The sequence below is a fragment of the Leptospira gomenensis genome, from assembly GCF_004770155.1.
Lineage (GTDB): Bacteria > Spirochaetota > Leptospiria > Leptospirales > Leptospiraceae > Leptospira > Leptospira gomenensis.
The window spans coordinates 75001-132671 of record NZ_RQFA01000026.1 but is presented as its reverse complement, the minus strand read 5'-3'; the positions used below and the strand labels follow the sequence as shown (position 1 = coordinate 132671).

The following is a 57671-nucleotide window of genomic DNA, read 5'->3' as shown; positions in this document are numbered from 1 at the left end:
CACGCCGATCCTTCCCACCACCCCGTTTTTACTTTTGTCCGCCGCGTGTTATGCGAGGACGTCTCATCGATTTTACAATTGGCTGATGAACAATCGATATTTCGGTTCCTACATACGTGATTGGAGGATCCATAAGATGATCCCGTTGCGCGCGAAGGTGATCGCGATTTCGATGATCTTCCTCACGATCGGAACGACCGTTTTCTTTTTTATCCCGATCTTTGCCGTTAAAATCCTGGTTTCGCTGATCGGTGTTTTGGTGGTGATCTATTTGATCCGAATTCCTACGAAACCGCAAGGATGAGGCCCCGATCGACAACTTTGTAGGAACTCCTACGAGGATGAAACCGGAAGAATTCGCTTGTAAAAGGAAGGATTTCGTGATAGGGGGATTCTGCGGGAGGTTTTCCCGCCACCTCTCCTCCACCACCCAATCAGGGTGGGGCGCCCGCGTTTCACGGCAAAATCGTAGGAGTTACGACGTGATTCCTGTCTTAAAACGGAATTTCCTCCCCACTTCAAGCTACGGCCGAACCGACAGAAACGGACGATCGATCAATACGGCGATCGGGAAGGAAACATATGAAAGATCTTAGAGTCGTTTTCCTTTAACAATTCCGCGATATCCAGAGCCTCTTGAATCTTTCTCCTTTTGTCGGGCTCTTCCTGAATCCAAGCCGTTACGAAAGATTCGAGTCTCCTATAATCCTTAATGAACGAAAGAGAACGAATGTACTGGATTTTATCCTCCTCTTCCGCGATCTTAAACTGAACGACCTGTTGATACGTGGAAGCCGCAGCGCGATAGTTGCCGGTATTGTAATACGCGTGCGCCAAAAACCGTTTCTCCTGAAACGGAAGTTCTCCGTATTGATTGTAGATTTTGATCGCTTTCCGAAAATTCTGGTGAATGTCCATTACAAGTCTTGCATGTATCAGCATGTATTCGCGTGAAACAAAACCTTCCTTAACGAATTCCACACATTGAGCGTATGCATCCGCTTTGTTTCCTAAGAGAAAATTGGACTTCAAAAGAAGCAACTTCGCGTTTCTAAAATTCGGTTTTAGTTCGACGGCCCGTTCCGACTCCGCTTTGGAACGCAGATAATTCCCGGTTTCAAAGTGCGCCAAAGCCAGATTCATCCTGTAAAACGGGTTGTAATTCGAAAGTTCCACCGCTTTTTGAAAGTATTCCAAAGAACGGGGCCACTTGTTTCTCTGAACGAAGATCATCCCCAAAAGATAATAAGAAGGATCGTGTCCCGGTTGAATTTGAATCGCCCGTAAAAGGGAATTTTTAGCCTGAGGATATCTTCCCTGAGCGTATAACAAAGCTCCTCTCAGATAATTGAATTCGACCGAATTTTCGTCGAGTCTCTTGATCTTATCGACGTTCAGAGAAGCGCGGGAGAGATTGTTGGAGCGGATCAGATTTACGGTTTCCGTATTGAGAGCGGCGATTTGGACCCTTCTACGTGCGGCCTCGGTGGGATCCAGAGGGGTTTGTTCCGAATGAGAAGAAGAGCCTCCTGTGGAAGGAACATCCTCCTCGTCGCCGGCAAACAAAATTCCCGTGCTCAAAAAAAAGGTCAAAAGCAGGGAAACACGATTCATAGGTATTCTTCCGAAAAGTATCAATGCTTCTCGAAGTATTCCACGTTATTTTCTTTTTTATTGAGAAGTTGAAGTTCCTTATCGTTCACTTTTACGATTCTGTATTCCAGATCGAAAGCGAGATCGGCAAGATTGAAATGAATGTCGTCGTCCTTCATTTTATACGTCAGATGAAACGTATCGTATTTCGCCAAACCGTCGCGAAGAATCTCCAGATGACTTCCTTTCCCCTTATCCGGATTGGGACATTCCCCGGTTTCGGGGCAATTTTTCACCTTTATCCAATTTCCTAAAATCAACTCTTCCTTTTTTTTACAAGCGCCCAGAAAGAAGAATAGAACGAGGCAAATCAAAATCGCTTTTTTCATAGATTCAAAATTAGAAATCCGTTCTTCGGTGTCCAATGAAAATCTTCTACGTTCTCTTCCCGGAACGACTCGGACTGACGCAGTCGTTTCCCTAAGCCGAAGAAATCGGGTCCGACGAAACGAATCACTGGGGATCGAGATATTCCTTGAGGTTCAACACTTCGAACGTGTTGAGAAGATCTGGATGAATGGAACTGATTTTACAGGAAATTCCTTCCGAGCGGGCGTTTTTAAGAAACCAAACCAGAGAACTGATCGAAATCGAATTCATAACGGGAATGTCCCCGAGATTGATGACGATCCGTTTCGGTTTCCGGGAAATCGCTTCCATCAACATGGTTCGGAACGCGTAATAATCGTTGAATAGAACGGAGAGATCCGGGGTGATTTCGATTGTTTCTGGAGTTTCGGACATCGTAATTTCGCTTTCGTTTTTCTCGAATACTCCATTTATTTCGGAAGAAAAAACCGATTTCCTCAAAAAAATCTCTTCCGAAAAATCCAAATTCAACCGATTTTTTAGAGGGGAGAAAAATAATGTTTGAGAAAACCCATTTTATGAAAACCCAAGACCTGTTGGAACGGGGATTGAATCATTCCGTTTTTAAACGAAAGGTGATCTCGGACAATATCGCAAACGCGGACGTTCCCCACTTCAAACGATCCGAAGTGATCTTCGAATCCATGATCAAACGCGCCGTAGAATCCGAAAAGATCGAAGCCGCAAAAACGGTTCCGACACAGATTTCGGACGAACGACACATTTCATTTTTCAAACCTTTGGACTATCGGGAAGTTCAACCCAAAGCGAATATCGATTACCTAACGACTATGCGAGCCGATGGAAACAACGTGGACGTGGAAAAGGAAGTCGTAGAAGCCTCCAATTCGCAAATGCAATACATGATGATGTCCGAACGGATCAACCAAAATTACCGGGATTTAAAACAAGTCATGAGAATGGCCTAATTCTTTTTAATAATTTTCTTGAATTCAAAGTAATGAGACATAATTTTAATCTTTAGGAAGTAGCCATGGGACTTTTTTCATCGATCAATATTTCCGCGACAGGCTTATCCGCGCAGCGATTGAGAATGGATGTGATTTCCAACAATATCGCCAACTCGACTACGACGCGAAACACCAACGGAGACGGTCCGTTCCGCCGGGATCGGGTCGTAATGACTCCGATCAACTTACGAACCCGTTGGAGAAGTCCCGTATATCCGTTCGGTGTATCCCCCGGAGAAGGAAAAGGCGTCAAGGTGATGAAGATAGAAAAGGACATGACCCCGCTTCGATTGGTCTATGATCCGACCCATCCCGATTCGATACAGATCGGTCCCAAAAAAGGGTACGTGGAAATGCCGAACGTAAACATCGTCACCGAGATGACGGATATGATTTCGGCCTCCCGTTCCTACGAAGCAAACGTTCAAATGATCAACGGATCCAAAGCGATGTTCAACAAGGCTTTGGAAATAGGTAGGGCTTAATCATGCAAATCAATTCGAACTCGTCACTCTGGAATACGTATAACTCCGGTTATAACGGAAACAAACCGCACGCGCTCAACCCGAAAGGGGACAAAGTGGACGTTTTCACGACGGAAGAAAGACATTACAAAGACGTAAAACAACCGGTATCTCCGGACTACGTCGCGGAAAGTTTTTCGGAGGCGATGAAAAACGCGCTTACTTCCGTAAACGACCTGCAAGTGGACGCGGACGAACTAACACAAAAGATGGTGTTCGATCCGAACTCGGTGGACGCCCACGAAGTGATGATCGCTTCCGAAAAAGCGCGAGTCGCCCTGACATTCACCAAAACCATCGCCGACGGAGTCGTTCGCGCATACAGGGAACTGACTTCTTTAAGATAATCGGATAAATCATATTTTTCGAATATTCTGATTTTAAGATTCGTTTACTGCGGGGCGGCTTTCGCTCGAGTTTCCGGTCTTCAAAATATTATGCAGAAACGGCGAAACCGGGCTTGCTCCGGGTTCGTCGCAAAGCGACTCATCCCTCACTCGATTTTATACAACTTTCGCGTTCGTCCGCGAAAGTTCGTTCGGGACGCGACGCGCCCTCCGCATCCCTTCCGCGGGCTTTCTTCGACAAATTTTTCCAATCTTTCTGGGGATTCGAAATCAGACCGTTTGATGGGTTTTCATCAAATAGAAAGTTCTCTTTCCATCGTTCTTCGAACGAGTTTTCGATTTTCCTCGAACAACTCGGAAACGATCGAAATCCATTCTTTATAATCTTCTTTTTGGATGGAAGATGCGCTTTCGATTTCTTTGCAAATTTTTTCCACAAAGGATTTTAAAGAATCGTTCTCCATCAGATATTCCTCCAAGCCGTCGCTTAACATTTCGCCGAGTTGATCGGGACCGAATTGTCCGCGGAAACTTCTTGCAGCAGCTAAAGAAAGAATTTCCTCGCACCAACCCCATCTTTCTATCAGCTCTTGAATATCGTCGCTTTGATAAACCTCATGATCCAGGTCGTTCGTACGTAAAAAGTCTACGTAATTTTCGATATACTTTTTGTCTAAGAGAGCTAAGGCGACAACCGCGTGAGCACCCGCGTGTTCTTCTTCAGAGGACCAAAGCACCGCAACTTTTCGGTTCTGATCGATAATCTTATAAACGTAATTTAAGATCGGCTCGTGAAGCTCTGCGTGTCGGATCGCCTGCGAATAAAAACTTCTCTCGGCTGCAAAGGGTCTTTCGGAACTTGTAGATTCTTCCCAAGCCGGAAAGAATGTTTCCGATTTCGTTATAAAAGCGTCGATGATTTGATTTAGAATTTTTTGAATTTCTAATAAACTAAGTTCCGCCATTTAGTTTATCCTTTCGATTTTAAGGATTGAATTTGAAGTTAACAACCTAAAAACTTCACGTTCAAAATTTATACGTTCCGAATATAAAAAAACCGGGTATGAATCCCGGTTTTTTAAGTTTTACACTCGAGCTCGAAATCTCGCGATTCGAACTCGATGAATTATTTCCTGAACTCGGCGCCTCGCTTTCTATGGATCGCTCGGCGTTACGGTTTGATCTTCTTAATCAATTTCAAATCCGCTTTATTAAAAACGGTGATCTGAATGCTACCCGAGCCTTCCTCTTTGCCGGTCACGTAGATTTTTTCGCCGTAAAAGGTCACGTTCGAATTCGGACTGATTTCTTCCGAAGACTTCGCTTGTTTTTTCAAATCCTTACCGAAACGGGAAAGATAATATTTTTCCTGCACTTCTTCGAAGGCGTAAATCTCGTCGCCTTTTACGATCATAGGAGAACGCCAGAAAATATTGTCCTCTGCGGAAATGGTCGGCTTTAACGTTTCCTGATCGATGAGAATGAGTTTGTGATTGGACGAGTGCCCGTCTTCGAACCCGATCACGAGCGCCTTTCCGTCCACGATTTCGAACGTCCTTCCGCAGATTTTATTGAAATCGCCGCGGATGATCGTGTCGTCGTTGGTCGGATCGAGCACTTGCAGTTCGTTATTGTAATGACCTTTATCAAGATATTTCAGGGTTTTTAAAAAAAGGATTTTGCCGCCGACAACGTTCTTGTCGAATTCCTCTTTTTTCTTTTCTTCTTCCTTTTTGGCTTCCAATTCCTTTTTGGTTTCGGCCAATTCCTTTTTCAGCTCGGACTCGCTTTTTTTATCGTCGGAAGAGGATTTGGAATCGCCGCCCGATTTGCTTCCGGAATCGCTTTTGGAATCGTTCGACTTGGAAGAATTCGAAGAGCTGCTGGAGGAGGAACTGTTGTTGTTTTTTCTATCCTCTTCCTTCTTGACTACTTCCTTCTCCTTTTCCTTCAGTTTCTCTCCTTCTTTTTTGGCGGATTCCTTTTCCTTTTGAATCTGCTCTTTTTCCTTTTTCTTTTCCGTTATCTGCTGTTTGTTCTTTACGGGATCCTTATTGAGCTCCTGAAGCTCTTTGTCGGTTTTGGTTTCTTTGTCGGAAAGTTCCTTCTGTTTGTTTTTGTTTTCTTCCTTTCTACGGTTTACCTCGTCCAATTCCTTTTTGTTTTTTTCCCGCTGTAGATCGTCGAACTTTTCCTTTTCGTATTTTCCTTCCTTCTTTTTATCGAGATCCTTATTGACTTCGTCTTCCAACTCGTCCGTATGAACGTCCTTACCGTCTCCGGTTAGGACGTTTTCCACCAAAGGAATCAGAATCTGGGTTTTACCCGGCCATTCCGAATAACGTTTTGCGATCCCGATCGAACCGACGTTCAAGACCTTCATTACGGAATTGGAATATTTTTTTCCCACGTACGTTTTGTCTTTTCTGTGGATGGCATTGTAGTAAAGGATATATGTCGCGAGAATATCCGAATTTTTGTCGTCGTATCCGAAATTCGATTTCACGAAACCGGCTACGATCCTTTGGATCGAATTGATGTGACCGTAGTCGCTGTCTTCCGAAATCGAAAAAACGTCCGCTCCGAATTTTTTCTCTTCCGGTGCGATCCGAACCACGCTTATGCCGCCTTGACTGTGCGATTTGTTCGGATCCTTTTTGAGGGCTTCGGCCAAACCGATCCCGGCTTTTTCGTTCGTGCCGCGGATCTCTTCCCCTGCGCGCGCGGCGGAGCGATTGATGAATTGGACTCTTCCCGAGGATCGGACCTCTTTTTCACCGAGTTTGGAATTGTCTTGGGACGCCAAGGAAAACGATAATCCTAAGAATAAGACGACAACCGAAATTCTGAACATTCTAAATTACTCCTTTTGAATCCGACCACGGACGATCTTCCGACCAGTGGATATCCTATTCACAAACATTCCGTCGAGACAAGGATTTTTCCCTACTTCCAAACTTCTTTCCTGGAAGAAAGTTGATCCCCAAACTCCCCTCTGCGACCGTAGCGATTATGTATCGATTCCAGGAAAGAATTTACAATTTCGGAGCCGGACCCGCGATGCTCCCCAACGAAGTGATGGAAATCGCGGCGGCGGAATTCTTGAATTATAAGGGTTCCGGAATGTCTCTCATGGAAGTGAGTCACCGCGAACCCTTGTTCGAAGACGTGCTTCAGGAAGCGGAATCCCTTCTACGCAAACTTTTGAATATAGGAGAAGGATATTCGGTCGCGTTTTTTTCGGGAGGAGCCACGTTGCATTTTTCGGCGCTGCCGCTCAATCTTCTCAAAGAGGGAGAAAGTTTCGACGTGGCTCATACAGGAATCTGGACGAAAAAAGCCTGGGAAGAAGGATTGAAGTTCAACGGTGTGAACGTGATCTACGACGCGACTCCGAACAATTTCACCGAAACACCCGTCCTAACCGAAGCGGATCTTTCCGGAAAAGGCAAATATCTGCATATCACTTCCAACAACACGATCTACGGAAGTCAATATCCGAAATTGCCTAAGATTCAATCGATACCTCTCGTGGCGGATATGACGAGCGAACTTTTATCGCGCAAAATCGAAGTCGCCGACTTCGGAGTGATTTTTGCGGGAGCGCAGAAAAACATAGGACCTTCCGGTTTGAGCGTGTTGATCATCCGAAACGATCTGATCGGAATTTCCGGAAGAAAAATTCCCGTGCTTTTGGATTATTCGGTGATGATCAAAAACAAATCGTTATACAACACTCCGGCGACGTATTCCATTTATATCGCCAAACTCGTCTTCGAATGGCTCGATAAACTCGGAGGTGTCTCCAAGATGGAAGCCGTAAACGAAGAGAAAGCGAAATTGTTATACGACTTCGTAGATTCTTCTTCGTTGTATGTTTGTCCCGTACAAAAAAAATCCCGTTCCAAAATGAACGTAGTCTTTCTTTTAAAGGACAAAAAATTAGAGACGAAATTTTTGGACGAGGCGGAAAAAAACGGTCTTCACGGATTGGGAGGACACAGGCTCGTGGGAGGTTTTCGCGCTTCCATCTACAACTCCATGCCTTTGTCGGGAGTCCAAAAACTCGTTTCGTTTATGAAGGAGTTCGAATCCAAGGCATGATGAAACGGATCGGTTTTCGAAAAATCGCCGCCTTGGCAATCGGAGCCTTTTCGGTTTCGGGTAACGTATCCGCTTCTTCGTTGAATTTTTTGACGAAACTTCCGATCCAGGAATGTTTTGCGACCGATAGCTCCGGAGAACAACCTTCGGACTTGTTTAAATCGACGCTTCCTCTCGAGGAAAAAAAAAGACTGGCCGAATCGATCGCTCTTCAGGAAGGAAAAAGTAGATACAAATCCGTCCTTTGTATTCAAGACAAAAAACTCTCCGAGGAGGAATATTCCGTTCTACTCGAGGATTGGAATCGACATCTGACGACGTATGCGGAATTGAATTCCTATTACGAAAACTACGTTCTTTCCGACGAAAAAACGCGTTCCTTAAATTCGATCGAATGGGAACTACTCAACCTACATCTCAAACAAAAACGGGAACTTACGGTCCGTATGAGCGACGCGGTTACTCTGGCCCTCAAAGGGGAAAAAATCTCCGAAGACAATTTTACGATGATATATCTTTCCCTGTTTTTGGTTCAGTTGGAGTTCTGGGACGCGATGCCCAAAGCCTATCGCGACAACGTATTATAAAACGACTTTGTCGTTTCGATCGACCGGAAGCGAATTATCCTCAAAGGCAATTATTTGCTTGAAACCTAGCGAAACTCGGAACATAAACAATTTAGAACATGAAAAAAATCGGAATCGCCTCGGATCACGGAGGCTTTGAACTTAAGGAATTTCTCCGCACCTCGCTCAAGGAAGAAGCGGAGATAGTGGACTACGGAACCAAAGACGAATCCTCCGTGGATTATCCCATCGTCATTGCAGACGCTTGTAAAAAAGTTCTTTCCAAAGACGTGGAAGGACTGATCGCGTTGTGCGGAACGGGAATCGGAGCGTCCATCGCCGCCAACCGACTTTCGGGAATTCGCGCCGCACTTTGTCACGATCAATTCACGGCGGAAATGTCGAAACGTCACAACAATGCCAACGTACTCGTGTTAGGTGGACGTATCATAGGCAAGGAATTGGCTCTCAATATCGTTCGAACTTGGCTTCGTACGGAATTCGAAGGCGGACGTCACGAAAGAAGAGTCAATCAACTGGAAACACTCAACTGACCGAACTTCGGATGCGATCGATCAAACAATTCAAACGGAAAAACCTTCCCGTTTCGACGCGGGCGCTGATTTTATTTCTTTTCTGTATCGCTTCGATACGTTCGGAAACCAAAAACTTCTCCTTTGCAGAATTGAAACGGGACGGACTGGAACTTTCCGGAAAAACTCTCGAAACCCAAATTCTTCGATTGCAGACCAAGGAAAGGAGTTCCGGAGCGGACTTATATCTGAACTTCGATTCAGGAAACCCCTCCGATCTAAAGGATCTATTAGGAAATTATAAAGTTCTTTCGTCTTCGTATCTATCCGATTCCGAAAACGTATTCCACGCGAAAAAAAGCGCTCGGTTTTCCGGAAAACGCACCGGAATCAGAATCGCACATTCCAGAACCGGTCTTCTGACTTCTTCGGATCTCACCGAGGAATTTTATATCGGCTTCAGCATTTTACCGGGAACAGTGGAAAAGGACGCGACGCTCATCTCCAAATTGTACGAAACCTCGGGAAACACGTACGGATGGGATCTTAAAATAGCGGACGACAAACTCAAGATCGGATTTTATTCGTTTTTCGAAACGGAGGAAAAAAGATATTTATCATTACGCCTTACGGCAAACTCTACCCTGTTAAAAAACCAGTGGAATCGAATCATACTACATTTTATTCCCGCTGAAAACGAAATCGTACTTTATCAAAACGGAAAAGAAGCGGCAAGAGGATCCGTTCCGTCTAACAAGAATTTGGCGAGAATCGGATTCCATCCCGAGGATACGACGTCGTTTCGTATCGCGAGCTCCTATTACGGCTGGATGGAGAATTTCGGAGTTTTCCGCGGTAAACCGAACCCGGCTTCGGAAGACGTCTCGTTTTCTCCGCAAGAATTCGATCCGGAAACGCATACCGCCAAAACGAAATTCGGTTCCGCGATTTCTCCCGTTTATAAAAGTAAATATTCCGGTTCGTTTTTGGAGGAATTTCAACTGAAGGCGAACATACCCGTATCCTCCGCGATCGAGTTGTATCTCAGAGTATCTCCGACTCCGTTCACTCCCGCAGCGGAAGGTCCTGCCTGGATCGGAGTGGACTTAAGAAAATTAGAATCTTATAAATTAGATTCCTCGGAGCCGGACGTTTACAGAATTCCACTAAAGGATTCTTTGAAAAAATTCCTGGGCTTAAACGAGAATAAGGAAGATCTGTTACCGTTTCGATATTATCAATGGAGAATCAAATTCAAATCCGATTCCTTAGGAAATACTACGCCGGAATTAAAACGTCTGGTTATGGTTTTTCGGGAAACCACCCCTCCCGTAAAACCGATCGGCCTTAAGGTCGCAGAAAATTCCGTTGATGATTCCGGTCCTTCCGTGTGTTTAATCTGGAAATCCAATCCGGAACGGGAAGTAATCCAAGGAGGAGGATATTTCATTCACTACGGAATCCATCCGGATCGAATGGTGGGAATCGTTCGCGGTACGTTTCCGGAAAACGCCGGAGTTCCCGATAAAAAAAGCAGACCTCGTCATCCGGCGTCCGACTTTCTGGATCCGATCACTGGGTTACCCGCGGGGAAAACACACTTAAATATTCAAGAATATTATAATAAACTCACGACGTGCGTGGATAATCGCATCATATCGCTGAATTCGGAAATCCTTCTGGAAAAAAACCAACTTTTCCTCAAAAAAGGAACGGCGTATTATTTCAGAATCGGGGCGTACAACAGATTTTATCACTTCCAAACGGGAAAAGATCAGATCTCGCCGCTAAGCGATCCCGTCGAAGTTTATTTCTTGAGCGAATAAAACCCGGATCATCCTTTGATCGGGAATCGTTCTGTCAACGGTGATAAAGCCGTCCAAATCCCTTTCGACTGCGACGGCTATCTCATTCCAAACCCAATCCGATCCTCCGAACTCTCCGGAAAATTTCAGCGAAAGGGAAAGATTTTGCGTACGGAATTCGAAAACCTCCAGACAAAGCCGTTTGATTTGATTCCAAATGATTTCCTTTTGAAGTTGATCCTTTTGTTTTTCCAATAACGGCAAAATCGAAACCGTACCCGTGTAAAAAAGGTGCTGATCCTTAATCAGCTTCGCGAGAGATTCCGCGACGGAGGATTTTAGAGGTTCGGAACCTTCTACGATCGTCTCCAATACGGATTTAGAAAGATAGTATTTCATAATTTTATTAAGTTCTTCAGAACGGAAAGCGCGTCCAATCGCTCGTAGGAATCGGATCGATAGATTTCGTTGCGCAATGACAAACGCAACATTTCTCCCGCGGAAAGATTTCGTTTTTCCGCCTCTTTTTTTAAGAGCTCCAATTCCTCTTCGGTCATCAGAAGTTGAAACCGTTTATCCACCTTAGCCATCAGTTTTCCTCGCGCATTTCCTTATCGTTTTTGAGGTACGCTCTAAAATAAATCTCTGCGTCCTGGATTTGTCCTAGTGACTGATAAATCGAAGCGATATTATAGTTGGCTTCGTTAAGACGAAAATCGTATTTAAAGGATTTCTTAAATATCTGGATCGCACGATCCTCCCTGCCTCCGTACCACTCCGACATCGCCCAGAGAAAATGCCACTTGCCGAGATCGGGATCTCTCGGAGTTGCCGAAGACAGGTATTCCAGAACTTCCCCGAACAACTTGGAAGCGAGCAGATAATTCTCCCTGATCTTTTTGAGCTTTTCCATTCTCGAAAACACGTCCTCAGAATGTTCCGGAAGTGACAAATCCTCCCGATAAAAAAGGGCGCGCGCGTACCACAACTTCATCGTGACGTCGCTCGGATTTTTATCGACATACGTTTTCAAAAACGGAATCGAAGCCGTCTCCTCTCTCGTCTCGTTCATTTTGAGGATTTTTTCTTTGACGGCCAGGTTCCATTCCCGCCTGTTTTCCTCGCCCGCCTCGGAGGAAAAAAAAGCGCATAGGAAAATAAAAATATATAAGTATTTCATAATATTTTTATTCGATTTTTATAAATACGTGAATAGGTTTTTTCCGTCCTTGGGAAAAAAATCGGCCTTAAACTCGTAAGCGGCACCGAGTTTATCCAACACGGATCGTAGAGACGATTCCAGATCCTTTCTCGTATATATCCCGAAAACACCGACTCCGATTCCGAAACACATATCCTCCGGACCGATAAATTCTGCGATCTCTGAAATGGCGGTTTTGCGAAGCGATTCCAGCTTGGAATAATCTTTACCGTGGAACTCGACGTAGTACGATTTAGTAATACCCCTTTCCCCGTCCGTCGAAATTCTCATCATATGAATTCTGGACGAAACGATATCCCGTTTATCCCTGAATAACTCCCCTAGGATTTTACGATCGTACTTTTCGAAAGAGGGAACGACGGGTTCCAACGAATGAAAGATAAGATTTTCGATTTCCTGCGAGGCCGACTCGGAAGGGGGATCCTTAAAAAGGAGGAAAAATCGAAACGGTATTCCGAAATTGGAAAGTGTGATCGTAAGCATGGTGATGCAGGATTCCAAATCGGCTGGATCGAATTTTTTCCGGAAGAATCGGTCGTTTTTTCTTTCTTCCGTAATACCGATGAGGGAATACTCGCCGGATTCCTTTCCGATGTACTGATCGTCGTAGAGAAAGATCATGTTTTCGACAGTCTTTTCCTTTAGTCCGTAAGTGACGAAAGGATTATAACTTCCGTTTCTGCGGTCGTAGTAGTGGATCGCAAAACCGGAAAGTTTAAGATGAGAGAATACCGAAATATAGTATTTTAGAATAAACGAATATTCGGATTCTAACCCGTAGCTCAATTCGTCCAGAACCTCGAGAATTTTTCTACGATCCCTGACCGTCAGCGAATCGAGCCATTTCCTGTAACCGGGCCCCAATTCCAAACGTTCGGTCGATGCCGCAAAGGCCGGTTCCGGAATCGGCCGCGAGAACGGATCCACTTCTGCGGTTTTGTTCGGCTCTGCGGAAGGTTCGGATGGTTCCGGAGCGCGAACCTTGGCGATCAACGTTTCCAATTCCGGATTAAAGATTTCGGACCGTTTCCGTTCGAGTTCGGGAGACGTCGTTGCGGATGTTTTGAACTTTTCTGGATCCCGTAAGAATGCCGGCGTAATAAATCCTTCCGCCTTGAGTTCGAACGGAAGAACGAAAATAGAAGATCCTTCTTTTTTCACTTCTTTGAGAATGATCGGAGCGGATTTTAAATCGAAGTCCACTTCTTCGGACGAAAGCGTTTTGATCTCCTCGCTTTTGTCCTTTTCCAAAAGTTCGAGAGCTTTCTGTTTTGCGGTCTGCAATCCGCTCACGCCTTTGGAGATATGGGAGACGATATCCTGAATTTCCTTACCTTCCTTGTCCGAAAAAAGATCCCGTCTCATTCGTAAAAGACGAACCGTCAAATCGATTAGGAATAAGAACGCGAACAATCCCGATAAAAATAAAAATCCCAGTCCTTCGTTGCCCGGTTTCAGAATCAGAACTCCTTTGACGAACGAGAACGAATTTTCCGGTGCAGCGTAGTAGTATCCTATAAACGGAAACTTACCGATCGTTAAACGAGTGACTTCATTTTGAGAACGGCCCAGATCCGATATAAGAATGGAAGCGATCTGATCCCCGTTGATTCCTTGGTATTGTTTTCCAGGCTCGATATATCCGCCGAACTTCAGATCGGGAACTAGGATAGAATCCGTTCCTCCGAAAGAGATTCGAAGACGATCCTCTCGGATCTCCGCGAGAATCATCCGCTTCTCGGTAGGATCGGGAATACAAAGAACCAAAGAGGACTTTAAAAAAAACAGACGACTCGCGCCTTCCTTTAAGGTTTCGGAAAGTAATTTCCCTTCCGAGTCCCTGCGCCCCGTCAATTCGGATTCGGAAACGGATTTTATCCCCGAAACCGAAGGGAATTCGAGTTGGATCTTATCCTGGTCCGAAAAAGATTTCGTGTTTCGAATTCCCGTTTCCAACCGACCGAGCTCTTCGTTGAAGTTTACAAAAACTGAATGTATTCTGGATTTAAAATAAACCCCTTCCGGGAAATACGGAACGAACAGATAATAAAAAAAGGAAAGTACGGAAACGGTCAGTAAAGCGATCCTAAGTTTCAGGCCGATCATAGTTTCTCAGTTCTCCCGTTTCAAAAGAAGTAATATCTTCAGGAACACGTCCCTCAACCTGAGAATTTTTTCCCTACGATCGAATTCCTGTTCCACCAAAATTGAATGTACTAAACTGGAGGAAAGTATTCCCAATCCGCACATGGCCGTTAGAAAAAAGAAGAATAAAAAAATCTGAATACTCTGTTTCGTTCTGGATCCTTTATCGTACGAAAGATAAATCGTATTGGTTCCGATTTTGTTCTTCTCCCAAAGGGCTCGATCCTTCCATTCCTTTGCGGGTTTGTTGAACTCCGCGAGGATCTCCTCGAGATTTTCCGGATACGCCAACGAACGAAGATCGTTGGAAGCGATCAGAGTATCGTTCCCCGTTCTACCGGATTCGAAAATCCAGTACACCTGTTTATCGCGGATATTAAACGGAAGAGAAATCTGTTTTCCGAGAGCGAACCCTTTCATCCAAAGAAACCATTCGCCGTTGCGAGTCCGATACAAAGGGATTCCGGACCGATCGAAGTTGAAATCGGACGGAGCAACTTTTAGATCGCCCAATCTCAAATCTCCGTTAAACACCTCTTTGGTTTCTTCGTTCGCGTACACAAGTCGATACGAGGAGTCGTAAATTTTCAGGGATTTCAATTCCAGATTCTTCAAAAGAGTTTCTCCCAGTTCTTTCGCGTTTCGATCGGGAGGGAAATTGCGAATCGAGGATTCTATCTTTGAAGCGGCTTCGAACAACGGAGCCTTTCTGGATTGATTCCAGACGTTTAAGAAATTCTCCCGTTTCAAATAACCTTCGTTTCCGGCCGGATTCAAAGGAAATACCGCGGCGGACTCTTTCCATTCGTCGTGAAAAAAAGAGATGGAAACCGGAATCAGCCCGATTAGAATGAGCGTCAGAGCCGAGACGATTTTTATGTAAAAGTTGGACGTCACTGTTTTTAGTATCGGCCCTTTTGGTCCAACCGGAAAGAAGAAAACCTGCTATAAATTTATGATCTTTTACATGTTCATCGACGGAATCGGCTTCGGGCCCGACGATCCGACCACAAATCCGTTTTCCAAATACGCGAAATCGTTTTTTCTGCCTCTGGCCGGCAAACCGATTCCCGCAAACTCTCCGGAAATTCTGAAGAATACGGTTTTTCTGAAGACCGACGCTTCCTTGGGAATCAAAGGTCTTCCGCAAAGCGCGACGGGACAAACCTCCCTTTGGACGGGGATTAACGCGTGTAAGGTGTTGCAACGTCATTTGAGCGGATTTCCGACCTTCACGCTCAAAAAAATCATCAGCAAATATTCGATTCTGCGGATTTTAAACGAACGCGGATTTAAGGCGGATTTATTAAACTGTTACTCGCCTGCGTTTGCGGAACACGTCAAAAAGAATCCCCGTCATATTTCGGCCTCGACCCTGATTCAAATGGCGAGCGACAAACCCTTGAAAGGAATGGAAGAACTTCGTCAGGGCAAGGGTTTGTATATGGACATCACCCACGAATTTCTGAAAGAATTTTCCAGCGAACATTTGGACGAATCGGACGAACTTTTAAAAATCCGAGATCCGTATGAAACGGGCAAATCCATCATCCGAAACTGTAAGGCTGACGATTATACACTTTGTATCTATGAGTTTTTTCTAACGGACAAAGTCGGTCATAAGATGAATTGGGAAGCTGCTCAGAAATACATTGGAGAATTGGAATCTTTTATCACGGGCGTTTTGGAAGAATTGGATCCAAACGAAGACCAGTTGATCGTCACTTCGGATCATGGAAATTTAGAGGACCTAAGCGTCGATGTTCATACGATTAATCCCGTTCCCACGATTCTTTACGGAAAGTTCACTCCGATTTTTGAGAAGAAGGTTCGGGCGATCGTGGATATTCCGCATGTGATCTACGATATTCTCGGAATCGACATAGAACTCAAGGACGAAGAATTCATCAAAACGGAAACCGTCTAAACTTATCCCGAAATCGTAAAATCCATCCATCGAATCGATCGACCCGACTTCCTCGGAATTCCAATCTTTACTCTCGAAACACATATCACCTTTGATTTCAAAATCAAACTAAGGGTGCAAAAATTCAAGACGTGCTAGCATTCATTTGACATTTCTTTTTTCGAATCGATGCTGATTTTATGAAAACCCAAAGCGGATTTCCCTTTTTTATCTGCTACTTGTTGTTTACCGTCGCCTTACTACAAAACTGCGCGACGTTATGGGGAATCACTCATTCAACGCGTGCCGCCTATCATTGTCCGGCCTCCTATGATACTACGATCGCTCCAAGCGAACGGTTTAGTCCTATGTTCGTAGGTGTTAAACTGCATTTTAATCCGAGGGGAAATGTAGGAATTCTTACTTTTATAGATCTTCCGTTAAGTCTTGCTCTCGATACGTTGTTATTGCCGATTACGCTGCCGGTTACGGTTTTGTATTATTGGATGGATATCGACGGAAAACGGGAGGAATTACGTAAGAGGGGAAGCTGCCGATAATACCAGCAACTCTCTCTAATTCCGCAACGTATTTCAAAAAAAGATAGAATCCCTTGGAAGTGAGTTTCGGGAGTTTATCAAGGCGGAATCATAATTTAAAATACAACAGTTTATAACAAAATTTGAAAAAACTTCTACGTCCTTTATAATTTTGCGAATTATGAAAGTAAACGTGACAGCCATTATCTGGATTTTTTTAAGTTTCTTCTTTTTTCAAAGCTGTGCGACAACGTGGGGCTTATTCAACTCTTCACGAACAACATACTATTGCCCAAAGTCTTATGATACAAGCATAGCGCCGAGTGAACGTTTTAGTCCAATGTATGTCGGTGTAAAGATTATTTTTGATTCGATTTGGAATAGGAAGTACAGCGAAATTCTATTAGTAGATCTTCCGTTAAGTTTTGCCTTAGATACGTTGTTATTGCCGATTACGGTTTTGTATTACTGGATGGATATCGACGGATCTATTGATAAACGTAGAGAACGACTTTGGAATGAATATAGACTTTCAACTACAAGTCAAGGTTGCCAGAAGCCGTTTTAGCTCCTATCCTACTGATATCAAACCAAAATATTTAGTAGAACTTACAACGTACAAATAAGACAACAGTAAATTTTTGGTTTGAGGCTAGTATTCTACTTCATTCGCATCGAAGAAAAAGATTAGAATTTAAGAATATTTTCAGTCGAACCTTTCCTGCTCCAAATCCTCTTTGCTCTTCGTCTTATCCGATTCCTTGTAGTGAAGATTGTCCTCGACTTGATCGAGAGATTCCTTTTTCCAAGCGCTCGCTTTCCGCCCGACGGGAGAATCCGGATATTTGTCGGTGGCTTCCTGAAAAAGTGCGGCGGCCTTTTCGTATTTCCCGTTTCTGAAATAAATCGTTCCTTTACGGAAAAGAGCCGTCTGATCCAGGGAACCGTCCTGGTTTTCGAGAACTTTATTCAAATATTGTAATGCAGCATCCGACTTACCGACCGCCTCGTAACTTTCCGCGGTATAATACAAGGCCTGCTCTTCCGCCTTGGGACTGACTCCCATTTCGAGCGCCTTTTTAAACGTGTCTATCGCTCCGTAATATTGTTTACGAACGTAGAGTTGTCTCGCCTTTTCCAGGATTCCGCTTCTGAATTCGGAACTCACCTTTTCCTTTTCCGGATCGAAGTAGAATCCGGCCTGCGCGTAATCGTCGTAGACGTCGTATGCGGACCAGTCCTTTCCCATTCTTCGTAAGGATTTACTCCAACGCACGCGCGCCTTTACGTTTTCCGGATCCTCTTGTAAGGCGAGAACGTAATTCTTGCGGGAAAGATCGTAATTCCCTTTTTTCATATAATAGTCCGCGATGGCAGATAACGCGTTGGAACGTAATTTGGAATCGGCGGAAATACGAAGAACTTCCTCGAGATGTCCCTTACCTTCCTCGTCTCGATTGAGTTGTAAAAGCAGATTCCCCATTGAATACGCAACCTTGGAACGTTCGTCGCGCGCAAGCCCTTCCTTTTGGTTGAGTTCGCGATAAATTCCGAGGGCGAGAAGGCTGTCCTGATTTCTTTCCAAAGCCCGTCCCATATCGTATTTTACGCGAAACGAATGTTCTTCCGGAATTTCCCGAGCGGAAAGTTCGGAGAAAATATCCACCGCTTTTTCGGAGGCTTTTGCGTTGGTTTGTTTGAGGTATTCTTCTCCTTCCTTGATTCGTTCGAGTATATTCCTTCTTTTGGAATCCTCGTCCTGAACCGTGGTCTGATAAACGCCGGTCAACAAACCTGCGCAAATGAATAAGAATCCAGTGATTAATATGATGGAGCGATTCATGGATTTCCTCCGGAGATCCGAGACAGACAACGCTTCGACCAGAATTCTGAGCGTTCCGCGTTGTAAAATTTACTATCTTTGCTGATCAAATGTTTTAGAGCTTCCTTATAATTCCTTCTTCTGTAGTGCGATAGTCCAGTGAAAAATTTCGCCTTTCCCCGCACCGCGGCCGAATTTCCGTTTCCCGTAAAAGGTTTCAAATCGTGGATCGCTCCTTCGTAGTCTCTTTTCCAATAAGTCTTTTTTAATATACGATCAAGTTCGTCGTCGTTGCCGGAAAATTCCTCTTCGTCCTTCCGATTTTGTTCGTCTTTAGTCTCGTCCTTATTCGTGTCCTTATTTTCCTGGACATCCGGTTTTTCCTTTTCGACTTCAACTCCGTTGGAATCGGGGTCTCCGTTGTTTTCGGGTGTTCCTTCGTTTCCTTCTCCGTTCGGACTCGGGTTGATCGTTAGAAAAGATTCGTTCTCTACGAGATTGAATTCCTCCCGTTCTCCACGTTTTACCGTAACTCCGAAAAACATCCGCGTTCCGGCCTTCTTAAGACGGATTTGTGCGGAAGTATCGGGATGTTTAACTTCGCCTAACTTGCGTATGTTGCCGCTCAGAAAAGTCGCGGTTCCCCCGCTCAAAGGTTTCAAGGACTGATAGATCGTATAAGCGGTGTTTTCGTCCGCTTTATCGGGGGCTTTCCAGGAAAGTTTCAACGTTGTATCTTCCGTTTCGGCTACGATATCCTTTACGTGCATTTCATCGTAGGAATATTCCGATTTTTGCATATCTTCGGAAGAAGAACCGTTGTTTTTGTTCGGAGTTCCGATATAAAAAAATCTGACGAAAGATTGTCCGTTGACGAGGGGAAGAATCTCTTTCGCTCCCGAACGAACGCTTACGCCGTAATAGAACGTTTGCGACTTACTCAGGTCTTGGTCCAAAAACGTCGATTCGGGATGACTGAGTTCGGTCAACTTCTCTGCTTTACGCATCAAAGACAAAGAGGACATAGGTTCCGATGAACGATAAACAGTATAAACGGTAGCGTTGGAGATGGCCTTATCGTAGGGACTCCAATTCAACCTAAGGAACTTACCTTCTTTTTTTACGGTGAGGTCCGTGACACGAGCGTCTTCCGGAAGTTCGGGCGTTTTGTTTTCTGTCGCGGTAGTTCCCGGCGTCAGGGCTTGTTCGATCACGACGGGAATCGTGGTGAAGTTTCTTCCGGGAACGAGTTTGATCGTATTTTTTTTCACGTGATGCGCCAACACGACCGCGTAATAATAAGTTCCGGGTTTAAGATTGTAATCGAAAATTTGTGTCACACCGCCGGCGATCCCGCTCGGATATTTTCCGAGAGAATCCGCCACCATACATTTTTCCGGAGTATCTATCATGCTCGAAGAACGTGCCACGATGATCTCGCCGGTTTCTCTGGGCGCGTCCCAGGAAATTCGAATGGAGTTCTCGTCCTTTTTAAGGATCTCCGCTTGAATCGTATTCGCGATGCTATAGTATTCGGGTTGAGAATTGTTAAGCGAAGTGTCTTGCGCTCCTGGAAACGAGACCAACACCAAAAACAGAAATGACGGCGATATCCGGGCGAAAATTCTCATAGAAGGAACGTCTTGCTAATTATATCGACCTCCGTTTCCTTCGAATTTAACCCAGATTTACGTTCGAACAACATTTTAAAAGAAACTTCACATCGGAGATTTGAGTTTGACTTTTGTAGGGCGACCGATTAGACATAATCCGGGAACAGCAGCTTCATGAGTGATTTGGATTATTATGAAAATCCGGAATATCAGAATTTTCTGATATCCAGCAAACGCAGGGAACTTACACCGCCGGAAGTCGTGTTCAAACACTTCCAATTTAAGGAAACCAATCACTTGGTGGATTTCGGAATGGGCTTGGGATTTTTCACCTTAGAACTGAAAAAGCAGCTACCGAAGGACGCTTGGATCTGGGGCGGGGAATGTCAGCAGGATCTTCTCGACGAGGTTCTTCATTGGAAAAATCGAGAGGAAGTCTCCCACTTTACGCCCTTCTTTATCGAAAAATCCGATCACCCTTTGTTGCCCGAATGGATTCCGAGCCCGGACGCGGTTTTTGCGTCTTTGGTTTTGTCCACGTTTCCGGATCCTGGTTTGGCCATGGACGGTTTGATCCGCTCGATGAAACGAGGTGGAAAACTCGTGATCCTCGATTGGGTGAAAAACGAATATTCGATCGGACCTAAAATCAACGACAAAATCTCTTTGGATAAGATGAAATTTTTAGCGGAACTGTATCACTTGGAAATCGTAAAAAACGTAAGAATCTCCGAACACGTCTACGGCTTGGAAGTGATCGCGGGCAAGGACTTCGAGTACGGTTTTTACGATCTCAAAGAAGAGGAAGATACGACGGACGAATTCATACGTTCGTAAAAACATGAAGTCGCTTAACAAAACGGAAGAAGTCGGGTCGCCCCGACCTTTATTTCGGAATTATTTTAATTGAAGAAGTGTGTTAGAACCACCCCCCAAATACGTATCCGGATATTTCCCGTCCCATTTTTTAATCCGTTCCATTTCCACCATCATCGGGGTGATCTGTTGGGATTTTAAACGTAATGTCTCCGCTTCGGCTCTCGCGTTCACGATCTGCTGTTCCGCTTCTATCTTAACCCTTTCCAATTCGTTTTTTGCACGGAGAGCGTCCTGTTCCGCTTTTTGTTTTAGCTCTATCGATTCCGAAAACGTTTTAGAAAATTCGAAATCCTTCATGGAAACTTCGTCCACAAGAATATAAAACTTACCGAGTTTGGTATGTAACGATTCGTGAATTTTCATCGAAACGTTTTCCCTTTTTGTGACAAGGTCGGAAGCCGTAAACTGAGCGGTTACGTGTTTCATCGTTTCAAGAATCGCTGGAACGATGATCGTCTCCTCGTAATCCATTCCAATTTCTTGATATAGCTTGTTGACCTGATTCGGAGAAAGATGATACGTCAAAGTAATCATCGTATGAATCTCCTGCAAATCGCTGGAAGGGGCGGTGGAATTAGCCTCCACTTTTTGGATTCTTACGTCGATTCTTTTGACGGATTGGACCAGCGGAGTGATGAAGTTGATTCCTTCCCCAAGAATTCGATCGGAAACGGAACCGAGATTCGTAACGACGCCTCTGTGACCCGTACCTATACAAACGAAAGGATTGAGTATAAAGACCAAAACCAATCCGATTCCCTTAATCCAATGTTTCCTAAAAAACTGCATAACTTGTTCCATAAACGCCTCTTTTATTTTCGAAGAATACGAATATAAAAGTCTTTCGAGAACGGAGACAAGTTTTTTTAAGACGATGCTAAAAATTCTTTCGGGAATTAAACTAAGAGCGAAAAGATCGATTCAACTTCCAAGTCAAACCCTCGATGATAAATTCCTCCGCCGATTCGGCGATCTCCCGAAATTTTTTGAAAGTCTTATAATTAGAAATTCCTAATGTATTAAACGTCTTCCTATGGTCTAGGATAACCGTCACACAGGCTGCAAACGAAATCGTTCTCCATAAAATTCTAAAAAGAAATTTAGATAAAAAAGTCCGCATTCTAATTCTGAAAAAATCTCCGTGGAATTTAAGATGTTTTTCCTCATCCTTAACGATTTCCAAAAGGGCTCGTTTCACGAAACCTTCCGGAATCTTATCCGCGAGCCTGCGATAAAAACAAATACCGACGACCTCCGCGGCCAACAAAACCATGAGTTTAAGGCGAATGCCTAACAACCTTCTTCCGAAATGAAAGAGACGTTCCGTCCAATTCGAGCTGAGAAGATCTCCTTTCAGGGCGCGAACGCATTCCCCCAAAATCCTCGCGTGCCTTCCTTCTTCCTTAACGAAAAGTTTTAACGCTTCTTTGTAAAAACCGTCGATACCGAAAAGAACCGCCTTATCGATTTCTTTCGCGATCCTTCCTTCGCCGGATTCGCCTAACTGAAACACTGCGAGAGAATAGGCGATCGATCTCATCTCGTTGGGATTTAATTTCAGATTTTCGGAAGTTATCGGCGGTAACGGACGATTTTCGTTTTTACGAAAATGTAATCTCCAAGAGTTCCATCGTATTCCGGTCTTACGTTTTAAAAGCGATGTTTTTAATTTTTTTCGAATCGTTTCCTTACCTACAAGGTTCATCGCGAAAGTCATCAACACTATCTTAAGATCGATCCATAAACTTCTTCGTTTCACGTACGATCTGTCGAAACATAGGGAAACCCTCGCTCCCATACCCGCGTAAATTTGCGATAAACCGGTGATTCCCGGCAGCACGTCCCATCTAAACTCGTAGAAGGTTCCGTTCCAACCGAGACGGTCCAAATCGAATTGTGTCAAAGGACGAGGTCCCACCGCGCTCATATCTCCGGTAAGAATATTAAAAATCTGAGGGAGTTCGTCGATTCCGGTTAAACGAAGCAGACGTCCGAGTTTAGTAACGACTCCGTCCTTCATCGTTCTAAATTTTAGAATTTTAAACTTTCGTTTTGCGATTCCGATTCTTTCCTGCAAAAAGAAAACGGGACGTCCGTCCACGATCAGTATCGTCAGACATATTCCGACCAATAAAGGAGCGAATAACGCGAGCGCGGCGAGCGCCGAAAAGAATTCCATAGTTCGTTTCATATTAGGAATTCTAATCGATCCTAAAAAAGGATTCGCCCCTTCGAGTGCGTATAAGAAAGCACTCAAGTGCTTGACACACCCGCCGGAAAAACCGTATCATCTGACCGTCGAATATGAATCCTAATCCTTTACGGCTTCTCATCGTGGAAGACAACGAAAAACTCAGAAAAGCGTTCGTCTCCGGTTTAACACAATCGGGTCGGGTTATGGTATTATACGATTGTGCAAGCGGAGAAGAGGCCCTCTCTTTTTCTCTTGAAAACGAATTCGACGTAATTCTAACTGATGTCCGATTAGCAGGAACGTTAAACGGAATAGAAACCTTGATCGCTTTGCGGAAGGAATTTCCGCGAAAACCCGCCGTCATTTATTCCATCCAGGACACGGACGAATACTTCCGATCTTTCCGCAAATCCGGAATATTAAGTCATTATTCCTATGTGAGAAAATCGAACTACCTTCTACCGCATATGGTTATTCCTTTGATAGAACTCGCATACGACGGTAAAAGTTTTATCGATCCCGAAATAGAATCGAGAATCGTCGAAGTCAAGGACCGCGACGAAAATTCTCCCATGGCCATCCTTGAGCCGAACGAACAAGTGGTGGCCAAAATGTTAGCGTCCGGAATGAACAACGAACAAATCGCCGCACGTTTGGGATTTAAGGACAAACGAACCATAAGCAGGATCAACGGACAAATTTATGCAGCCTGGGAATTGAACGAATCGACTTCCGACGAAAAAGTTGCTAGAACGAGAGCGGCGTTGATCGTAAAAGAGAACCGCTTTTTACAATGGGAAGAGGACGGTAGAGCGTACTATCGGAACGGTTCGGGGGAATGGATTCTTTGGGATACGACTTTTGAATCTTACGCCTGAAATTCTAATCTGTTCCCTATTCCTGTTTCTTTCTTCCGTATTATTATGGTTAGGCGCTACGACCGCAGTCAATCTGGAAAGAAGGGACGGATCCGCGACGTTTGCGATTTCGATATTAGGAGTTTCCTCCTTATTGTTCGGATTTCTTGCTTGGATCGGCCGGATCGGACTATTCGCAATCTCGGCATTACCCGCCTTATATTTTTTTCCAGGAATTTTTTGTCTGATTCTTATACCGTTCGGATGGTTTTTTATCATCGTTTGGTTTTTGGGGAAGTTGAGGAAATGGAATGTTTACCGTTTTTTTTTCGCGCTTCTGCTTTTTTCCCAGTTTTTCGCGTTTGTTTTTTTACCCGTATGGTCTTCCAAATTTAATATTAATATTTCATTATTTACTTTTTGGTATTCGATTCCTTTTTCTTTCCGCATATCCTATTTGATATACATAGGATTTTGTATATTTATTCCGGTGGTCTCGCTTTACTACTATGAAACTCCGAGCAAAATTCTCTTGGACACGGCGAGAATCCGCGCGGTTCCTTATCTTAAGACGGTCTCCCTTTCACTTTCGGGAGTACTCGTTCTAGTCTCGCTGTTGTTCTTGGGTGGAGAAACCAAACTCATCCCCGATCCCGTTCAACAATCGGCAAGGAACCCCGTGTTATTTTACGGTATTCTGATCGGAATCCAATCGCTGATCCTGTTCGCGGTCCTAGTTTTAGGTCACGCTCTCATCTCCTACGAAATTTTTACCGGCAGGATTCTGCCCAAAATCAGCCTGAGAAAGGAATGGAGAAACGCCGTTTTAGGTTTTTTCACGTTATGCGTCATTTATGTTCTCTCGGCCTCATTTCGGATTCCGATTGCGACAGTCGAAATTTTTATAGCCATTTCGTATTCTACGATCCTGACAAAGACGTTCGTCCTCTATAAAAACAAACGTCTCCGAATGGAAAGGAATGCGGTGCTGAGTTCCATTTTAATTTCGGAGGATAATTCGGAAAACTACGTCGATATAGAGGATCGCTTTCGGAGATCTTTCGACCTTCTCTGTTCCGATATATTAGAAACTTCTAAAGCTCTGTTCGTCAACGAAAGTAAAATTCCGTTCGTTACGGATTTATATCTTAGATTCCCGGCGGGAAACGGATCCTTCGAAACCGTAAGGAAATACTTCGGCAGAGAGGCGGACCGAAACGAAATCTTATATCTGGACGAAAGCGATTCCTCCGAGTATGTGCTCTGTCTTCGAATCGAACACGAACATTCGGGAATCGGTCTTTTTTTTCTCGGTAAAAAAATCGACGGCGGTCTTTATGCGGAGGAAGAAATCGAAATAGCGAGATCGGCCGCTTCTTGGATTTTGCATTCTTTGTTCTTGGAGAGTAATTCTCTGACGTTGAGTTCCTTACAAAGAAAACATATGGAAGAACAGAGAATTCTCGACTATAAAACCAGACAAATGTTACACGATGAAATTCTTCCTGAAATTCATTCTTCCATACTGACCCTTTCGCAAAACGAAAACGAACCGGCATTTAAGGATCAAATTCGAATATTGACCGATCTCCACAAGAAGGTATCATCGTTTGTGCGAGAACTTCCGGATACGGGTCTTGAGATAGGAAGGCTCGGATTGATCGAGACTCTAAAACGAAGAGTTGACGCCGAGTTCGATCCGAAACGTTTTGATTGGAATTTCGATCCGAAGTTGAATCTTAAATTTCCGATTTCAAGTCCGGAAACGCTCGAAATTCTATTTTATGCGTGTAGGGAAACGATACGAAACGCTGCGAAACATTCCGGAAAAAACGAAACCAACAAGATTATGATCTCCTTTTTCGAAAACGATAAAAGGGGAATTTTGATTCGCGTCAAAAACACGATCGAAACCGATAAAAGCCAATCTCCTTCCGTCGCGTCCACGGAACAGGGATTAAAAATACATAGCGCTTTGTTGAAGATTTTCGGCGGCTATCTTACATTAGAGTTTCTGAATGCGAATGAAGCGCTTACGGAAATTTTTCTTCCCGAGCAAAACTAAAAGGATAAAAATCATGAATCCGCTTTCGGTTTTCTTTAAACCGCTTAGAAGGACTTCGACAAAAATAGGAGCGTCCAAAAATAGAACCGATCGCAAACCAACTTTTAAACGCAGGACCAATCCTACAACCCGATTGACGAGCGTCCGAATTTCGGATAATTTTTCGAGGGATCGAGAATCAATCATTCGATCAACGAAAGGTCATCCGGGTGACCCGGTTTTATCGGCCTGGAAACGAATTTTTTTCGTACACATCTACCGCCGCTCGAGTTGATCGTTATGAAATTTCGAACCGCTACCGAAAAGTGATTTCGACCGCTACAAGTATTTTAATGAAAAAAACAGACTCAAAGGTTAAGGTACGAGACGAAAGTAATCGAAAAAATTTATATACCTTCTCGAACATGCTTCCGGATTTTTTGGAAATTCTTTTCGTATTAAAAACGTTCTTTCTTATCTATAAACTCGGCCTTCGAAAGTTCCTTCCTTGTCGCCGCCTTCCCGATATTCCAAAAGCTGGACGTTCAAAAATTGTCCGACCTGGAGAGATTTCAATTCGGCTTCGCCCAATTTGACTTTGAGATAATTGTCGGTTACGGCCAGCCCGCCTTGTTCCAAGATCGCTTCCCGAACTTTACCGGTTTCCGCGATCGCATATCCTCGGTGCAATTCTCTGGATAACGCATTGAGTGCGTAAACCCTTTCTTTTTTCGTTTCCTTACTTACCGAATCCTGGAACGTTTCGGCTAACGTGTTCCTTCTTACCGAAAACGGAAACGCGTGAATTTTAGCAAATCCGAGATCGCGAACCGTCTTTACGCTTTCTTGAAACATTTCTTCGGTTTCTCCGGGAAAACCCACGATCACATCCGTTCCCAAAAACAGACCCGGAACCTTTTCCTTTGCGATTTCCACTCGTTTACGGAAGGTTTCCGGTGTATATGTGCGTTTCATTTTTTTTAGTATTTCGGCGCTTCCGCTCTGAAGAGGAATGTGCAGGAACGGGGTAAAACGGGGATGATTCATCAAATCCGCGAGCTCGTTTCCAACATCAGGAGGCTCGATGGAAGATATTCGAATTCTTGAATATTCTAAAATACTCAATATGTCGCCCAATATTTTAGTAAAGGCTTTTTTATTTTCTCCGTCGCGAAACCAACCTAGATTGACGCCGGTCAGGACGATTTCTCCGACGCCGTTATCCTGCAAAAAGCGGACCTGATCCAAAACGTCTTGATACTTACGACTGACTCCCAAACCGCGCGCCTGAGGAATCTTACAATACGAACATTTACGGTTACATCCGTCCTGAATTTTCAAATAAGCGCGCGTATGTCCGTTGGGTAAAACATCCGAATAAGAAAAACGATCGTAGATTTTTTCCGTAAGTTCGCGTTCTTCGATCAGTCCTTTCTTTTCCAGAATCATCGCCGGAAGTTTGGATTTTTCCGTATTTCCGACCACACCCGCGATTCCCGGAATCGCTTCGATGGATTCACGATCGGTTTCCGCGTAACATCCAGTGACCCAGATTTGGGAACCGGGAAATTTCTTGATCGCGTTGCGGATCGTGTTTCGATTTTTCGAATCTGCTTTGTTCGTTACGGTGCAGGTATTGATGATAACTACTTCCGGATGTTCCTCGGCTTCCGCGGAGCGATATCCATATTTTGTGAGAGAAGCAAACAACCCGTCGGACTCGAAAAAATTAAGCCGACATCCGAGCGTGTTGAATAATACCGTTTGTTCAACTATTGGAGAGAGCATTGAGTTTGGCTTCGATTCTTTTTAAGTTATCTTTGAAGTGGGAATTTTCAGGTTCTAGTTTAAGCGCGGATTCGATCTGTTCCTTTGCGGAATTGAGATAGTTTTTAGCGTTCGCGATTCTTCCCTTTTTATTTTCCTGGTTGGAGGCTTTTTCGTAAACGAGTGCGAGGTTGTTTAGGACGTTTGCGTTGTTCGGAACGAGAGAATTGGCCCATTTCAAACTTACTTCCGCTTTTTCGATGCTTCCGAGATAGTAATAAATCTGTCCTTCCAACACGAGAGGACGGTAGTCGTTCGAATCTTCCGCCTTCAACTTTTCAGTGATGCTAAGCGCGTCCCTTGCCTTTCCGTTGTAGAGAAGCGCGGTTCCGAACAATAGGCGAACGTCTTTGTTCCGCGGATTGAGTTCGTACGAACGCGCAATGATTTCCAAACCGTCGTCCTCTCTTCCGTTGTTCAAAAGATAACGTGCAAAATCAAGACTTACGGCCGGATCCCCGGGTTTTAACGACAAGGCCTCCGACCAATGCGTTCCGGCGGATTTGGTTCTTCCTAAAGCGTAATGACAATGGCCCGCCAAGTAATGCGATTCGTAGGAGCGACCACCCTTTTCGTGCAGGGTCCGTATGATTTCCAAAGACTTTTCGTAGTTCCGACCTTCGAATTCCTTCAAGGCGAGGGAATATTCCTGATTGGATTGTGCGGCCAAAGGGGCCAAGAGGGACAAATATAAACCTGCGATAAGTAGAAACACAAACTTTGAAAATCGATTTTGCATAATACGCTCTTTAAAATTCATTAGGCTGTCATGCTCATGGACTTTGCGTTGATGCAGTCGATGAGAGAATGAAACGGTTCCACCGGATCGATATAAACGATGATACTCGGATACCTTTGCATCAGAAAGTGTTCGATCTGTTCTTCGGAAATGATCGCTTGTTCTTCCATTTCGAGAACCGGCAATCCGTCGGAATTCCGGTAAATGGAATATTCTTCCTGACCTAAAAAATCGGTCAGAAGCATGTATCCGGAGCCGTAGTAAACCCCGCCTTGAAAGTAATACTTGTAAAATACCCGTACCTCGGGAAGAAATAAATCGGGATGAAAAACGCAGAGAGAAATTTTCTCGATCCCTGCAATGGTTCTGATTTTTCTCAGGTGAAACCAGATCTTCCGAATGAGAAGATAGGAAATCAGAATCAATACAGGGATGAGGATGGGCATCCTTAGACTAGGGCGATTTCTTCCGACCTTTCAGGATTACCGGAAGAATTGTCGTCTCCTCCAGCTTTCGGGTCGGCCGGTTTATAGTCCGTCCAAGGATTTTCCACGAACTCCATTTTACCTTCTTTGAAATCGATTTCGATCTTGGTCGGCTCCTTGTAGGCCCCTTTGAGGGTTTGCACCGCCATATGGTCTTCGAGTTCCCTTTGGAAAACCCTACGTAACGGTCTTGCACCGAACTTCTCGTCGTAACCGATATCCATGATATGGTCTTTCGCCGCCTGAGTGATGGAAACGTGGATGGCCTTTTCACGGAAGCGTTTGTTCGTGTCGATCACCATGATATCGATGATCGACATGATGTTTTCTTTCGTGAGAGATCCGAAGTAGATCACTTCGTCCACACGGTTCAGGAATTCAGGGTTGAAGTATTTTTTCAACTGATCGCGAGTCTGATCGGACTTGTATTTCAAAGCCTCGTCCTTACGATCCTCGAATCCCAGTCTTCCACCGGATTGAATTTCTTTCGCTCCGATATTGGAAGTCATGATGATGATCGTATCGCGGAAGTTTACTTTCCGGCCTTTCGTATCGGTCAAGTTTCCTTCTTCCATAATCTGAAGGAGAATATTGAAAATGTCGTGGTGCGCCTTTTCAATCTCATCCAAAAGAATGATAGAATACGGTCTTTTTCTGACGAACTCGGTCAATTGACCTCCGTCATCGTAACCTACGTAACCAGGAGGAGCTCCGATCAAACGGCTGACCGCGTGCGGTTCCATGTATTCGGACATATCCACACGAAGCATCGCGTCGTCGTTTCCGAAGAGGAAGTTTGCAAGAGCTTTTGCGAGCTCGGTCTTACCGACTCCCGTCGGTCCCAAGAAGATGAAAGATCCGGTAGGACGTCTTTCGCTCTTGAATCCGGTTCTCGCACGACGAACCGCTTTCGCGATTTTTTCGATCGCTTCTCCCTGACCGACGACGCGTTTTTTCAGTTCGTCTTCCAGCCTGAGAAGTTTGTCGGATTCGGATTCTTCCATTTTTTCCAAAGGAATTCCGGTCCATAATGAGATTACGGAAAGAATATCGTCTTCCTCGATGTTGACCGCGAAGTCTTCCATCTTCTCTTGCCAAGAACGGATCTTTTCTTCCATAGCCTGTTTTTTCCGGTTCACTTCGTCGCGAACTCCGGCGGCCTTTTCGTATTCTTGGGCGCGGACCAATTCTTCTTTTTTGGTCGCAAGAGATTTGATTTCCTCTTCGAGATCCTTGATCGTTTGAGGACGCGCGCAGTTCGCCAAACGCGCCTTCGCACCGGCCTCGTCGATGATATCGATCGCCTTATCCGGTAGATAACGATCGTTGATATATCTGTGAGAAAGTTTTACGGATTGTTCCAAAGCCTTGTCGGAGTATCTCACTTTGTGGTGAGCTTCGTACGCTTTTTTCAAACCTTGGAGAATCTGAATCGCGTCGTCTACGGAAGGTTCCGCCACTTTCACGACTTGGAATCTTCTTTCCAACGCGGAATCTTTTTCGATATACTTGCGGTATTCGGCGCTTGTGGTCGCTCCGATACACTGGAGTTCGCCCCTTGCAAGAGCGGGCTTAAGAATGTTCGCCGCATCGACGGCTCCTTCCGCGGCTCCGGCTCCGATCAACGTATGAAGCTCGTCGATAAAGATGATGATGTTCGTGGAGGAAGTGATTTCCTTCATGATCTTTTTCAGACGCTCTTCGAATTCTCCTCGATATTTAGTTCCCGCGATCAAGGACGCGAGATCCAAGGAAAGAACTCTCTTTTCGAACAACAGATCGGGAACGCTCTTCTCTACGATCGCAAGAGCGAGTCCTTCCACGATCGCGGTTTTACCGACTCCGGATTCTCCTACGAGAACGGGATTGTTCTTCGTCTTTCTGGAAAGAATTTGAATGACTCTTTGGATTTCGATCGCCCTTCCCACAACCGGATCCAATTTTTTATCTCTGGCGAGCTGCGTAAGATCGCGCGCGAATTCGTCCAGGATCGGAGTTTTGGTTTTTTCCTGCCGAGGTTGATTTCCCTGAGGACCGGATTGACTCGATGAACTTACCCCGACGGAACTGGTAGGAGGTGCGCCGAGCAAACGTAAAATTTCACTCTTTATAACATTATAATTTACGCTAAAAGAATAGAGCGCTCCGCCGGCGATGTTGTTGTTATCTCGAAGTAACGCGAGCAGAATGTGTTCCGTTCCGACGTAATTGTGTTTGAGGCGTTTCGCTTCCTCTTTCGAAAGCTCTATGATTTTTTGATATCGATCCTGACCGCCGGCCACGTCCATCAGAAGGGCGCCGGACGCTTCACGCGTTCTTCTTTCCACTTCTTTGCGAAGTTCGTTTAGGTTAATGTTGAGGTTGTTCAGGATTTTGATAGCGACCGAATCTTCTTCTTTCAGAAGACCGAGCAGGATGTGTTCCGGCCCGATATAATCGCTACCAAGACGCTTCGCCTCATCCTGAGCAATCTCGTTGATGACTCTTTTGGCTCTTTTAGTAAATTCCAGCATATCAGCGCCTTTGTGTTTTATTTGTAATGATTAGACTGAATTCGCTTCCAAATTCCCACCCGTAGGAGCCGGATCGGTACTTTAATTTAAGTATCGGAACGTTTTCAAAAAAGAAGCGGAAGTTAGCGGTAATTCCGGGCTAAAACCCCGACTTCACCTGTAAGGCTAAATAATAAACTAAATTTAAAAAGGAATTTTTTTGAGAAACGGCAAAATTTTTCAGATAAAAAACGACGAATTCGGATGAATTTTCAAGGTAGAATTCCAAAAAACCGGGAATTTTAAAGGAAGCGTTTTTTCGATTTTTCCAGATCCGCATCGATAACTTAAGACTGATTTTCGTCCCCAAACCGGCATTTGTAGGGCAGGAAGTGACATAATGCAGATTTGGATCAAAATCGAAAAATTCCGGATTTTCGAACTTTTTGATCGGAGGCGCCTCGATTTTGGAGAACAATTCCTCCAAAGAATCGGTAATGATTTCCCAGCGGAGATGATCCTCATCCCCGGTGAACAAATTTCCTTCCCCCCACGGAATTCGAGTCGGCCAGTTTGGTCCTTCGAGAAGCGCTGTGGGAACTCCTATTCCGTCGATCAGAAATGACTTGAGGACCGTGGTCGGAACTCCGGACGCAGTGGGATAGATTCTGCCGGCCAAATTTCTACCGATCCGAAATCGATAACTAAACGGAGGTTTGAGTTTTTCCAATTCCTTCCATTTTTCGGATTCGGAGAGGAACTCGAATCGGGACAAACGTTCCGCATCCTGCTTGTGCACGTATTGCGAGGAGAAAGCGAAACTTTGTTCTCTTACGTTCGCGGAATACTCTTTTCGGAATAGTTTCAGACAATGGATACAACCGATTTTACCCCGTTCGTTCCAGGTCTTTCGATCGGTTCCGCAGTATAAACAGGTTTCCGAAGTCATCGTCAGTGCATTGCCGTTCTAAAAGGTCGGAACTACGTATCAACCGATACAATTTTAAACGATGTTAGAGTTCCCACACAAGCGGGATTTCACGCGAACGTTTTGTCGGACCAAATATTAAAACGAAATTCCTTACTTTAGGAAATCGGCTGTAGTTTTCCGCCGGCCATTTGGTTTCGTTTATGCGCGAGCGAGGCCAACTCCATGTCATGCGTGACGATCACCATAGAAAAACGGAGCTCCTTTTGCAGTTCCAAAATGAGAGCCATTAGATTTCTGGAATTTTCACGATCCAAATTTCCGGTAGGTTCATCGGCAAGGACCAATTTTTTTCCCGCGACGAGAGCCCTCGCTACGCCCACACGCGCACTTTCCCCTCCGGATAACTGAGAAGGGAAGTTGTCGTGACGATCCTTGAGACCGACACGATCCAACATTTCGACGGACATCTGCTTCGCCTTACCGGGATGAACTCCGTTGATGAGTAAAGGAATACTGACGTTTTCCAAAGCCGTGAAATCCGGAAGCAAAAGGTGATGTTGAAATATGAACGAAACCTTTTCCGCTCTGAACTTCTCCTTTCCGGTTTCGGAGATATTTTCCAAAGGAACCCCGCACACGTTCACGGTTCCCGTATCGAAGGAATCCATTGAGCCGAGAATATTCAATAAAGTTGATTTACCGATTCCCGATTTACCTTCCACGGAAACGATCTCCCCTTCCTCCACGGTCAAATCGAGGTGATCCAGAATCTTAAATTCCTTATCCAGAATATGATAATTTTTTACGAGATTGTTTACTTGTATGAGACTCACGTTAGTCGTTCCTTATCGTATCGACGGGATTTAGGCCCGCAGCCCATCGCGCGGGAAAATATCCGGCGATTCCGGAAAGAATGGTGGCCGCCGTGGTAACCATAAAGATGAACGAAATATCTATATCCACCGGAATGTGATCGAAATAATATACGTCCTTGGGAACCAGTTCCACGTTGGTCCACTCCGAACGGTAAAAATAAAATCCCACCATATTGATCATTTCGGATAACGCGTTGACGATCGTCTCTAAGTTGCTCGCGATAAAAATCCCGGAAACTCCGCCGACCAAGGACGCCAGAATTCCGACCACCATGGCGTTTAGTGTAAAGATGAGTAGGATTCCCGAAGAAGGAAGTCCCAACGCCTTCAATACGCCGATCGATTTCCGTTTAGCGCGGACGAGACTGTAAACGCTCGCGACCATTCCCAAAGCGGCGAGAATGATAAATAAGAAAACTATAATAGAGATGATCGTCTTTTCCAGTTTTAACGCGGTGAAAAAATTCTCCTGTTCTTCCGCGATCGTTCTAACTCCGAAGGAGGCTGGATAACCGATCATAGTTTCGAATTCCGGATCCCGGAATTCCTTGAGGATCTCGCGTTTACAATTTTGAAGATCGTCCAGGGATTTAACTTTGATGGCGATCTGATTGACGGAATCCTTTAAGCTAAAGAACCGCTGTGCGACGGGCAATGAAAGAAAAACGTAATGTGTATCGTAGTTATAATAACCGGTCTTAAAAAAACCCACGGTTCGAAACGTTTTGATCGAAACGTCCACTCCCTTTCCCAAGGAAAATCTACCACCCGGAACGGCCATCGTCAAATTGGCCCCCAGATCGAAACCGTAAAGCCCGGCCATCTCCTTTCCGATCAGAACCTGATTTTCGGAATTGTATCGAACGATCTCTTCCCGATTGTGATGAACGATTCGTGGAAAGTTGGGAAGTTTGTTTCCGATCAAGTCTTGGATGTCTTCCACTGGAAGAGCTCTAACCATAATAGGTATGAAAGAGTTGCTGTTCTGAATCAAACCGTGACTCGTGATACTTCCGCCGACCGAAACGATCCTCTCGTTCAAGTATTGATTTCTACGAAGCCATTCGATTACCTTATTATAGTTTCGTATTTCACCTGAATCGAAATTATTTTCGATCGTGATATGAGGCCCGCCTTGCCACAACGATTCCTTCACCTGTCTTTGAAAACCGTTGAAGATGGACAAGACTACGATCAGCAACGAAACTCCGACCGCCATAACGATAAACGAAAGTCTGGACTTTAAAGAAAGGAGACCTGCAACCCGGGACCCCCGAATGTATCGGGAAGTTACCAGAAATATCAAAGAACCCCGGAACAAATTTGACTTCATCAAAAAACTCTTAAAATTGGAAGGGAAAATCTTCCTTAGTTTGACAATTCTCCGAATCCAAAGCAGAATGTCAAAAATAAAGAAGAAAGTTTCGCATACGGAGCCTTCTTAAGTTAAAAATAACATGAGCTCCAATCAAGTCTGTTCGTTTCAGTTCGTATCCAGCGATTCCGTCTCTTCCATTTACATTCTCTTTACGGGAGTCATCGATCTTCAGCAGACCAAGATCGATCGATTGGAATTGATCGCCGTCGGACAACCGGAGAACATTTCCCCCATTCGATTGTCGATATCGACTTACAAGGATGTGGTGAACCTTTGTCAGAAGCTGAAATACGAAGGTAAACAATTAAAAAACCTCACGAATAAATTGACCGAGCTGTTTCAAAGTAACGGAAAGTCCGACGACTTTATGGAACAGATCATGCACTACATGAAAAACAAGGATAAGGAAAAAATTTCTTATCTACTCAATCAAGTCATCAACCAAGCCGCGGGAAATTCCAAACCAGACATTCAAATTCATTACGCGATTCTGGACCGCGACCGTTTGGAAGAGGAAAGTCAAAGTTTCGCCGCACCCACTTCGAACTCGACCGCCTCTGAAGAATCGAATTCCCGTTTCGACGACGAGGATCTTCCTTCCTTGGAATCTTCTTCCGAGTCGTATCGTTCCGCCGAACCGGTGGACAACTTTATTCCCGCCGGTGCAAAAGTTATCCCGATGAAATACGTCCTTTCGCCCGTTTCCGGTGTTCAAATCAACGCACTCAAGCCGGGTGACAAGATTATGATTCAATTGTTGAAAGCGGATGCTTCTTCCCAAAGTATCATCGAGTCGATGAAACTGGAAACTCCCGAAGGACAGGTCCGTTCCGTTCCGGGAACGGTCGTCACTTCTAAAAACAACGGAGTGGAAAACGAAACCCTGATTCAAATCGGTGCGGACGTATTCGGAAAAATTTACGAAGAGGAAAACTCCATCAAGGTCAAACCGTACACCGGAGAAAAACCGATCCAAACTTCCACCGCGGGAAAAGCTCCCGTAAAAAATCAGTCTTCGGAAGATTCAGGGCTTTTGATCACGATATTGATCGCCTTCGGAATTTTGGGAATCGCGATGACCGCCATTTTCGTATTTCTACTGTGATTTAAAATTATGAAGATCTTAATTTCAAAAATTCTCCCGTTTCTCATCCTCGTTTTCTGCGTTTTAAACATCTCCGTCGAACCGATCTTTTACGACCCGAGGGACGCGGACGCGTTAGACGCCTTGTTGGAAGGTTCGGGAAGAGAACTAGAGCCGCAATGGGGTATCGAAAGAGGATTGATTTCCAAAATCCGCTTAACCACCAAAGTTTTGGAAGAGTTGAACGAAAAATCCATTCCTGCGGACGCCCAACTGGAAGCCACGGTGGATCGGACGAACAGAATCCTTCTCGGGCAAAAGAGCATGTTATTTATTTACGGATTTCTAATATTCTTATCCGTAACAGCGTTTTTCAGCATTTACTACAGGGCTTGGTTTTACGTGTTTTTAAACCGAAGTCTTTATGCGATTTCGATTCTTCCGGTTTTGATGTCACTGCAACATCCTTTGCGGAGCGTTCCTCAAACTCCGGTAATCGGGTCGATCGTATCGATTTTCCTGTTCGGTTTAACGGGCATTCTAATCTATATGTTTTTTGCGATTCCGGGCGTTTACGGAAGAACGGCGGAAAGATTTTCCGTATTAAAAAATGCGCAAGACGGGGAAGAAGGCGAATTTCAATCCTCCGCTTCCTCCTCGAAAATATCCTGGCTTCCGATTTTATTTCACTTCGCGGCGATCATGATAGCGGGAATTCTGCTCGGAAACCTGGTCTACATCCCCGTCTTTCTCCTTCAAAAACACTATTCCTTCGAATTCGGAATCCTTCTTTTGGTGATGATCGTGTTTCTCATGTTCTTTTACATCAGGAATTATTTCAGAATGGGCAAAAGCGAAGAGTTGACTCCCGCAGGCAACATTACGCTTTCCTTAAGTTATCTTCAGTTTAGAATCATACGCAACGTTATCTTCATAGGTTTTTCCGTTTTCGGCGTGATTCTTTTCGTAGTCTTGTTGTTTACGATCCTTTCCATGAATACTTGGGTGTTGGATTTCACCGCCGCAAAAGGAATCTGATCGGACACATTTCCGATACGATATGTTGAAAAAGTTTCCGGACCGATTTCTATAAAACGAGGATAACCGATGAGGAACAAAACGTTCATTCTGATTCTTGCGTTTTTTTTTCTCTTCCGATGTTCGATTCAGAAAAGAAAAGACGAAACTTTGTCGAAATCTTACCGAACCGTTCCGATGACGGAAATATTCCGAAAAACCGCCGATTATGAAAAATTAAGCGGATCGGGAATCGGGATCTATTTCGAATTCTACAAACTGAACTTGGACGTACCGGAAACTTTTTCGGAGATATCCGACTTGGATAAAACGTTTTTGAATTCCGGTTTTGCGAAAATAAAATCGCTGCCCGGTTTTTACACGGAACAATTCACACACGAAATCGAATTCAGAAAAGACCCCGAAAAACTCAAAATTTTCGTATCTAAAGACCTACTTCCCCTTTTAAAAAACAGAGCGGGGAAAAAGGACGTTCCGGTGAATACTATATTCGCGTTTTATAATACGTCCGACAAAACGAACTATCTCCTCTTGGACGGAATCGAGGACCAATTCAGCGAAGAATCCTTCAAATATCATTCGTACGACTTTTATATGAGAAAGGGAATCGAAAATAATAAAATCGGAAACTACGTCGAGGCGATCAAAAGTTTCGACAAGGTAGTGGAAGCGGTACCCGATGCGGAATTCGCGTATTACAATCGGGGAAATTCGTACAACTTCCTGCAAAATTTCGATAAAGCGATCGAAAGTTATACGAAGGCGATCGAGATCGATCGAAAATTCCATCTTGCTTACATGAATCGCGCCTTAGTGCGCAAAAATTTGGGACAATACGAACAGGCTTTGACCGATATCGAAAAGACCGTGGAACTTTCCCCCGCCTTTCACGACGGATATTACAACAAAGGCCTGATCCTTCATTTCCTCAAACGATACGAGGAAAGCAACGCAAACTTTAAAAAGGCTTATTCGCTTAACAAATCGAATCACGACTCTTTGATCATGATAGCCGTCTCAGCACAAAACAAAAACGATAATAAGGAAGCGATCGAATATTCGAACAGATACATATCGATTTATCCTAAGAGCGGGGCCGCTTTTTATATCCGCGGATTTTCTCACATTGCCGAAGGTGATAAGTCCAGAGGTTGCGCCGATCTGGCAAAAGCGAAGAACTTAGGATACAACGAGGCCGAGGTTTGTCGTTAAAGGGATTTTACGTTTTTGGAATACGAAAAAAACGGAGCAAATCCAAAACCTTCAAGAAATAGGAATCGAAACGGATTCTTTCCCAAGTTCCAGTTGCCGTCCTTATCGTATAAACCGTTAAACCGCCGGCTGTCCGAAATATACGTTCAAAACGACGATCAAGATTATGTGAAGGCCGGCGCAGACGGAATATAGGTTCGGATTTAAAAATTCACGATAGGCGCGAAACAAACCGAGGTGCACGATACAAAACGCGGAAAATAAAATCCAAAGATTGGAAACGGTCAAGGAAAAATAAATTCCCACGTAAACCGTAATCGCGAAAAAAATCCATACCGAGAACTTCACAAAATCACCGTTTGACGATGATCTTCTTGGATTGGCAGACGGTCTCGGCCCCTTTTTTAATTTCGCAGTTGTGGGTTCCGTCCGGCAAATAAGTCGTTCGTGAAATTAAACCCCCGTTGTCGTCGTAAACCTCGATGGCTTCCGTTTTATGAGTCGGATAATAATAAAACCAAGATCGGATCTTACGGCCCATCTTATAATAACCGGTGTATTCCAGTTCACCGTCCGGAAAATATTTCTGCCATAGGTCGTTTCGATATCCTTCCGAATATTTCCCCTTCAACTCGACCTGACCGTTCTGATAAAAACGTTCGTACGGTCCGTCTTCGTTGCCTTCGTCTCCGCTCATCATCACTTCCGGTTTACGCGGACCGTTTCCGTAATTTTGACGGATATAAACCTTACCGTCGTCGAATCTCCAGACCCAGGTTCCTCTACGAACCGAATTGTCCAATTTTCCTTCCGCCAAAACCCGTCCGTCATACTTGGAAAAAATTCTGCAAAGACCGTGATCCAGGCCGAGCTCGTTGATCGTACAATCCTGATAGATATTTCCGTTGTCGTAATAAATTCTCCGGCGACCCGTCTCGGTCAGGACGTAGGAATTGAAATTTTTATCGAATTTCGCCCCTTCCGGAATATTGGCAGGTCTCGGCTCCTTTACACAACCGATCGAAAAAAGAAGAACCAAAAAAAAACAAAACGCGCGGCATACACACGCGACTTCCTTTCGGAGAATTGAACTTGGAGCGCTTTTGAAATACATTACTATTTTGGAATATAAGAATTATCGGATATTAATCGATCGTGAACTTTTTAGTCACGAGAAGTTCGCCGTCTTCGTCCCGGATTTCCACCTCGTAAGCGCCCTGCTGATCGAAAAAAGTGTCGTCGTAATAGGTCTGGAATTTTTCGAAAGTCTTGCGGAAGTCCTTTTCCTGTACGGAAAATTCCTCTTTTCCGCCGTCAGTCCGATAAATGGTGAGTCGTACCTTCTTGGGAGTGGACCAACCCTTTTTATAATAGATAAAGAAATCCTGTCCGTGAGAAAAATGATATTCCTTTTGGGAACTCATACCCGAAACCTTTTCCGGAGTCATCTTATCTATGTCCATATAGATTTCGTGTTTGGCGGGCCAGAAAAACCAAATCGCGAGCGCGATCAAAACGGCTCCGGCGATCTTCAAAAGTCGAGAGGACCCTTCTCTCTCCGGGGTTTCCGGTCTGGTATAATCTTCCAATCTCATGACACTGCTTATCCTGCGGAGGTGGTTCTTTTTGGGCAAATGTTTTTCCTCTTCCCTTTCGAAAGAGGAAAAATTCCCGGTGGAAGTCGATGTCGCTGGATTCGAGTCGATGGAATCCGAGTTTTTTCTAAACCCGAACTCCTCGTTTTTCAAAGGAGAATCCGGGATCGAATCGTTCTTTCCGGATGACTCCGGAGAAGTTTTTCCCATCGAAATCCGATCCTGTTCTTGGGAAACGATCGAGGATTCGTTTTCGGAATCCGTTTCTTTCAAGGTTGTGAAAACCTCGTCCGTCGATTCGGAAGAAGTCGAAGAAGTCGGGGATTCGTTTGCAGATTCACCGCCCAGGGTTTTTCTGACGTGGGCGCCGGCCGCCCGTTTGAGAAGATCCTTTTTAGCCAAGGGCCAAAACCTCCTCCACAAAACCTTGATACGATTTGGCCGCCTTGCCCTTGGGTTGATATTCGTATAACGTCTGTTTGAGCATGTGCGCTTCTTCCACACTTACAGAAGGAGGAATTCGTGAAGAAAATAATTTCAAGTAAGGTTCGATCATCGGTTCCAAAGTCTGCGAAAGAGTGGTCCTCGGATTGAACATCGTCAACAGCGCGCCTAAAACCTTTAAGGAAGGATTAAAACGTTTTACGGTATTCTTATGCGCTTCCAAGATCGCTTCGATTCCGTCCAAAGAAAATTTGGAAACCTGTAAAGGAACGAGCAACCCCGTGGAAGCGACGAACGCGTTGAGTGTGATCATGGAAAGGCTCGGAGGACAATCGATCACGACGTAATCGAATTCGTCTTTGATCGTATCCAACGAATCTCTCAAATGAAAAAAACCGTCCATCTTTCCGGACAACATCACGTCCACTTCCGCAAGAGAAGGATGGGAAGCGCCGATCTTCAAACCGGAAAGCCGGCTCGAATACAAAACCTCGTTCGGATTTCCGCCGTCCCTAAAAATACGATACACGCTTTTGTCCCGTCCCGAATCCGGATCGGAATTCGTAAATCCGCCTTCCGGAAAAACCGAAGTCGCGTTTCCCTGCGCGTCCAGATCCAAAAGAATGACACGTTCTCCCTTCCGCGCCAACCCGAAGGCAAGATGAACCGCGGTGGTCGTTTTTCCCACCCCGCCTTTTTGGTTCGCTATGCAGAGGATCTGTTTCATAAAAAATCCGTTGCCCGTAAATTCCGCTTTCCCGAGACTACATTTAGAGATCGTTATCCGCGGATTAGGGATAAAATCCCCGATCGGTTCGGGATGACAATCCGGAAAAGGAGACTCAGTTGGCAGAATTTGAAACGATCATCGGATTGGAAGTACACGCGCAGCTCAACACGGAATCGAAAATATTCTCTACCAGCGCGACCAAGTTCGGAGCGGCTCCCAACTCTCAAACCAATCCGGTTTGTTTAGGACTTCCCGGAGCGCTTCCCGTGCTCAACGAACTGGCTTTGGAAAAGGCGATCATGGCGGGACTTGCGTTCGGTTGTAACATCACGCTTTTGACCAAATTCGACAGAAAAAATTATTTCTATCCGGATCTTCCCAAAGGATATCAAATCTCCCAGTTCGACAAACCGATCTGCACCGGAGGAGGAGTTACCTTTACGATCAAAGGCGAAGACTCGCCGCGTTTCGTTCGACTCACTCGAATCCATATGGAAGAGGATGCGGGCAAATTGATCCATTCGGCGGACCCGAACGTTCCTCAATCGTATGTCGATTTAAACCGGGCGGGAACTCCCTTGATCGAGATCGTCTCGGAGCCGGATATGCGATCCTCGGACGAAGCGTATTATTATCTCAATTCGCTCAAAGCCGTCCTGAAATACATCCGCGTTTCCGATTGCAATATGGAAGAAGGTTCTCTTCGTTGCGACGCGAACGTATCGATCCGCCCCAAAGGTTCGGATAAATTCGGGACCAGAGTGGAAATCAAAAACCTCAACTCGTTCAAAGCCGTTAAAGCGGCGATCGACTACGAGGTGGAATGGCAAACCGAAATGGCTCTCGAAGGAAAAACGTTTCAACAACAGACAAAACTTTGGGATTCGGTCGCCAACAAAACCGTTACGATGCGAACCAAGGAAATGAGCCACGACTACCGCTACTTTCCCGACCCCGATCTTCCCGTGATCGTACTGAAACAAGAAACCGTAGACGAAATCCGGACAAAACTTCCGGAGCTTCCCAACGAAAGAAAAAACCGTTTCGTGGAAAAACTCGGACTTCCAAAATACGACGCGGAAGTTTTGACCTCCGAACGCGAAATCGCGGATTATTTCGAGGACGCTCTGAAAGTCTCCGGCGACGCCAAAAAAACCTCCAACTGGGTGAAGGACGAAGTACTCGGAATCGTAAACAAAGAGAGCATTACGATTTCCGAATTTTCCGTTTCCGCACAAAGGTTGGGCGGACTCGTAAAACTGATCGCAGACGGAAAAATTTCGGGTAAAATCGCAAAGACCGTGTTCGAAGAACTTCTCGCTAGCGACAAGGACGCGGAAACGATCGTAACCGAAAAAAATCTGATCGTAGTTCGGGACGACAAAGAAATCGAAAGAATCGTGGACGAAGCCATCGCCAACAACGAAGACGCGGTGACCAAATACAAAAGCGGAAAGGATCGCGCGTTAGGCGCCATCGTCGGCTACGTAATGAAGGTTTCCAAAGGGAAAGCGGATCCGGAACTCGTAAACCAGATGTTATTGGACAAACTCGGTCCGTTGCCGCCGAAAAGCTGAATGAAAAACGATATCGATTTCCGAGAACCAAAAACTTGGAAATAAATTTTATCCTTTTCTAAACCGAAATCGTTTCCGTTTCGATGCGCTTTCGGAGCGATCCCGGAAATACGAATTCTTTCTTGGCACGGGAAACCGCATTCGAAAGGACGAGAAATCGGACGAAACCAAATGGAAAAAAATAAAACCGTTTCGGATTCGTAAATTCGATCGAATCAACGGGTCGGATCGTTTGGCCGCGGGTTTTTTCATCAAAATCCGCGCTTCCCTTTTCCGAAGAAGTTAAAAAAATTCTCCTATAAATCCGTACTCCGAATTTGGTCTAAGGATAGGATTTTCGAATATTAGACTCTTGACGTCGTGTTCGCCGAAATTCTATTATGTCCCTTGCAATGCAGGATTTCGCCCATTTACATCTGCACACGAACTACTCCATGCTCGACGGAGCGATCCGTATCAAGGAGTTGATGCAGCATGTCAAAGAACTCGGAATGACTTCGGTTGCGATGACAGATCACGGCAATATGTTCGGCGCCGTAGAATTCTACAACGAGGCGATGAAACAGGGGATCAAACCCATCATCGGTAGCGAATTCTACGTTTCTCCAAACCGCAAACAAGAAACGGAGATGGTCAAAATCGCGGACGGAAACGCGTATCATCTCATACTACTCGCGAAAAACGAGGAAGGTTATCGAAACCTCATCCGCCTATCGAGTAAATCCTATACCGAGGGTTTTTATAAAAAGGCGAGGATCGACTACGATTTGCTCGATAGACACAGCGACGGTCTCGTTTGTTTGACGGCGTGTTTAGCGGGAGAAGTGAATCGAAAAATTCTCGAAGGTAAGATAGACGATTCGTTTCAACTCGCCGGTAAGTTGAACGAAATTTTCCGTAAAGAGGATTTCTACATGGAAATCCAGAACCACGGAATCCCGGAACAAATGACCGTCGCAAAACAAATCTACGATTTCGGAAAAAAGACCGGAATTCCGATCGTAGTCACGAACGATTCGCACTTCTTAAAAAAGGACGATCAGGAAGCCCAGGATATTCTGCTCCGAATCGGAATGCAAAAAAGGATCTCCGATCCGATGGAATTCGGATTTAACGGAGAATTTTACGTGAAAAGCGGAGAGGAAATGGCGCGGTTGTTTCCGGAACTTCCCGAGGCTTGCAAAAATACATTAGAAATCAGTAATAAAGTAAACTTGAAACTTCAATTCGGAAATTATCTACTGCCCGAATTCGAAGTCCCCGAAGGTTACGACGCCGATTCCTATCTCGAAAAATTGATCTGGGAAGGAATCTCCCGTAAGTATCCCACCCTTTCTCCCGAAATCAAGGACCGCGTCGTATTCGAACTCAATACGATCAAAAATATGAAATTCGCCGGTTACTTTTTGATCGTTCAGGATTACATCAATTACGCAAAAAGAAACGGAATTCCCGTCGGCCCCGGAAGAGGATCCGCCGCCGGTTCCATCGTGGCCTATGCGCTCGGAATCACAAACGTGGAACCGTTACAACACAATCTCCTTTTCGAACGATTCCTCAACCCGGACCGAAAGGACATGCCCGATATCGATACGGACTTCTGCGTGGAACGCCGTGAAGAAGTGATCAATTATATCCGCAGAAGATACGGAGAAGAACGTGTCGGTCAGATCATCACGTTCAACTCACTGGCCGCCAAAGCGGCGTTAAAGGATGTGGCGCGAGTCCTCAATCTTCCGTTCGGAGAAGCGAACGAAATGACAAAGGCGTTTCCGAACAAACTCGGAATGTCCATCGCGGAAGCGTTACAAACCTCTTCCGAGTTGAAAAATTTCTCCGAAAAAGACGAAATCAACCATAAGATTTTCGCGATCGCACAAAGATTGGAAGGAAACTATCGTCAGCCCGGAAGACACGCCGCCGGAGTGGTGATATCGCCGTATCCTCTGGAGGAAGTCGTTCCTCTATCCACGGTCGCTGAAAAAGAAAAGCCCGGTTTTCGTTCCATCGTAACTCAATACGATAAAAATAATCTGGAAAGTATCGGCTTGATCAAGATGGATATCCTCGGTTTGAAAAACCTAACCACCTTAGATCACGCGATCAAACTCATCGAAAGAAGGCGGGGAATCCGGATCGATCTCGACTCTATCTCTTACGACGACGCAAACACGTATGCGCTTCTTCGCAAGGCCAACACGTTAGGCATCTTTCAGCTGGAATCCACGGGGATCACCGACCTGGTCGCCAAAAGTCAGGTCAGCAACTTCGACGAAATCGTTGCCTTGATCGCATTATATCGTCCCGGTCCCATGGGAGAAGGGATGTTGGACGAATACTTGGATCGTAAATCGGGCAAAAAACAAGTCACGTATCCGGTCGCTTCCTGCGAACCGATCCTAAAGGAAACGTTCGGTGTTCCCGTTTATCAGGAACAAGTGATGAGCATATCCCGCGTGGTCGGGGGGTTTTCCGTAGGCGATTCGGACATGTTGCGTAAAGCGATGGCTAAGAAAAAAGCCGACATGATGGAAAAACTCAAAATCCAATTCGTAGAAGGCGCCGTCAAACTAGGCCATCAGGAAAAAATCGCAAAGGATCTATTCGAACAGTTGGAGCGGTTCGGGGGTTACGGATTCAACAAATCGCATTCCGTCGCTTATGCGATTATCACGTATCAGACCGCGTTCCTAAAAGCCAATTATACGATCGAATATTTAACGGCCTTGCTTGCCTCCGATCACGGCAAAACGACCGACATCGTAAAATACATCAACAACGCTCGGGAAATGGGGATACGAATTCTCAATCCGGACGTTTCTGAATCGCAGACCTCGTTCAGCGTAATCGACGACACCACAATTCGATTCGGTCTTTCCGCGATGAAAGGTGTTGGAGAGGCCGCGGCCGACAGTATCATCCAAGCAAGAAACAAAGCGGGCGGTTTTAAAACGATCCAAGACTTCGCTTTAAACATAGATACGAGACTGATCAACAAAAAAGTTTTCGAAGCCTTGATCCAGGCCGGGGCCTTGGATTCCTTCGGTTATACTCGCAAATGTCTTTTCGAATCCGTCGATTCCATCCTTTCCTTTGCGCAAAAAGAACAAGAGCGCGCCAACGAAGGACAGTTCTCCTTGTTCGGCGGCGCGGAGAGCGCGTATTCCCTCAACCTTCCGAAAGACGCGCACGAATGGGAAATCGACGAAAAACTCAAACGTGAAAAATCCGTCGCGGGTCTTTATCTTTCCGGACATCCGTTGGACAAATACGAAAAACAACTCAAAAGTCTAAGAACGATTCCGATCGAAACCTTCGACAACCTCAAATCGGGAAGTAAGGTGGAAGTTGCGGGAGTCATTTCCTCGAAAAACATCAAACTGAGTAAACGGAACGAGGAATTCGCCAACTTCAAACTCGAGGATAGAACCGGCGAGATCGAATGTGTCGCTTTCGCCAAAACGTATCAGAAATATAAGGATTTTATCAAGGAAGACCAAGCCATCTTCATCAAAGGGGATTTGGATAAAATCGAAGTCGGCGACGCCGAGTTACGCGGGCAGATCAAAGTGAACAGCATCGAAATTCTCGACGAGACAACGATCGAAGATAAACTGGAGAAGTCGCTGCATCTTCGATTGGAGGAAAGACATACGGAGGATCCGGAGTTGATTCCGAAATTGTATTCGCTTCTCGCTTGTTACAAAGGAGAATCCTCGGTTTACTTCCACATCGTCGAGGACCAGGAGGAAAAGCGCGTCATACGCGCGCACGACGCATATTCGATCCAACCGATTCCGGAGTTATTCCATCGTTTGGCCGATATTTTAGGCGATAAATCGGTGTATTATTCCGTAGGCGAACAGCTCAAAGTGTTCAACAAAGCGGCGGCCGGTCAACAACGCTGATCAAAGGCGAGTAACGTAGAAAGCGAAACTTCTTTCGTTTCGATTTCCCCTAAAATCCCAAGCGACGACCTTAATCGTATTTTCTCCGGATTTAAGATTGAGATTACCTACCAGATATTGGTCCTTATAGTACAAATCCGCAAAGGCAAGTCCGTTCGGATTTTTCCATTCCGAGGAAGAATATTGAAGAGCGCTGAAATCCGCGGAACGAAGCGCTTCTCCGTTCAGGAAATATTGCACTTTCGTAATACCTCTTCTCTGGGATTTTTTTTCTCCCGCGTCCACGATGGAAACCGTGAACGGAAATTCCTTCGAAAGATTGATATTATCCCCGTCGTTTATGTTCGTAAACTTGCCGTTTACGTGGACCAAAAGACTGGAAATTTCAGGAACGGCGCTGTCGGAAATCGGAGTAAGAAATTTCATCGGATCTAGGATTTCCAAACCGTATTTGCGAAGAACGACGAAGTGCAAGTGCGCCCCGCTGGAATGACCGGAATTTCCGGTAACGCCGATCTTTTCTCCTGAAGAAATCCGATCGGAGCGGAGGAGCTTCGAAATCCGACCTTCTTTCAAATGATAATACGCCGTAAAATTCCCGGAGCCGTGATCGAGCCAAACCGAATTTCCGGTTCCGAGTTCGTCTTCAAACGGATGATCTTCCACATAACGGCTGTACAATACCTTCGCATCGGCCATCGCGAGAACCGGTTCGTTTGCCGAAGAAATATCCATTCCGTTGTGAAAATGATCCCCCCGCGATTCCCCGAAAGTGGACGTGATTTTGTTTTCCAGTTGGTCGGTTTTGACGGGAACGAGATAATTTATTACTTTATTATTTTCCGCTTCCATGCTCAGATGGAACGCGGTCCAGATTACGGCAAAGAGGAATCTTTTCATTCGGACCTAAACCTAGTGCAAGTAACTCATACGAAATGAATTTGTCAAAAGATAAAACGCTGGATCTTGTTTCTCGTTGCGGGGACGGAGAGGAAGAAGCGCTCAAACAGTTCTTCGAATTGTACTCCGAGGATATATACAATTTTCCGATGAAAATCTTCCATCTAAGCGAAGACGACGCGGGAGATTTTTTTATCTACGCGTTCGAGCGACTGAAAACGGGATCCCGGTTCGGAAGTTTTAAGGGGAAATCCAGCTTTAGAACCTGGTTTTATTCCGTGCTCCGGAACATGTTGATCGATTGGCAGAGAACGAAACGTGAACTGAAAGTAACCAACCTCGGCAAAATCAGCAAGGAAGGAAAGGAATACGCGACGATCGAAGACGAACCGGACACGAGACCGGGGATGCAGGAAGAAGCCGGAGAACTTTCCGAACGATTCAACCAAGCCTTGGAGGAAATCGGGGTCGATAAGCGGGTTATATTCAAACTTTCGTATATTTATTATCTCAATCTAAACGAAGACGAAATTCAGTATCTCCTCGAAAAAACCGGTTTAACACCGGACGCACTCAAAGACAAAATTCTGCATTTGCGTTCCGAGCTTTCCAATCGGGAAGAAGAGAATATCCGGATGGAGGATAAAATTACGTCCCTTTATCTGAATATTCTCGATCTCAAGGAAAAACAGCAGAATACGGCGAAAATCGCGCCCATCCTTCCTATGGAAGTGGACAAAACCTCCCATGCGCTGAAAAAGAAATACGAACAAAGAAAAAAACTCCTCGAAAAGAAAAAGAAGGGGCACTTTCTCGCCAGAACCCCCTACCGAGAAGTGGCGGATCTCATCGGGATTTCGGAAGGAAACGTGAGCGTCACACTTTTGCGATTAATTGAAAAAATTCAGAAAAAACTAGATTTTAGTGATTTGGATTTTTAAAATTTTCCGTCTTTTTATGCTATTGGAGAACCACAATGGATTCGGGATCTGAAATGAATCAACAAAACGAACTTCTGCTCTCTCTTTTGAACGGAACGGAAGTCACTGCAGAAACAGAGAAACATCTGCAGAATCAACTCATCCAAATGGAGGAAGCGATCCAAGCCGGAATCAGTTCCGCAACGCTTTCTTACTTAAATCAAGTCGCGCCGAACGGAAAATTCTCTGAACTTCAGGAAGATATCGATCTGCAAAAGACGGATCTCAAAGGATATCTGACAAAGGATTTTCCCGAATATCTCAAACGTTATGTCTCCCTTGAACTTGCGAGAAAAACTCCGAATAAGGAGTCCATCGTCGTAAAACTCGGTAAATCCGGAGCTCGTATTTTTGAAAGTCTGTTGGAGTCTTTAGAAATCAATACAAGAGTGGACTACGCTCCTTCGATGCGTTCCGCTTTGACCAAAGATCCTTCGGAGTTCGTGGTTTTCGAGGAAAAGGTTTTGGATAATTCCAAATTTACCTATCAACTCGTTCAGGAAACTCCGGAAACCGCGTTTTTGAGCGTAAAAATCGAATCTCCGGACGCAAATTCCTTTCAAAGGGTAAATCTTTACAAAGACACTCGTTTCATTCTTTCCAATCAGTTTAATAACGAAGGGATCGCGAACTTTTCCGGGCTGAGGGAAGGAAAATATACGGTGGAATTCCAGGGAAAAGAGAATTCTAAGTCTCTGGATCTTTTCATTTTGCTGGAAGCATAAAAGAAATCGATTTCGTTTCCTAAATCTAAAAACCCGGGCTGCGACCGAAAGATTTGCAGTTCGGGTTTTTATCGTTTTCCCAAAAAAAGAATTTCTGAAAAAAACACTCTGCTGTTATAATTTGATCCTGGACCAAATATGCTGAACCTGATTATCGACAGAGTAGGAACCGTAAACGTCTTTAACATCTTAGATACTTCGGGCAGCGGATCCGAATCGCACCTGCAGTCCACCATCGACGAAGATCTGATCTTAGAATACATCAAAGAAATAGAAAACCTCGTTCGAGTTTCCAATGCGGTCAATTCCAAAGGAATGAGTCATAAAACCTTGGAAACCGAAATTCTGCACGAATTGAAAATCCTAGGTGAGACGTTTTACGATCAATTTTTCCCGGCTTCTATTCAGGAAAAACTGAGACTGACCACGGAAAAATACCTTCATTTGAATATGGACCCGAAACTGGGGGTGATTCCGTGGGAACTCCTGCACGACGGAACCTGCTTTTTATCCGATAAATTTTTCATCGGAAAAACGGTTCGGGGAGAATCCAGTCAGAGTTCCTACAAAGAAAAGGAAAAATTACGAATGCTCATCATCGCAGATCCGACGGAGGATTTGGAATGGGCGCAAAAAGAAGGGGAACAACTCTTCAAAGTTCTCAGTGAAAAAGTGCCTTCTTCCCGTCTCGAGATCGAATTTATCGGCGGCAAACAGGTAACCAAACTCAAACTTCTTTCCCTCATCAAAGGCAAGAATATCATTCATTATTCAGGACATTTGTTTTTTTCGGACGACCCTCTCGAAAACGGTTGGCTGATCTCCGAAGGAAAAATCCTCAAAGCGAGGGAAATCAAAAATTCCGGATTTAATACCGATCTTGTTTTCTCCAATTCTTGTCAGTCGAATTCCAATGCGGTTCGGGTTCTCAATTCCGATCTGATGAATAATTTCGCCGGCGCGTTTCTCATGTCCGGAATCAAAAGTTTCATCGGAACCAATTGGGAAATCATCGATAATCAGAACACGATCGATTTTACGATCCAATTTTATACGTATCTTTTCAGCGATAAAAGTATAGGAGAATCCTTGTTTCTCGCAAAGGAATACGCGCGAAGATCCTTCGACACGAACGATCTTACCTGGACGAATTATTCCCTGCATGGAATTCCGAATCAACAAGTGATGACGGATCCGACCAAGGGAAAACCGATCCAAAAAATCATCAACCCGTCACTCATTTATAAGTTTTACCCTTCTTCCATTGCGGCATCCTACTACGGGTTTACGCAAAAACAAAAAGAGGAAACGGAATCCTCCTTCGAACTCATCCAATCCTTGATACAGTCCTTCGAAGAGTTCTCGAAAATCGTCGGCGGAATCGTATTCAGCGATCATCAACATCATTCTTTGGGAAAATACATTCCGAATAATCCGGACGATGCCGTTGAAATCAAAAAATGGTGGGAGTTGATCTATCAATGTCTTGCGGACTTTAGAAAATTGGAAATTAGTCCCCTGATCAGCAATATTCAGGAAGTACTTCAGGTGAACAAGGACACGATCTACAAAATGATCCAGTGGATCGATTTTTACAGACAAGGACAAATTCTAAAGGATTCGGCTGACGGTTATCTGATTTCGTTTCAGTATTATTACGAAAATCTACTTATGGAGTTGGAGGAATTGGAAAATACCAGTATATTTCTCGTTTCAACGAACTCCAACAATCATATCTTTTTCCGAGGTTTAAAACCCGAAACTTCCCTCGTAGTCGCTCCGGTCGTAAAACAGGATTATATAGGGGAACAAATCGAGAAGTTCCGTGGAAGAGTGATCGTTTTCAACGAGAATCGGATGACCATCATACCGATGATATGCAGCGTAATCGAAAACCCGGAAACCAGGGAATTGGAACTCAGTTTTCCCGGATTTAAAACCGAAAAAAAATCCATTCAAAATTTATAATATTCCGTGAGCTTTTGCCAACCCGATAGGGGCGATTTTTCCTGCGGTTCCTGTTGTGGAATCTTCAATCTTGATATTTCTCCGGACGAAATCCGTTCTTTGATCCAGGAACGTACGAAAGAATTCGTATCCTCGGTGGATTTTAAAAAACCATGGACCATGGCCGAATACCGGAAAACACGCGAGAAAAAAGAGGAGGGTCTCGTTCGGAAGGACGAACACACGTACAATTGCCCTTTTTTAGGATTCTTCGGAAAGAAGATCGGGTGTATGATTCATCCGGTATTTAGCGGAGATCCGCTAAGCCAAAATTATTCTTTTTACGGCGCGTCGATATGTCAGGGATACGAATGCAGAAATATGGAACGAAAAAATTCCAAACTCTGGGAAAAACTTTTGAGCGGAATGGATTTAGATTCGTTCACTTATTCCGCGATCGCGTCGGATTACAAGACCTTGGATCTAATTGAGAGAGCGCTTTTCCGATCAGATCAAGACGCGGAATCCTTTTTCGAAGCGCACCAGGATCTTTTAAAAGAACTTCTCAAGAGAAAGATAAATCAAAACGTTTCTATGATGAATACTTCTTTCGAAATTCCTATGGAAGAAGAAACCGAATCGGCAAAGGAACTTCTTTTTCGAAGATTGAGGTTGGATCCGAATTCAGCGCTCTTCGCTCGGATTGAAAATTTGGGTTAAAAGGGGATCGGGAGAAACGGAAACGCAAAATCCTTCCTGCATTCGAATACAGGAAGGAAAACGTTTTAGTTTTTGGTGGTAGAGTCCGCTTTGGATTTTGAGGAACCGTTTAGGTTCGACTTTGCGGAGGATACGCCTTGGCCGACCTTTGCTTTGACTTCCTCTACCTTCGAGTTTACTTGACCTGCAACACCTTCGACGGAATGAAGAGCGTCCTCGATGTATTTTCTGAGATTATTGGCAACCTCGGATTGATCTTGAGCTCCTTTCGATGCAAGTTCTTTAAATTCTTTTTCAACTTTCAGAAGAATGCCGTCCGCTTGTTCCCGGAGTGATTTCGCCGCTCCGATCGCAAAGTTTAGCGCTTCTTTGATTTCTTTTTCCATAGTTTTTTCCTCTGTCTTCTACACTGAGAATATGTCAATTTTATGCAGCGCACAATAACCTGTCAAGTTAGAATTTGGATAAGGAAATGGAGACTTTCTCTCGCAATCCTTTCCAATCGAACGACAAGTTTAAAATTTTTGGACACTGTGGCCTACATCCTTGCGAAAGGAAATTATCCTGAGCATTTTAGAGACATAATTTTTTGCTCGAAGTTATGTAATGATTGGATAAAGAATTGGACAAAAGTCGGAGAATCTCCCTTTTCGCAAACGGGGTATCGTTTGTAGGAATTCCTACAACTCGCAAAGATTGGTTTTTGCTTGTCCAAAGGCGAAATCCGTGATAGGAAAAAATCCACCGAGACTTTCTCCCACTCACCCGCCTCCTCCACCCAATCAGGGTGGGGCCGCCGTGATTTATCACAGGGGATGTCGGAACAAACGGGTCGCCGTTGAACCTTCGTCAATGAAGAAACTGGTTTTTCGAGAATTCAAAAAAGGAAAGGTAAGAAAACATCACGGGAGCCGTCAATTTTTCCGGCCCCCGTTTTTTTGATCCAATCTCTAAACTTAGATCTTAGGACCAAACGCGGTAAAATCGAAATCTTTCGAACCTTCCGCATATTGTTTGAAATTATTGATGAACATTCCGCCCAATTTCTTAGCCGTTTCATCATACGCGGCTTTATCCGCCCAGGCTTCTCTCGGATCCAAAATCGAACTATCGACTCCGTCGATCGTCTTAGGATAAGAAACTTGGAATATCGGATGAGTCACAAACTCAGCCTTCTCTATGTTCCCGTTCAAAATCTCGTCGATGATTTTGCGAGTAGAAGGAAGATTCATCCTCTTTCCTACTCCGTAAGATCCGCCGACCAAACCGGTGTTCATGAGATACGCTCTTACGTTGTGCTTTTTCATTTTCTCACCGAGCAATTTTGCGTATTTGGTCGGATGAAGGGTCATAAACGCCGCTCCGAAACACGCCGAAAAAGTTGCAGTCGGCTCCTTGATTCCCCGTTCCGTTCCGGCAACCTTGGCGGTATAACCGGAAAGAAAGTGATACATCGCTTGTTCGATGCTCAGCTTGGAAACGGGCGGTAGAACTCCGAACGCATCATACGTTAAGAATATAATGGTTTTCGGATGTCCGCCCTTGGAGGGAGTTTGAATGTTATTGATGTGGAAGATCGGATACGATACGCGAGTGTTTTCGGTCTTAGCGGCGGAAGAATAATCCACAACTTTTGTCTGAGGATCGTAAACCACGTTCTCCAGAAGAGCGTCCTTACGAATCGCTTCGTAAATATCCGGCTCTGTTTTAGGATCAAGGTTAATCACCTTCGCATAACAACCGCCCTCGATATTGAAAATCCCATTGTCGTCCCAACCGTGCTCGTCGTCTCCGATCAGCTTGCGATTCGGATCCGTAGAAAGAGTGGTTTTACCGGTTCCGGAAAGCCCGAAGAAAAGAGCAGTGTCCCCGTCCTTTCCAACATTCGCGGAACAGTGCATGCTCAGAATTCCCTGTAACGGGAGTTTGTAGTTCATTACGGAGAAGATTCCCTTTTTCATTTCTCCGCCGTATTCGGTTCCGCCGATGATACAAATCTTCTTCGCGAGATGAAAGATCACGAAAACTTCGGAATTCATCCCGTGTTGTTTGAAGTTTTCGTTTTTGATTCCGCAAGCGTTGATGATTGTAAACTCCGGATCTAATCCGGCCAATTCCTCTTTGCTCGGGCGAAGGAACATGTTGGTGCAAAAGTGATGTTGCCAAGCCTTTTCGGAAACGACACGAAGGCTCACTCTTGTTTCCGGGTTCGCGCCTGCGTAACCGTCGAAAACGTAGAGTTTTTTATGACTCAGATAATTAACACATTTCTTATAAAGTTCGTCGAAGATCGATTCTGAAACTTTGAAGTTGATGTGACTCCACCAGATATTTCCGTTAGAGGAAGGTTCGTCCACGAAATACTTATCTTTCGGGGATCTACCGGTAAAAATCCCGGTATCCACCATCATCGTCCCGTTGCTGGAAAGAACGGTTTCTCCGTTTTTTTGTTCATGTTCGAAAATTTCATCATAGGAAAGGTTATGGAAAATTTCAGAAGGTTCGATTCCGAGTTCCTTCAAGCCTTTTACCTGAGTCTGGGCTGGCATTTGATTGCTCCTTTGGAATTGTATTTCAATTATTTTACGATAAAGCTGAAAGTCAATCGATTCAGGAGGAATGCTGTTGACGATTTCCCTTATCGGAAGACCCATTCTGATTGGCTTTTGTGAAAATCATTTTTCCAGCCGCCGTTTGTATGATGGAAGTTACTGTCACTTTGACCTCTTTTCCTACAAGGTGTCCGCCGTTTTCGATCACAACCATCGTGCCGTCTTCCAAATAACCGATTCCCTGATTTTCGTCCTTACCCTCTTTGATCACCTGGATTCCGAGTTCCTCTCCGGGAAGAACGACCGGTTTGAGCGCGTTCGCGAGAGTGTTGAGATTGAGAACCTTTACACCCTGCAATTCCGCAACCTTGTTCAGATTGAAGTCGTTGGTGACGATTTTTCCGCCGGTATCTCTGGCGAGTTTGATCAACTTCGCATCCACTTCCCGCGTATCCGAATAATCCTTGTAAGTGATTTTTACTTCGATGGAGCCTTTGCGTTGAAGTTTATTCAACATCTCAAGCCCTCTTCTTCCGCGGGCACGTTTGATCGGATCGGAAGAATCGCTGATGAGCTGAATTTCTCTCAAAACGAAATTCGGGAGAATGAGCGGTCCGTCCAAGAAATGTGTATCAGCAATATCTAATATTCTTCCGTCGATGACGACGGACGTATCCAGAATTTTGTCTCTTACTTCTTCCTTTTCGATTCCGACGCCGAAACCGCCGTTTCCGCCTCCACCACCTCCGAAAATTCCGAGACCGGGTTCTTTAGCGAAAGAGATTCCGGAGAGGATTCCGAAAAGCGCAAAGAGGAAATAAATGGCCGCGTTCAGTTCGTCGAAGTGAATCACATTTCCTACGAACCAAGCGATTCCGAGTCCGAGCAGCGCGCCCAAACCGGCGCAAAAAAGAACGTCCGCTTTGAGTTTTGGAAAAAGGTTGGATTCTCCGTAAAGAAGAATGAGGGATATTACCAAAACGACTCCGGATATAGAACCGGCCAACAATAGATCTCCGGATTGTTTGTGCGTAACCGCGAATGTGATTCCGGAAAGGAATAGAGACGTGAGTACTTTATAGAGATGAAGCATAACTCAAATCCTTGTTTGTATTTGAGTTTTTGCGGAATTATTCTTCTTCGTCTGCCTTTCTTTCCCCGGGAGAAAGGGTGCTCGCAAGCACGTCGGAAACTAGGTTTCCCGCTTCTTCCTGGGTGACACCTTTGCTCAAAGCAACTTCCATTTTCACAAGATTATAAGCGCTTTCGTAGAGCTTCCTTTCCATAATGGAAAGTTCTTTTCCGTTCGCCCTACGAAATAGGTTTCTACAGACTTCTCCGACCTCATATATCGATCCGGATTTGATCTTGTTGAGGTTATTTTGGTAGCGGATCTTCCAGTCTTCTTCCGTATCGACCTCGTCCTTTTTCAGGAGAGCGATGACTTTCTTGATCTCTTTTTTATCGATGATTGGGCGGATTCGAACCTGTTCTGCTTTGTCTACAGGTATCATGACCTTCATCTTACTACCCTGGATTTCTAGAACGTAGCAATCCTTCTTTTTACCAAGGATATTCTTTTTGGAGATTTCTAGAATCTCTCCGACTCCATGGATGGGATAGACTACGTAGTCGCCTACCTTGTGTTCGATTTCGGAATTTTTCTTTTTGGCAGCCAAGTAAGTATGATAACTTCCGTTAAAACTCTGCCTAAGAATATAGCATAAATTTGACGAAAGTCAACCAAATAATCCAAAAACGGTAGTTAAAGTTGGAGGGATCGAATTTTCGCGGAATGAAAGGCCGGGTCGTTCAAGGGTTGAACCTTTTCCAAGGCCTCTTTCGCTTCTTCTTCCGAATAAAAATATCCCAGAAACAATTCCCCTTTGGAGGAACGGAAAATTCTCCCTCGAAACTCGCTGCGGGCCATCAACAATCGTTTTCCCAATTCAACGGCTTTCAAAGAATCCGAGGTTCCGATTACGACGAGATAGTTCGTTTCTCCGGTTTGAGGAGGATACAAAATCTTAGAATCCGGTGCGGTCCCGTTTTCCCGATTTTTGGGTTGAGTCAAAACTTCCGGATTTTTGAGCGATTCTGTGGAATCCGATTCCGACGAAGAAAATAAGGAACGAAGTCCCCCGTTCGAATTTCGATTTCCATGGGAAGGAACGTTCCGAAACGTCTGCAATTCGTTTTGGGCGAAGGTTTCCTCTTTTTGATCCAATTTTAGCCCGACCACAAGTCCGGCCGTGAAGAGCGAAATGGAACCGAGTAATAAAACGAAAACGGAACGGGTCGAGGAAAAAATCTGGATCGGAGATCCGGATTTTTTGCTGTGTTGGACGGTTTGGATCGTTCGATCGAAATCGGACGACTCGCGAACCGGGGTTCGAATCGAACTCTGTTTGAGTCTTCTGGAATAATCGATATTCTGCATTTAGGAATCCTAAATTCTATTTCTAAAATCGGACTAAATGCCCGAATTCCGTCGAAAAAAATTGAAACTGCCAAGAAAGAATCGAAATCATTCCGGTTTGTGAACCGCGTACTACCAAAAAATCAGAGAAAACCGGGCCGATCGACAGTATAACCCGGCCATTTCCCAAACTCCGAATCGGTCGTGCAGAAGTTTCAAGTTTCCCAAATACGGATTTCCGTTTTCCCCGATTCCCATTCGGAATTCCATCGAGCCAGTAATTGGCGTAAAAAAGTAGAACGAACGAAGATAATAAAAACGTAAACGGGTATTTGCAAACGAAAACGATCCCAACGAGGAGAACCGGAAACCGGTCGTACCGCGTCGTTTCTCCAGCATTTCTCCAGCGCACCCGTAGAAATCCGGGCGAATCGAAGAAACGCGCATAACGTGCTTCGCGTTTTTCCGTTCGGTTTCGAAAACTCCAGCGTCTCTTCCTGAGTGATCGTCCGCTCTGGAAGACTCAACGCCGGGAGCCGAGTGGAGCCAAAAAAATACCGAACCGGATCCGAACAACGAAAACGACAAAAGAAAAAAACCGATCCGATCGGAAAGAAATTTTGTAACGCTGAAATCCGGCTCTCCCTAACCTTTGGAATCGGGAACGAACAAACCCTGGAAGTAAAGATAGGCTACGGTAAAATGAAAACCCCGGAGAGCAAAAACGAAATCGGATATCGAATACAAAATCGCAAGCAGCGAGGGAATTTTTCCCGCAAATACCGGGCTTCAAGCACCCGACGAATTTGATCACTTTATACCCAGTACCGACGAGCCGGATTTTTTGCGCAGAATCCTTGGTCGGGAGAATAGGATTCTCCCTCTTTCGGAAAGGGGATGGACTTTGTTCGTATAAAACGAAGATCGTGAATTTTAAATATTAAAAAAATAAAAAGTGATACGATCCTCTCCTGGCATGAATGGAGGTCGAGAAAACGAAACGTCTCGAAAATCGCTGCA

At 44.7% G+C, this 57671-nt stretch carries 54 protein-coding genes and 1 pseudogene (1 of these 55 running past the window's edge); 24 read left to right on the top strand and 31 right to left on the bottom strand.

The features are described 5' to 3' along the window. On the top strand, window positions 1–304 hold the 3' portion of the coding sequence (locus EHQ17_RS05355) for a YbaN family protein (protein WP_135591364.1). The gene continues 113 nt to the left of window position 1, outside the view; the window shows 304 of its 417 coding nt (coding positions 114–417); its start codon lies beyond the left edge, outside the window; it ends in the stop codon at window positions 302–304. 251 nt (window positions 305–555) lie between these two features. Here the strand turns inward: EHQ17_RS05355 and EHQ17_RS05350 are convergent, their stop codons facing one another. The 3 genes from EHQ17_RS05350 to EHQ17_RS05340 all read right to left on the bottom strand — a co-directional run bounded on the left by EHQ17_RS05350 (window position 556) and on the right by EHQ17_RS05340 (window position 2397). Then, on the bottom strand, window positions 556–1614 hold the full coding sequence (locus EHQ17_RS05350; RefSeq protein WP_135591344.1) for a tetratricopeptide repeat protein: 1059 nt from the start codon (window positions 1612–1614) through the stop codon (window positions 556–558). A 20-nt stretch (window positions 1615–1634) separates the two neighbouring features. Further along, window positions 1635–1982 (bottom strand): LIC10301 family lipoprotein, encoded by a 348-nt coding sequence (locus EHQ17_RS05345; protein WP_135591342.1) that lies wholly within the window; start codon window positions 1980–1982, stop codon window positions 1635–1637. Between the two features lie 124 nt (window positions 1983–2106). After that, a complete protein-coding gene (locus EHQ17_RS05340; protein ID WP_135591340.1) occupies window positions 2107–2397 on the bottom strand; it encodes an STAS domain-containing protein in 291 nt (96 codons plus the stop codon). Between the two features lie 122 nt (window positions 2398–2519). Here EHQ17_RS05340 and flgB point away from each other — a divergent pair, with 122 nt between their 5' ends. From flgB to fliE, 3 genes are all read left to right on the top strand, one after another. Then, complete coding sequence (gene flgB, locus EHQ17_RS05335; protein WP_135591338.1) at window positions 2520–2951, top strand: flagellar basal body rod protein FlgB; 432 nt, start codon at window positions 2520–2522, stop codon at window positions 2949–2951. A gap of 65 nt (window positions 2952–3016) precedes the next feature. Continuing rightward, the gene (flgC, locus tag EHQ17_RS05330; RefSeq protein WP_135591336.1) at window positions 3017–3478 is read left to right on the top strand and encodes a flagellar basal body rod protein FlgC; all 462 of its coding nucleotides are present in this window, start codon (window positions 3017–3019) and stop codon (window positions 3476–3478) included. Window positions 3479–3480: 2 nt separating this feature from the next. Continuing rightward, a complete protein-coding gene (gene fliE, locus EHQ17_RS05325) occupies window positions 3481–3864 on the top strand; it encodes a flagellar hook-basal body complex protein FliE (RefSeq protein WP_135591334.1) in 384 nt (127 codons plus the stop codon). A 293-nt stretch (window positions 3865–4157) separates the two neighbouring features. Here fliE and EHQ17_RS20115 read toward each other — a convergent pair whose 3' ends face one another. Then, entirely contained in the window at window positions 4158–4829 is a 672-nt protein-coding gene (locus EHQ17_RS20115; RefSeq protein WP_246057410.1) for a hypothetical protein, read from the bottom strand. Window positions 4830–5035: 206 nt separating this feature from the next. Beyond that, the gene (locus EHQ17_RS05310; RefSeq protein WP_135591330.1) at window positions 5036–6718 is read right to left on the bottom strand and encodes a P83/100 family protein; all 1683 of its coding nucleotides are present in this window, start codon (window positions 6716–6718) and stop codon (window positions 5036–5038) included. 122 nt (window positions 6719–6840) lie between these two features. Between EHQ17_RS05310 and serC the strand changes: the two genes are divergently transcribed. The 4 genes from serC to EHQ17_RS05290 all read left to right on the top strand — a co-directional run bounded on the left by serC (window position 6841) and on the right by EHQ17_RS05290 (window position 10893). Beyond that, window positions 6841–7968, top strand: a complete 1128-nt coding sequence (gene serC, locus EHQ17_RS05305) for a 3-phosphoserine/phosphohydroxythreonine transaminase (protein ID WP_135591328.1) — start codon at window positions 6841–6843, stop codon at window positions 7966–7968. Continuing rightward, the gene (locus EHQ17_RS05300) at window positions 7968–8555 is read left to right on the top strand and encodes a hypothetical protein (protein WP_135591362.1); all 588 of its coding nucleotides are present in this window, start codon (window positions 7968–7970) and stop codon (window positions 8553–8555) included. Before serC ends, EHQ17_RS05300 begins: the two co-directional genes overlap by 1 nt. Before the next feature lie 98 nt (window positions 8556–8653). After that, complete coding sequence (gene rpiB / locus EHQ17_RS05295; RefSeq protein ID WP_135591326.1) at window positions 8654–9088, top strand: ribose 5-phosphate isomerase B; 435 nt, start codon at window positions 8654–8656, stop codon at window positions 9086–9088. An 11-nt stretch (window positions 9089–9099) separates the two neighbouring features. Continuing rightward, window positions 9100–10893, top strand: coding sequence for a glucanase (locus tag EHQ17_RS05290; RefSeq protein ID WP_246057409.1), 1794 nt, complete (start codon window positions 9100–9102; stop codon window positions 10891–10893). Here the strand turns inward: EHQ17_RS05290 and EHQ17_RS05285 are convergent. The 5 genes from EHQ17_RS05285 to EHQ17_RS05265 are packed head-to-tail and all read right to left on the bottom strand — an operon-like array spanning window position 10855 to window position 15136. Next, window positions 10855–11271 (bottom strand): hypothetical protein, encoded by a 417-nt coding sequence (locus tag EHQ17_RS05285; RefSeq protein ID WP_135591324.1) that lies wholly within the window; start codon window positions 11269–11271, stop codon window positions 10855–10857. The two genes, EHQ17_RS05290 and EHQ17_RS05285, sit on opposite strands and share 39 nt — an antisense overlap. Next, the gene (locus tag EHQ17_RS05280) at window positions 11268–11462 is read right to left on the bottom strand and encodes a CopG family transcriptional regulator (RefSeq protein ID WP_135591322.1); all 195 of its coding nucleotides are present in this window, start codon (window positions 11460–11462) and stop codon (window positions 11268–11270) included. The genes EHQ17_RS05285 and EHQ17_RS05280 overlap by 4 nt, the downstream gene beginning before the upstream one ends. Further along, entirely contained in the window at window positions 11462–12052 is a 591-nt protein-coding gene (locus EHQ17_RS05275; RefSeq protein ID WP_135591320.1) for a hypothetical protein, read from the bottom strand. Before EHQ17_RS05275 ends, EHQ17_RS05280 begins: the two co-directional genes overlap by 1 nt. A gap of 18 nt (window positions 12053–12070) precedes the next feature. Beyond that, entirely contained in the window at window positions 12071–14200 is a 2130-nt protein-coding gene (locus EHQ17_RS05270; RefSeq protein ID WP_135591318.1) for a hypothetical protein, read from the bottom strand. Between the two features lie 6 nt (window positions 14201–14206). Next, window positions 14207–15136 carry a hypothetical protein gene (locus tag EHQ17_RS05265; protein ID WP_135591315.1) on the bottom strand — a complete coding sequence of 310 codons (930 nt, stop codon included), beginning with the start codon at window positions 15134–15136 and terminating at the stop codon, window positions 14207–14209. A gap of 58 nt (window positions 15137–15194) precedes the next feature. Here EHQ17_RS05265 and EHQ17_RS05260 point away from each other — a divergent pair, with 58 nt between their 5' ends. The 3 genes from EHQ17_RS05260 (at window position 15195) to EHQ17_RS20370 (ending at window position 17252) form a co-directional block, all read left to right on the top strand. Next, window positions 15195–16166 carry a metalloenzyme gene (locus EHQ17_RS05260; protein ID WP_135591313.1) on the top strand — a complete coding sequence of 324 codons (972 nt, stop codon included), beginning with the start codon at window positions 15195–15197 and terminating at the stop codon, window positions 16164–16166. Window positions 16167–16345: 179 nt separating this feature from the next. Next, window positions 16346–16705 carry a YceK/YidQ family lipoprotein gene (locus EHQ17_RS05255; RefSeq protein WP_135591311.1) on the top strand — a complete coding sequence of 120 codons (360 nt, stop codon included), beginning with the start codon at window positions 16346–16348 and terminating at the stop codon, window positions 16703–16705. A 160-nt stretch (window positions 16706–16865) separates the two neighbouring features. Next, the gene (locus EHQ17_RS20370; RefSeq protein WP_425460678.1) at window positions 16866–17252 is read left to right on the top strand and encodes a YceK/YidQ family lipoprotein; all 387 of its coding nucleotides are present in this window, start codon (window positions 16866–16868) and stop codon (window positions 17250–17252) included. A 138-nt stretch (window positions 17253–17390) separates the two neighbouring features. On the opposite strand, the gene EHQ17_RS05250 is transcribed toward EHQ17_RS20370, so the two are convergent. Beyond that, the gene (locus EHQ17_RS05250) at window positions 17391–18527 is read right to left on the bottom strand and encodes a tetratricopeptide repeat protein (protein WP_135591309.1); all 1137 of its coding nucleotides are present in this window, start codon (window positions 18525–18527) and stop codon (window positions 17391–17393) included. Beyond that, window positions 18524–20137: a fibronectin type III domain-containing protein gene (locus EHQ17_RS05245; RefSeq protein WP_135591307.1), complete on the bottom strand. Its 1614-nt coding sequence runs from the start codon at window positions 20135–20137 to the stop codon at window positions 18524–18526. The genes EHQ17_RS05250 and EHQ17_RS05245 overlap by 4 nt, the downstream gene beginning before the upstream one ends. Window positions 20138–20293: 156 nt before the next feature. On the opposite strand from EHQ17_RS05245, the gene EHQ17_RS05240 reads away from it, so the two are divergent. Further along, window positions 20294–20956 carry a class I SAM-dependent methyltransferase gene (locus EHQ17_RS05240; RefSeq protein ID WP_135591305.1) on the top strand — a complete coding sequence of 221 codons (663 nt, stop codon included), beginning with the start codon at window positions 20294–20296 and terminating at the stop codon, window positions 20954–20956. A gap of 60 nt (window positions 20957–21016) precedes the next feature. On the opposite strand, the gene EHQ17_RS05235 is transcribed toward EHQ17_RS05240, so the two are convergent. Both EHQ17_RS05235 and EHQ17_RS05230 read right to left on the bottom strand, forming a co-directional pair. Further along, window positions 21017–21799, bottom strand: a complete 783-nt coding sequence (locus EHQ17_RS05235; RefSeq protein ID WP_135591303.1) for a prohibitin family protein — start codon at window positions 21797–21799, stop codon at window positions 21017–21019. Window positions 21800–21899: 100 nt separating this feature from the next. Beyond that, complete coding sequence (locus tag EHQ17_RS05230; protein WP_135591301.1) at window positions 21900–23189, bottom strand: sugar transferase; 1290 nt, start codon at window positions 23187–23189, stop codon at window positions 21900–21902. 113 nt (window positions 23190–23302) lie between these two features. Between EHQ17_RS05230 and EHQ17_RS05225 the strand changes: the two genes are divergently transcribed. Beyond that, window positions 23303–24070 carry a response regulator transcription factor gene (locus EHQ17_RS05225; protein ID WP_135591299.1) on the top strand — a complete coding sequence of 256 codons (768 nt, stop codon included), beginning with the start codon at window positions 23303–23305 and terminating at the stop codon, window positions 24068–24070. Beyond that, window positions 24054–26114, top strand: a complete 2061-nt coding sequence (locus EHQ17_RS05220) for a sensor histidine kinase (RefSeq protein WP_135591297.1) — start codon at window positions 24054–24056, stop codon at window positions 26112–26114. The genes EHQ17_RS05225 and EHQ17_RS05220 overlap by 17 nt, the downstream gene beginning before the upstream one ends. Window positions 26115–26567: 453 nt before the next feature. On the opposite strand, the gene mtaB is transcribed toward EHQ17_RS05220, so the two are convergent. From mtaB to EHQ17_RS05185, 7 genes are all read right to left on the bottom strand, one after another. Then, entirely contained in the window at window positions 26568–27881 is a 1314-nt protein-coding gene (gene mtaB / locus EHQ17_RS05215) for a tRNA (N(6)-L-threonylcarbamoyladenosine(37)-C(2))-methylthiotransferase MtaB (RefSeq protein ID WP_135591295.1), read from the bottom strand. Next, window positions 27862–28680, bottom strand: coding sequence for a tetratricopeptide repeat protein (locus EHQ17_RS05210; protein WP_135591293.1), 819 nt, complete (start codon window positions 28678–28680; stop codon window positions 27862–27864). The genes mtaB and EHQ17_RS05210 overlap by 20 nt, the downstream gene beginning before the upstream one ends. Beyond that, complete coding sequence (locus tag EHQ17_RS05205; protein WP_135736150.1) at window positions 28680–29105, bottom strand: hypothetical protein; 426 nt, start codon at window positions 29103–29105, stop codon at window positions 28680–28682. The genes EHQ17_RS05210 and EHQ17_RS05205 overlap by 1 nt, the downstream gene beginning before the upstream one ends. Window positions 29106–29107: 2 nt before the next feature. After that, window positions 29108–31657: an ATP-dependent Clp protease ATP-binding subunit gene (locus EHQ17_RS05200; protein WP_135591528.1), complete on the bottom strand. Its 2550-nt coding sequence runs from the start codon at window positions 31655–31657 to the stop codon at window positions 29108–29110. Between the two features lie 139 nt (window positions 31658–31796). Then, window positions 31797–32585 carry an ATP--guanido phosphotransferase gene (locus tag EHQ17_RS05195; RefSeq protein WP_135736149.1) on the bottom strand — a complete coding sequence of 263 codons (789 nt, stop codon included), beginning with the start codon at window positions 32583–32585 and terminating at the stop codon, window positions 31797–31799. 137 nt (window positions 32586–32722) lie between these two features. After that, complete coding sequence (locus EHQ17_RS05190) at window positions 32723–33400, bottom strand: ABC transporter ATP-binding protein (protein ID WP_135590059.1); 678 nt, start codon at window positions 33398–33400, stop codon at window positions 32723–32725. Between the two features lies 1 nt (window position 33401). After that, on the bottom strand, window positions 33402–34775 hold the full coding sequence (locus tag EHQ17_RS05185) for an ABC transporter permease (protein ID WP_135590060.1): 1374 nt from the start codon (window positions 34773–34775) through the stop codon (window positions 33402–33404). Between the two features lie 124 nt (window positions 34776–34899). Here EHQ17_RS05185 and EHQ17_RS05180 point away from each other — a divergent pair, with 124 nt between their 5' ends. From EHQ17_RS05180 to EHQ17_RS05170, 3 genes are all read left to right on the top strand, one after another. Further along, a complete protein-coding gene (locus EHQ17_RS05180; RefSeq protein WP_135590061.1) occupies window positions 34900–35925 on the top strand; it encodes a hypothetical protein in 1026 nt (341 codons plus the stop codon). Window positions 35926–35934: 9 nt separating this feature from the next. After that, window positions 35935–36942, top strand: coding sequence for an LIC_10230 family protein (locus EHQ17_RS05175; protein WP_167881149.1), 1008 nt, complete (start codon window positions 35935–35937; stop codon window positions 36940–36942). A 177-nt stretch (window positions 36943–37119) separates the two neighbouring features. Next, a complete protein-coding gene (locus tag EHQ17_RS05170) occupies window positions 37120–38154 on the top strand; it encodes a tetratricopeptide repeat protein (RefSeq protein WP_167881150.1) in 1035 nt (344 codons plus the stop codon). Window positions 38155–38271: 117 nt separating this feature from the next. Here the strand turns inward: EHQ17_RS05170 and EHQ17_RS05165 are convergent, their stop codons facing one another. From EHQ17_RS05165 to EHQ17_RS05150, 4 genes and pseudogenes are all read right to left on the bottom strand, one after another. Then, entirely contained in the window at window positions 38272–38502 is a 231-nt protein-coding gene (locus EHQ17_RS05165) for a hypothetical protein (protein ID WP_135590063.1), read from the bottom strand. 4 nt (window positions 38503–38506) lie between these two features. Next, entirely contained in the window at window positions 38507–39193 is a 687-nt protein-coding gene (locus EHQ17_RS05160) for a toxin-antitoxin system YwqK family antitoxin (protein WP_167881151.1), read from the bottom strand. Window positions 39194–39299: 106 nt separating this feature from the next. Continuing rightward, window positions 39300–39806, bottom strand: a pseudogene (locus tag EHQ17_RS20365) (hypothetical protein); the annotation flags it as partial. Window positions 39807–40143: 337 nt separating this feature from the next. Then, window positions 40144–40920: a ParA family protein gene (locus tag EHQ17_RS05150; protein ID WP_135590066.1), complete on the bottom strand. Its 777-nt coding sequence runs from the start codon at window positions 40918–40920 to the stop codon at window positions 40144–40146. Window positions 40921–41039: 119 nt separating this feature from the next. On the opposite strand from EHQ17_RS05150, the gene gatB reads away from it, so the two are divergent. Beyond that, window positions 41040–42500: an Asp-tRNA(Asn)/Glu-tRNA(Gln) amidotransferase subunit GatB gene (gatB, locus tag EHQ17_RS05145; RefSeq protein ID WP_135590067.1), complete on the top strand. Its 1461-nt coding sequence runs from the start codon at window positions 41040–41042 to the stop codon at window positions 42498–42500. A gap of 392 nt (window positions 42501–42892) precedes the next feature. Continuing rightward, window positions 42893–46408, top strand: coding sequence for a DNA polymerase III subunit alpha (gene dnaE / locus EHQ17_RS05140; RefSeq protein ID WP_135590162.1), 3516 nt, complete (start codon window positions 42893–42895; stop codon window positions 46406–46408). Here dnaE and EHQ17_RS05135 read toward each other — a convergent pair whose 3' ends face one another. Further along, window positions 46409–47308 carry a M23 family metallopeptidase gene (locus EHQ17_RS05135; protein ID WP_167881152.1) on the bottom strand — a complete coding sequence of 300 codons (900 nt, stop codon included), beginning with the start codon at window positions 47306–47308 and terminating at the stop codon, window positions 46409–46411. It abuts the gene before it with no gap. Between the two features lie 35 nt (window positions 47309–47343). Between EHQ17_RS05135 and EHQ17_RS05130 the strand changes: the two genes are divergently transcribed. The 4 genes from EHQ17_RS05130 (at window position 47344) to EHQ17_RS05115 (ending at window position 51680) form a co-directional block, all read left to right on the top strand. Next, complete coding sequence (locus EHQ17_RS05130) at window positions 47344–48249, top strand: RNA polymerase sigma factor (protein ID WP_135590068.1); 906 nt, start codon at window positions 47344–47346, stop codon at window positions 48247–48249. 35 nt (window positions 48250–48284) lie between these two features. Next, window positions 48285–49013, top strand: coding sequence for a hypothetical protein (locus EHQ17_RS05125; RefSeq protein WP_135590069.1), 729 nt, complete (start codon window positions 48285–48287; stop codon window positions 49011–49013). A gap of 138 nt (window positions 49014–49151) precedes the next feature. Beyond that, a complete protein-coding gene (locus EHQ17_RS05120) occupies window positions 49152–50981 on the top strand; it encodes a CHAT domain-containing protein (RefSeq protein WP_135590070.1) in 1830 nt (609 codons plus the stop codon). A 6-nt stretch (window positions 50982–50987) separates the two neighbouring features. Beyond that, window positions 50988–51680, top strand: a complete 693-nt coding sequence (locus EHQ17_RS05115) for a hypothetical protein (protein ID WP_135590071.1) — start codon at window positions 50988–50990, stop codon at window positions 51678–51680. A gap of 65 nt (window positions 51681–51745) precedes the next feature. On the opposite strand, the gene EHQ17_RS05110 is transcribed toward EHQ17_RS05115, so the two are convergent. The 5 genes from EHQ17_RS05110 to EHQ17_RS05090 all read right to left on the bottom strand — a co-directional run bounded on the left by EHQ17_RS05110 (window position 51746) and on the right by EHQ17_RS05090 (window position 56672). After that, complete coding sequence (locus tag EHQ17_RS05110; RefSeq protein WP_135590072.1) at window positions 51746–52066, bottom strand: phasin-related domain-containing protein; 321 nt, start codon at window positions 52064–52066, stop codon at window positions 51746–51748. Between the two features lie 570 nt (window positions 52067–52636). After that, window positions 52637–54229: a phosphoenolpyruvate carboxykinase (ATP) gene (gene pckA, locus EHQ17_RS05105; RefSeq protein ID WP_135590073.1), complete on the bottom strand. Its 1593-nt coding sequence runs from the start codon at window positions 54227–54229 to the stop codon at window positions 52637–52639. 61 nt (window positions 54230–54290) lie between these two features. Then, window positions 54291–55325 carry a PIN/TRAM domain-containing protein gene (locus EHQ17_RS05100; RefSeq protein WP_135590074.1) on the bottom strand — a complete coding sequence of 345 codons (1035 nt, stop codon included), beginning with the start codon at window positions 55323–55325 and terminating at the stop codon, window positions 54291–54293. Between the two features lie 37 nt (window positions 55326–55362). Continuing rightward, the gene (locus EHQ17_RS05095) at window positions 55363–55911 is read right to left on the bottom strand and encodes a CarD family transcriptional regulator (RefSeq protein ID WP_100746660.1); all 549 of its coding nucleotides are present in this window, start codon (window positions 55909–55911) and stop codon (window positions 55363–55365) included. An 86-nt stretch (window positions 55912–55997) separates the two neighbouring features. After that, entirely contained in the window at window positions 55998–56672 is a 675-nt protein-coding gene (locus EHQ17_RS05090; RefSeq protein ID WP_135590075.1) for a hypothetical protein, read from the bottom strand. Between EHQ17_RS05090 and EHQ17_RS20320 the strand changes: the two genes are divergently transcribed. Next, window positions 56637–56825, top strand: coding sequence for a hypothetical protein (locus tag EHQ17_RS20320; protein ID WP_135590164.1), 189 nt, complete (start codon window positions 56637–56639; stop codon window positions 56823–56825). The genes EHQ17_RS05090 and EHQ17_RS20320 overlap by 36 nt on opposite strands. Window positions 56826–57671: the final 846 nt, after the last annotated feature.

Excerpts from the sequence above, each read along its gene's own strand:
- EHQ17_RS05150 (WP_135590066.1), bottom strand. The coding sequence starts at position 40,920 with ATGAAACAGATCCTCTGCATAGCGAACCAAAAAGGCGGGGTGGGAAAA.
- fliE (WP_135591334.1), top strand. The coding sequence starts at position 3,481 with ATGCAAATCAATTCGAACTCGTCACTCTGGAATACGTATAACTCCGGT.
- EHQ17_RS05195 (WP_135736149.1), bottom strand. The coding sequence starts at position 32,585 with ATGACTTCGGAAACCTGTTTATACTGCGGAACCGATCGAAAGACCTGG.
- EHQ17_RS05245 (WP_135591307.1), bottom strand. The coding sequence starts at position 20,137 with ATGAGAATTTTCGCCCGGATATCGCCGTCATTTCTGTTTTTGGTGTTG.
- EHQ17_RS05180 (WP_135590061.1), top strand. The coding sequence starts at position 34,900 with ATGAGCTCCAATCAAGTCTGTTCGTTTCAGTTCGTATCCAGCGATTCC.
- EHQ17_RS05340 (WP_135591340.1), bottom strand. The coding sequence starts at position 2,397 with ATGTCCGAAACTCCAGAAACAATCGAAATCACCCCGGATCTCTCCGTT.
- mtaB (WP_135591295.1), bottom strand. The coding sequence starts at position 27,881 with ATGCTCTCTCCAATAGTTGAACAAACGGTATTATTCAACACGCTCGGA.
- EHQ17_RS05225 (WP_135591299.1), top strand. The coding sequence starts at position 23,303 with ATGAATCCTAATCCTTTACGGCTTCTCATCGTGGAAGACAACGAAAAA.
- flgC (WP_135591336.1), top strand. The coding sequence starts at position 3,017 with ATGGGACTTTTTTCATCGATCAATATTTCCGCGACAGGCTTATCCGCG.
- pckA (WP_135590073.1), bottom strand. The coding sequence starts at position 54,229 with ATGCCAGCCCAGACTCAGGTAAAAGGCTTGAAGGAACTCGGAATCGAA.
- EHQ17_RS05200 (WP_135591528.1), bottom strand. The coding sequence starts at position 31,657 with ATGCTGGAATTTACTAAAAGAGCCAAAAGAGTCATCAACGAGATTGCT.
- dnaE (WP_135590162.1), top strand. The coding sequence starts at position 42,893 with ATGCAGGATTTCGCCCATTTACATCTGCACACGAACTACTCCATGCTC.
- EHQ17_RS05275 (WP_135591320.1), bottom strand. The coding sequence starts at position 12,052 with ATGAAATACTTATATATTTTTATTTTCCTATGCGCTTTTTTTTCCTCC.
- EHQ17_RS05290 (WP_246057409.1), top strand. The coding sequence starts at position 9,100 with ATGCGATCGATCAAACAATTCAAACGGAAAAACCTTCCCGTTTCGACG.
- EHQ17_RS05210 (WP_135591293.1), bottom strand. The coding sequence starts at position 28,680 with ATGAATTTTAAAGAGCGTATTATGCAAAATCGATTTTCAAAGTTTGTG.
- EHQ17_RS05185 (WP_135590060.1), bottom strand. The coding sequence starts at position 34,775 with ATGAAGTCAAATTTGTTCCGGGGTTCTTTGATATTTCTGGTAACTTCC.
- EHQ17_RS05110 (WP_135590072.1), bottom strand. The coding sequence starts at position 52,066 with ATGGAAAAAGAAATCAAAGAAGCGCTAAACTTTGCGATCGGAGCGGCG.
- EHQ17_RS05235 (WP_135591303.1), bottom strand. The coding sequence starts at position 21,799 with ATGGAACAAGTTATGCAGTTTTTTAGGAAACATTGGATTAAGGGAATC.
- EHQ17_RS05240 (WP_135591305.1), top strand. The coding sequence starts at position 20,294 with ATGAGTGATTTGGATTATTATGAAAATCCGGAATATCAGAATTTTCTG.
- EHQ17_RS20115 (WP_246057410.1), bottom strand. The coding sequence starts at position 4,829 with ATGGCGGAACTTAGTTTATTAGAAATTCAAAAAATTCTAAATCAAATC.
- EHQ17_RS05205 (WP_135736150.1), bottom strand. The coding sequence starts at position 29,105 with ATGCCCATCCTCATCCCTGTATTGATTCTGATTTCCTATCTTCTCATT.
- EHQ17_RS05285 (WP_135591324.1), bottom strand. The coding sequence starts at position 11,271 with ATGAAATACTATCTTTCTAAATCCGTATTGGAGACGATCGTAGAAGGT.
- flgB (WP_135591338.1), top strand. The coding sequence starts at position 2,520 with ATGTTTGAGAAAACCCATTTTATGAAAACCCAAGACCTGTTGGAACGG.
- EHQ17_RS05125 (WP_135590069.1), top strand. The coding sequence starts at position 48,285 with ATGGATTCGGGATCTGAAATGAATCAACAAAACGAACTTCTGCTCTCT.
- rpiB (WP_135591326.1), top strand. The coding sequence starts at position 8,654 with ATGAAAAAAATCGGAATCGCCTCGGATCACGGAGGCTTTGAACTTAAG.
- EHQ17_RS05255 (WP_135591311.1), top strand. The coding sequence starts at position 16,346 with ATGAAAACCCAAAGCGGATTTCCCTTTTTTATCTGCTACTTGTTGTTT.
- EHQ17_RS05090 (WP_135590075.1), bottom strand. The coding sequence starts at position 56,672 with ATGCAGAATATCGATTATTCCAGAAGACTCAAACAGAGTTCGATTCGA.
- EHQ17_RS05100 (WP_135590074.1), bottom strand. The coding sequence starts at position 55,325 with ATGCTTCATCTCTATAAAGTACTCACGTCTCTATTCCTTTCCGGAATC.
- EHQ17_RS05230 (WP_135591301.1), bottom strand. The coding sequence starts at position 23,189 with ATGAAACGAACTATGGAATTCTTTTCGGCGCTCGCCGCGCTCGCGTTA.
- EHQ17_RS05250 (WP_135591309.1), bottom strand. The coding sequence starts at position 18,527 with ATGAATCGCTCCATCATATTAATCACTGGATTCTTATTCATTTGCGCA.
- EHQ17_RS05120 (WP_135590070.1), top strand. The coding sequence starts at position 49,152 with ATGCTGAACCTGATTATCGACAGAGTAGGAACCGTAAACGTCTTTAAC.
- EHQ17_RS05280 (WP_135591322.1), bottom strand. The coding sequence starts at position 11,462 with ATGGCTAAGGTGGATAAACGGTTTCAACTTCTGATGACCGAAGAGGAA.
- EHQ17_RS05135 (WP_167881152.1), bottom strand. The coding sequence starts at position 47,308 with ATGAAAAGATTCCTCTTTGCCGTAATCTGGACCGCGTTCCATCTGAGC.
- EHQ17_RS05350 (WP_135591344.1), bottom strand. The coding sequence starts at position 1,614 with ATGAATCGTGTTTCCCTGCTTTTGACCTTTTTTTTGAGCACGGGAATT.
- EHQ17_RS05300 (WP_135591362.1), top strand. The coding sequence starts at position 7,968 with ATGAAACGGATCGGTTTTCGAAAAATCGCCGCCTTGGCAATCGGAGCC.
- EHQ17_RS20370 (WP_425460678.1), top strand. The coding sequence starts at position 16,866 with ATGAAAGTAAACGTGACAGCCATTATCTGGATTTTTTTAAGTTTCTTC.
- EHQ17_RS05130 (WP_135590068.1), top strand. The coding sequence starts at position 47,344 with ATGAATTTGTCAAAAGATAAAACGCTGGATCTTGTTTCTCGTTGCGGG.
- EHQ17_RS05170 (WP_167881150.1), top strand. The coding sequence starts at position 37,120 with ATGACGGAAATATTCCGAAAAACCGCCGATTATGAAAAATTAAGCGGA.
- EHQ17_RS05260 (WP_135591313.1), top strand. The coding sequence starts at position 15,195 with ATGATCTTTTACATGTTCATCGACGGAATCGGCTTCGGGCCCGACGAT.
- EHQ17_RS05270 (WP_135591318.1), bottom strand. The coding sequence starts at position 14,200 with ATGATCGGCCTGAAACTTAGGATCGCTTTACTGACCGTTTCCGTACTT.
- EHQ17_RS05310 (WP_135591330.1), bottom strand. The coding sequence starts at position 6,718 with ATGTTCAGAATTTCGGTTGTCGTCTTATTCTTAGGATTATCGTTTTCC.
- EHQ17_RS05345 (WP_135591342.1), bottom strand. The coding sequence starts at position 1,982 with ATGAAAAAAGCGATTTTGATTTGCCTCGTTCTATTCTTCTTTCTGGGC.
- EHQ17_RS05175 (WP_167881149.1), top strand. The coding sequence starts at position 35,935 with ATGAAGATCTTAATTTCAAAAATTCTCCCGTTTCTCATCCTCGTTTTC.